This window comes from Bhargavaea ullalensis (genome assembly GCF_042432615.1).
Taxonomy (GTDB): Bacteria; Bacillota; Bacilli; order Bacillales_A; family Planococcaceae; genus Bhargavaea; species Bhargavaea ullalensis.
Window position 1 is genome coordinate 1 of the sequence record NZ_JBHLWY010000005.1, and the last position, 57,671, is coordinate 57,671.

55 protein-coding genes (1 of these 55 running past the window's edge) are annotated in these 57,671 nt (G+C 56.4%); 40 read left to right on the forward strand and 15 right to left on the reverse strand.

Features of this window, described 5'->3' with window-relative positions:
* Positions 1-356: 356 nt before the first annotated feature.
* The 6 genes from gyrA to dnaA all read right to left on the reverse strand — a co-directional run bounded on the left by gyrA (position 357) and on the right by dnaA (position 9,210).
* Complete coding sequence (gyrA, locus tag ACFFIY_RS00785) at positions 357-2,957, reverse strand: DNA gyrase subunit A (RefSeq protein WP_354197412.1); 2,601 nt, start codon at positions 2,955-2,957, stop codon at positions 357-359.
* A gap of 25 nt (positions 2,958-2,982) precedes the next feature.
* Positions 2,983-4,908, reverse strand: a complete 1,926-nt coding sequence (gyrB, locus tag ACFFIY_RS00790) for a DNA topoisomerase (ATP-hydrolyzing) subunit B (RefSeq protein WP_354197414.1) — start codon at positions 4,906-4,908, stop codon at positions 2,983-2,985.
* 100 nt (positions 4,909-5,008) lie between these two features.
* Entirely contained in the window at positions 5,009-6,136 is a 1,128-nt protein-coding gene (gene recF, locus ACFFIY_RS00795) for a DNA replication/repair protein RecF (RefSeq protein ID WP_354197416.1), read from the reverse strand.
* Positions 6,126-6,365, reverse strand: coding sequence for a S4 domain-containing protein YaaA (gene yaaA, locus ACFFIY_RS00800; protein ID WP_354197417.1), 240 nt, complete (start codon positions 6,363-6,365; stop codon positions 6,126-6,128). The genes recF and yaaA overlap by 11 nt, the downstream gene beginning before the upstream one ends.
* Before the next feature lie 191 nt (positions 6,366-6,556).
* Positions 6,557-7,693, reverse strand: a complete 1,137-nt coding sequence (gene dnaN, locus ACFFIY_RS00805; protein WP_354197418.1) for a DNA polymerase III subunit beta — start codon at positions 7,691-7,693, stop codon at positions 6,557-6,559.
* Between the two features lie 167 nt (positions 7,694-7,860).
* The gene (gene dnaA / locus ACFFIY_RS00810; RefSeq protein WP_354197420.1) at positions 7,861-9,210 is read right to left on the reverse strand and encodes a chromosomal replication initiator protein DnaA; all 1,350 of its coding nucleotides are present in this window, start codon (positions 9,208-9,210) and stop codon (positions 7,861-7,863) included.
* A 547-nt stretch (positions 9,211-9,757) separates the two neighbouring features.
* Between dnaA and rpmH the strand changes: the two genes are divergently transcribed.
* The 11 genes from rpmH to ACFFIY_RS00865 all read left to right on the forward strand — a co-directional run bounded on the left by rpmH (position 9,758) and on the right by ACFFIY_RS00865 (position 20,465).
* Positions 9,758-9,892 (forward strand): 50S ribosomal protein L34, encoded by a 135-nt coding sequence (gene rpmH / locus ACFFIY_RS00815; protein WP_040226408.1) that lies wholly within the window; start codon positions 9,758-9,760, stop codon positions 9,890-9,892.
* A gap of 88 nt (positions 9,893-9,980) precedes the next feature.
* Entirely contained in the window at positions 9,981-10,325 is a 345-nt protein-coding gene (gene rnpA / locus ACFFIY_RS00820) for a ribonuclease P protein component (RefSeq protein WP_354197422.1), read from the forward strand.
* Between the two features lie 96 nt (positions 10,326-10,421).
* Positions 10,422-11,285: a membrane protein insertase YidC gene (yidC, locus tag ACFFIY_RS00825; protein ID WP_354197423.1), complete on the forward strand. Its 864-nt coding sequence runs from the start codon at positions 10,422-10,424 to the stop codon at positions 11,283-11,285.
* Positions 11,282-12,241, forward strand: a complete 960-nt coding sequence (gene jag, locus ACFFIY_RS00830; RefSeq protein WP_354197425.1) for an RNA-binding cell elongation regulator Jag/EloR — start codon at positions 11,282-11,284, stop codon at positions 12,239-12,241. Before yidC ends, jag begins: the two co-directional genes overlap by 4 nt.
* 583 nt (positions 12,242-12,824) lie before the next feature.
* A complete protein-coding gene (mnmE, locus tag ACFFIY_RS00835; RefSeq protein WP_354197427.1) occupies positions 12,825-14,210 on the forward strand; it encodes a tRNA uridine-5-carboxymethylaminomethyl(34) synthesis GTPase MnmE in 1,386 nt (461 codons plus the stop codon).
* Positions 14,211-14,266: 56 nt separating this feature from the next.
* Positions 14,267-16,156 (forward strand): tRNA uridine-5-carboxymethylaminomethyl(34) synthesis enzyme MnmG, encoded by a 1,890-nt coding sequence (gene mnmG, locus ACFFIY_RS00840; RefSeq protein WP_354197429.1) that lies wholly within the window; start codon positions 14,267-14,269, stop codon positions 16,154-16,156.
* Positions 16,157-16,233: 77 nt separating this feature from the next.
* Entirely contained in the window at positions 16,234-16,953 is a 720-nt protein-coding gene (rsmG, locus tag ACFFIY_RS00845) for a 16S rRNA (guanine(527)-N(7))-methyltransferase RsmG (RefSeq protein WP_354197431.1), read from the forward strand.
* A 92-nt stretch (positions 16,954-17,045) separates the two neighbouring features.
* A complete protein-coding gene (noc, locus tag ACFFIY_RS00850; RefSeq protein ID WP_354197433.1) occupies positions 17,046-17,912 on the forward strand; it encodes a nucleoid occlusion protein in 867 nt (288 codons plus the stop codon).
* A gap of 152 nt (positions 17,913-18,064) precedes the next feature.
* Positions 18,065-18,838, forward strand: a complete 774-nt coding sequence (locus tag ACFFIY_RS00855; protein WP_354197435.1) for a ParA family protein — start codon at positions 18,065-18,067, stop codon at positions 18,836-18,838.
* Positions 18,819-19,661: a ParB/RepB/Spo0J family partition protein gene (locus tag ACFFIY_RS00860; protein ID WP_354197437.1), complete on the forward strand. Its 843-nt coding sequence runs from the start codon at positions 18,819-18,821 to the stop codon at positions 19,659-19,661. Before ACFFIY_RS00855 ends, ACFFIY_RS00860 begins: the two co-directional genes overlap by 20 nt.
* Before the next feature lie 66 nt (positions 19,662-19,727).
* On the forward strand, positions 19,728-20,465 hold the full coding sequence (locus ACFFIY_RS00865) for a DUF554 domain-containing protein (RefSeq protein WP_354197439.1): 738 nt from the start codon (positions 19,728-19,730) through the stop codon (positions 20,463-20,465).
* On the opposite strand, the gene yyaC is transcribed toward ACFFIY_RS00865, so the two are convergent.
* Complete coding sequence (gene yyaC, locus ACFFIY_RS00870) at positions 20,400-20,990, reverse strand: spore protease YyaC (protein WP_354197440.1); 591 nt, start codon at positions 20,988-20,990, stop codon at positions 20,400-20,402. The two genes, ACFFIY_RS00865 and yyaC, sit on opposite strands and share 66 nt — an antisense overlap.
* A gap of 90 nt (positions 20,991-21,080) precedes the next feature.
* Here yyaC and ACFFIY_RS00875 point away from each other — a divergent pair, with 90 nt between their 5' ends.
* From ACFFIY_RS00875 to ychF, 3 genes are all read left to right on the forward strand, one after another.
* Positions 21,081-22,037, forward strand: a complete 957-nt coding sequence (locus tag ACFFIY_RS00875; RefSeq protein ID WP_354197441.1) for a mechanosensitive ion channel family protein — start codon at positions 21,081-21,083, stop codon at positions 22,035-22,037.
* 37 nt (positions 22,038-22,074) lie between these two features.
* Positions 22,075-22,278 (forward strand): DUF951 domain-containing protein, encoded by a 204-nt coding sequence (locus ACFFIY_RS00880; RefSeq protein WP_354197442.1) that lies wholly within the window; start codon positions 22,075-22,077, stop codon positions 22,276-22,278.
* Positions 22,279-22,385: 107 nt separating this feature from the next.
* The gene (gene ychF, locus ACFFIY_RS00885; protein ID WP_354197443.1) at positions 22,386-23,486 is read left to right on the forward strand and encodes a redox-regulated ATPase YchF; all 1,101 of its coding nucleotides are present in this window, start codon (positions 22,386-22,388) and stop codon (positions 23,484-23,486) included.
* Positions 23,487-23,535: 49 nt separating this feature from the next.
* On the opposite strand, the gene ACFFIY_RS00890 is transcribed toward ychF, so the two are convergent.
* The gene (locus tag ACFFIY_RS00890; protein WP_354197445.1) at positions 23,536-24,135 is read right to left on the reverse strand and encodes a DUF3267 domain-containing protein; all 600 of its coding nucleotides are present in this window, start codon (positions 24,133-24,135) and stop codon (positions 23,536-23,538) included.
* 377 nt (positions 24,136-24,512) lie between these two features.
* Between ACFFIY_RS00890 and rpsF the strand changes: the two genes are divergently transcribed.
* The 17 genes from rpsF (at position 24,513) to rlmH (ending at position 41,672) form a co-directional block, all read left to right on the forward strand.
* The gene (gene rpsF / locus ACFFIY_RS00895; protein WP_354197446.1) at positions 24,513-24,800 is read left to right on the forward strand and encodes a 30S ribosomal protein S6; all 288 of its coding nucleotides are present in this window, start codon (positions 24,513-24,515) and stop codon (positions 24,798-24,800) included.
* Positions 24,801-24,847: 47 nt separating this feature from the next.
* On the forward strand, positions 24,848-25,378 hold the full coding sequence (gene ssb, locus ACFFIY_RS00900) for a single-stranded DNA-binding protein (protein WP_354197447.1): 531 nt from the start codon (positions 24,848-24,850) through the stop codon (positions 25,376-25,378).
* A 45-nt stretch (positions 25,379-25,423) separates the two neighbouring features.
* Positions 25,424-25,657 (forward strand): 30S ribosomal protein S18, encoded by a 234-nt coding sequence (rpsR, locus tag ACFFIY_RS00905; protein ID WP_354197448.1) that lies wholly within the window; start codon positions 25,424-25,426, stop codon positions 25,655-25,657.
* Positions 25,658-25,786: 129 nt separating this feature from the next.
* Positions 25,787-26,770: a YybS family protein gene (locus ACFFIY_RS00910; RefSeq protein ID WP_354197450.1), complete on the forward strand. Its 984-nt coding sequence runs from the start codon at positions 25,787-25,789 to the stop codon at positions 26,768-26,770.
* Positions 26,771-26,781: 11 nt separating this feature from the next.
* A complete protein-coding gene (locus tag ACFFIY_RS00915; RefSeq protein ID WP_354197452.1) occupies positions 26,782-28,758 on the forward strand; it encodes a DHH family phosphoesterase in 1,977 nt (658 codons plus the stop codon).
* Positions 28,755-29,201: a 50S ribosomal protein L9 gene (gene rplI / locus ACFFIY_RS00920; RefSeq protein ID WP_354197454.1), complete on the forward strand. Its 447-nt coding sequence runs from the start codon at positions 28,755-28,757 to the stop codon at positions 29,199-29,201. The genes ACFFIY_RS00915 and rplI overlap by 4 nt, the downstream gene beginning before the upstream one ends.
* Positions 29,202-29,213: 12 nt before the next feature.
* A complete protein-coding gene (dnaB, locus tag ACFFIY_RS00925; RefSeq protein WP_354197455.1) occupies positions 29,214-30,563 on the forward strand; it encodes a replicative DNA helicase in 1,350 nt (449 codons plus the stop codon).
* 129 nt (positions 30,564-30,692) lie between these two features.
* Positions 30,693-31,979, forward strand: coding sequence for an adenylosuccinate synthase (locus ACFFIY_RS00930; RefSeq protein WP_354197456.1), 1,287 nt, complete (start codon positions 30,693-30,695; stop codon positions 31,977-31,979).
* A 225-nt stretch (positions 31,980-32,204) separates the two neighbouring features.
* Positions 32,205-33,683 carry a peptidoglycan DD-metalloendopeptidase family protein gene (locus ACFFIY_RS00935; RefSeq protein WP_354197457.1) on the forward strand — a complete coding sequence of 493 codons (1,479 nt, stop codon included), beginning with the start codon at positions 32,205-32,207 and terminating at the stop codon, positions 33,681-33,683.
* 300 nt (positions 33,684-33,983) lie between these two features.
* Entirely contained in the window at positions 33,984-34,691 is a 708-nt protein-coding gene (gene yycF, locus ACFFIY_RS00940; RefSeq protein ID WP_354197459.1) for a response regulator YycF, read from the forward strand.
* A 5-nt stretch (positions 34,692-34,696) separates the two neighbouring features.
* Positions 34,697-36,517, forward strand: a complete 1,821-nt coding sequence (gene walK, locus ACFFIY_RS00945; protein ID WP_354197461.1) for a cell wall metabolism sensor histidine kinase WalK — start codon at positions 34,697-34,699, stop codon at positions 36,515-36,517.
* Entirely contained in the window at positions 36,508-37,842 is a 1,335-nt protein-coding gene (locus ACFFIY_RS00950; protein WP_354197463.1) for a YycH family regulatory protein, read from the forward strand. Before walK ends, ACFFIY_RS00950 begins: the two co-directional genes overlap by 10 nt.
* Positions 37,829-38,641, forward strand: a complete 813-nt coding sequence (locus ACFFIY_RS00955; protein WP_354197465.1) for a two-component system regulatory protein YycI — start codon at positions 37,829-37,831, stop codon at positions 38,639-38,641. The genes ACFFIY_RS00950 and ACFFIY_RS00955 overlap by 14 nt, the downstream gene beginning before the upstream one ends.
* A 14-nt stretch (positions 38,642-38,655) precedes the next feature.
* On the forward strand, positions 38,656-39,444 hold the full coding sequence (locus tag ACFFIY_RS00960; protein WP_354197467.1) for an MBL fold metallo-hydrolase: 789 nt from the start codon (positions 38,656-38,658) through the stop codon (positions 39,442-39,444).
* Positions 39,445-39,574: 130 nt separating this feature from the next.
* A complete protein-coding gene (locus ACFFIY_RS00965; RefSeq protein ID WP_354197469.1) occupies positions 39,575-40,753 on the forward strand; it encodes a S1C family serine protease in 1,179 nt (392 codons plus the stop codon).
* 146 nt (positions 40,754-40,899) lie between these two features.
* On the forward strand, positions 40,900-41,112 hold the full coding sequence (locus ACFFIY_RS00970) for a CxxH/CxxC protein (RefSeq protein WP_354197471.1): 213 nt from the start codon (positions 40,900-40,902) through the stop codon (positions 41,110-41,112).
* A gap of 80 nt (positions 41,113-41,192) precedes the next feature.
* A complete protein-coding gene (rlmH, locus tag ACFFIY_RS00975; RefSeq protein WP_354197473.1) occupies positions 41,193-41,672 on the forward strand; it encodes a 23S rRNA (pseudouridine(1915)-N(3))-methyltransferase RlmH in 480 nt (159 codons plus the stop codon).
* Positions 41,673-41,756: 84 nt separating this feature from the next.
* Here rlmH and ACFFIY_RS00980 read toward each other — a convergent pair whose 3' ends face one another.
* Entirely contained in the window at positions 41,757-42,179 is a 423-nt protein-coding gene (locus ACFFIY_RS00980; protein WP_354197475.1) for an organic hydroperoxide resistance protein, read from the reverse strand.
* Between the two features lie 302 nt (positions 42,180-42,481).
* On the opposite strand from ACFFIY_RS00980, the gene ACFFIY_RS00985 reads away from it, so the two are divergent.
* On the forward strand, positions 42,482-43,984 hold the full coding sequence (locus ACFFIY_RS00985) for a malate:quinone oxidoreductase (protein WP_354197477.1): 1,503 nt from the start codon (positions 42,482-42,484) through the stop codon (positions 43,982-43,984).
* Between the two features lie 133 nt (positions 43,985-44,117).
* Here ACFFIY_RS00985 and ACFFIY_RS00990 read toward each other — a convergent pair whose 3' ends face one another.
* Complete coding sequence (locus ACFFIY_RS00990; protein ID WP_354197479.1) at positions 44,118-44,663, reverse strand: ECF transporter S component; 546 nt, start codon at positions 44,661-44,663, stop codon at positions 44,118-44,120.
* A gap of 126 nt (positions 44,664-44,789) precedes the next feature.
* Entirely contained in the window at positions 44,790-45,944 is a 1,155-nt protein-coding gene (locus ACFFIY_RS00995; protein WP_354197481.1) for a lactate 2-monooxygenase, read from the reverse strand.
* Positions 45,945-46,140: 196 nt separating this feature from the next.
* Between ACFFIY_RS00995 and ACFFIY_RS01000 the strand changes: the two genes are divergently transcribed.
* The 6 genes from ACFFIY_RS01000 to ACFFIY_RS01025 all read left to right on the forward strand — a co-directional run bounded on the left by ACFFIY_RS01000 (position 46,141) and on the right by ACFFIY_RS01025 (position 51,517).
* Positions 46,141-47,106, forward strand: a complete 966-nt coding sequence (locus tag ACFFIY_RS01000) for a PstS family phosphate ABC transporter substrate-binding protein (RefSeq protein ID WP_354197483.1) — start codon at positions 46,141-46,143, stop codon at positions 47,104-47,106.
* 39 nt (positions 47,107-47,145) lie between these two features.
* Positions 47,146-48,093, forward strand: a complete 948-nt coding sequence (gene pstC / locus ACFFIY_RS01005) for a phosphate ABC transporter permease subunit PstC (protein WP_354197485.1) — start codon at positions 47,146-47,148, stop codon at positions 48,091-48,093.
* Position 48,094: 1 nt separating this feature from the next.
* The gene (pstA, locus tag ACFFIY_RS01010; protein WP_376837136.1) at positions 48,095-49,000 is read left to right on the forward strand and encodes a phosphate ABC transporter permease PstA; all 906 of its coding nucleotides are present in this window, start codon (positions 48,095-48,097) and stop codon (positions 48,998-49,000) included.
* A gap of 19 nt (positions 49,001-49,019) precedes the next feature.
* Positions 49,020-49,853 (forward strand): phosphate ABC transporter ATP-binding protein PstB, encoded by an 834-nt coding sequence (pstB, locus tag ACFFIY_RS01015; protein ID WP_354197487.1) that lies wholly within the window; start codon positions 49,020-49,022, stop codon positions 49,851-49,853.
* 13 nt (positions 49,854-49,866) lie between these two features.
* Positions 49,867-50,514, forward strand: coding sequence for a phosphate signaling complex protein PhoU (phoU, locus tag ACFFIY_RS01020; RefSeq protein ID WP_354197489.1), 648 nt, complete (start codon positions 49,867-49,869; stop codon positions 50,512-50,514).
* A gap of 205 nt (positions 50,515-50,719) precedes the next feature.
* The gene (locus tag ACFFIY_RS01025; RefSeq protein WP_354197491.1) at positions 50,720-51,517 is read left to right on the forward strand and encodes an ABC transporter ATP-binding protein; all 798 of its coding nucleotides are present in this window, start codon (positions 50,720-50,722) and stop codon (positions 51,515-51,517) included.
* A 53-nt stretch (positions 51,518-51,570) separates the two neighbouring features.
* On the opposite strand, the gene ACFFIY_RS01030 is transcribed toward ACFFIY_RS01025, so the two are convergent.
* The 4 genes from ACFFIY_RS01030 to ACFFIY_RS01045 all read right to left on the reverse strand — a co-directional run bounded on the left by ACFFIY_RS01030 (position 51,571) and on the right by ACFFIY_RS01045 (position 56,774).
* Entirely contained in the window at positions 51,571-52,908 is a 1,338-nt protein-coding gene (locus ACFFIY_RS01030) for a CitMHS family transporter (RefSeq protein ID WP_354197493.1), read from the reverse strand.
* 124 nt (positions 52,909-53,032) lie between these two features.
* Positions 53,033-53,719, reverse strand: coding sequence for a response regulator (locus ACFFIY_RS01035; protein WP_354197495.1), 687 nt, complete (start codon positions 53,717-53,719; stop codon positions 53,033-53,035).
* Positions 53,716-55,341: an ATP-binding protein gene (locus ACFFIY_RS01040; RefSeq protein WP_354197497.1), complete on the reverse strand. Its 1,626-nt coding sequence runs from the start codon at positions 55,339-55,341 to the stop codon at positions 53,716-53,718. The genes ACFFIY_RS01035 and ACFFIY_RS01040 overlap by 4 nt, the downstream gene beginning before the upstream one ends.
* A gap of 122 nt (positions 55,342-55,463) precedes the next feature.
* Positions 55,464-56,774, reverse strand: a complete 1,311-nt coding sequence (locus ACFFIY_RS01045) for a purine/pyrimidine permease (protein WP_354197499.1) — start codon at positions 56,772-56,774, stop codon at positions 55,464-55,466.
* Between the two features lie 221 nt (positions 56,775-56,995).
* Between ACFFIY_RS01045 and ACFFIY_RS01050 the strand changes: the two genes are divergently transcribed.
* Entirely contained in the window at positions 56,996-57,451 is a 456-nt protein-coding gene (locus tag ACFFIY_RS01050) for a MarR family winged helix-turn-helix transcriptional regulator (RefSeq protein ID WP_354197501.1), read from the forward strand.
* A protein-coding gene (locus tag ACFFIY_RS01055) for an MDR family MFS transporter (RefSeq protein WP_354197503.1) crosses the window boundary here: on the forward strand, positions 57,448-57,671 show its 5' end (the start). Its footprint extends 1,441 nt past the window's final position; 224 of the gene's 1,665 nt are visible here — the first part of the coding sequence; it begins with the start codon at positions 57,448-57,450; its stop codon lies off the right edge, out of view. The genes ACFFIY_RS01050 and ACFFIY_RS01055 overlap by 4 nt, the downstream gene beginning before the upstream one ends.

The window sequence follows — 57,671 nt, forward strand, 5'->3', positions numbered from 1 at the left end:
ACTTTGTTGCTGGCATATCTGCTTGATATGTCCGAATCATGTGTTTCGTTCACCCGACGGGGTCGGGATCCGGAAACAATTTTATCAGCGTTTTGCTGTTCAGTTTTCAAGGTTCAGTTCGTTGCAGTCTCTCTCACTCGACTGCTTTATTATCTTAACATCGTTGTTTCGGAATGTCAACAAAAAAGTTATCTCTTTTTTGTTCCTGCAGATCCTTGCCAGTCGGCACGGCCGCTCCGAAAAGCAACTTCCAAAGTATACTCGCCTGTTCTGCCGATTGCAACCCCTGCCGTGAAAAAAGTTCAAGACATAGGAAAAGGCGCCGGCTTCATGCGCCGGCGCCTTTTGTTCATCTCTTATTCTGTCGGGTCTTCTTCAAAATCCTCTTTCGGTTCTCCGAAGTCCTCTTCGTCCTCTTCGATCGAAGGGAATTCTCCCTCGACCGCCGACTCGGGCTCGAGTTTTTCCGGATCGTCGAACTGTTCCTCCAGCACGTCTTCCATCTCGCCTTCCGGCATGTCCTCTTCCTCTTCCTTCTCGACCTTGGCGACGGTCGCGACCAGTTCGCCTTCGCCGAGACGGATGAGACGGACCCCCTGCGTGATCCGGCCGATGACCGAAATGTCCGCGACATCCATCCTGATGAGAATGCCGTGGATGGTGATCAGCATGATGTCTTCCGTTCCGTCGAGCGCCTTCATGGAAATGAGCGGTCCGTTGCGGTCGGTGACATGGACGGTCTTCAAGCCGTATCCGCCGCGAGACTGGTTCCGGTATTCGGACTCCGGTGTCCTCTTGCCGAATCCATGCTCTGTGACCACAAGGATTTCCTGGCCTTCCTCGATCACATCCATGCCGACGACATAGTCATCCCCGCGCAGCCGGATGCCGCGGACGCCTGTTGCCGTCCGCCCCATCGGCCGCAGATCTTCTTCGTTGAAGCGGATGAGCATGCCGTTGCGCGTGCCGATGACGATGTCTTTCTGTGAATCGGTCATCTTGACGGCAATCAATTCGTCGTCCTCTCTCAGCGAAAGGGCGATCAGTCCGTTTGACCGGATGTTGGCAAAATGGGAAACAGGCGTCCGTTTGGCCACGCCGTATTTCGTCGTGAATACGAGGAAGGCATCGTCTTCGTATTCATCCACCCGGAGCATGGCCGTCACCTGTTCGCCTTTGTCGAGGCCGAGCAGGTTGATGATCGGCAGCCCTTTTGCCGTCCGGCTGAACTCCGGAATTTCATAGCCTTTCAGGCGATAGACCTTCCCGTTGTTTGTGAAGAACAGGATCCGGTCATGGGTGGATGTGTAAAGCAGGTGCTCGACAAAGTCATCGTCGTTCGTCCCCATGCCCTGCACGCCGCGGCCGCCCCTGCGCTGGCTGCGGTAAGTGCTTGCCGGCAGGCGCTTGATATAACCGTTGTGCGTCAGGGTGAGCACGGAGTTCTCGACGGGGATGAGGTCTTCATCCTCGAGCATTTCGGAGCCGCCCGAGGTGATTTCCGTGCGTCGGTTGTCCGAGAAGCGCTCTTTCACTTCCGTCAGTTCCTCTTTGATGAGTTCAAGCAGTTTTTGCTCATCTGCGAGGATAGCCCGCAGCTCTTCGATCAGGATGCGGAGCTCTTTGTACTCCTCTTCGATCTTGTCCCGCTCCAGCCCGGTCAGCCGCTGGAGCCGCATGTCCAGAATGGCCTGGGACTGCCGCTCCGACAGTTCGAACCGCTCCATGAGCGCGGACTTCGCCTCTTCGGTGTTTTTCGATGCCCGGATGAGCGCAATGATTTCGTCGATATGGTCGAGTGCAATGCGCAGCCCCTCAAGGATGTGGGCGCGGTCCTCTGCCTTGTTCAGCTCAAACTGGGTCCGGCGCGTCACGACTTCCTTCTGGTGCTCAAGGTAATGGAACAGGATCTCTTTCAGGCTGAGCACCTTCGGCTGGCCGTTCACGAGCGCCAGCATGTTGATGCCGAAGCTCGTCTGCAGCGCGGTATGCTTGTAAAGATTGTTGACGATGACGTGCGCGTTGGCATCCCGACGGACTTCCATGACGATTCTCATGCCGTTGCGGTCGGATTCGTCCCGAAGGTCGGTGATGCCGTCGATCCGCTTTTCCCGGACATGTTCGGCGATCTTCTCGATAAGCCGTGCTTTGTTCACCTGGTAAGGCAGTTCATGGACGAGGATCGTCTCCTTGCCGTTGGAAGCCGTCTCGATCTCGACCTTGCCCCTCGTCAGGATGGAACCGCGGCCGGTTTCGTAGGCGCGGCGGATACCGCTCCGGCCGAGGATGAGGCCGCCGGTCGGAAAGTCCGGCCCCGGTACGATCTCCATCAGTTCCTCTGTCGTAATCGCCGGGTTGTCGGCAAGCGCGAGGACGGCGTTGATCGTCTCGCCCAGATGGTGCGGCGGGATGTTGGTGGCCATGCCGACCGCGATGCCGGACGTACCATTGACGAGCAGGTTCGGGAACCGGCTCGGAAGGACGATCGGTTCTTTTTCCTGACCGTCGTAGTTTGCCTGGTAGTCGATCGTGTTTTTATTGATGTCACGCAGCATCTCCGCAGAGATTTTGGACATGCGTGATTCGGTGTATCGCATGGCTGCCGCCGAGTCGCCGTCGATCGACCCGAAGTTGCCGTGCCCGTCCACGAGCATATACCGGTAGTTGAAGTCCTGTGCCATCCTGACCATCGTGTCATAGACGGCGCTGTCGCCGTGCGGGTGATACTTACCGATGACGTCGCCGACGATACGGGCGGATTTTTTGTACGGTTTGTCCGCCGTGTTCCCGAGATCCTGCATTGCGTACAGGATGCGGCGGTGCACCGGCTTCAGCCCGTCCCGCACGTCCGGCAGCGCACGCGATACGATGACACTCATCGCGTAGTCGAGGAACGAGGTTTTCATCTCCGTGCTGATATTGATGCGCTGGACGCCACGATTCGGCGTGTCTGCCATGGTAGTTGACTCCTTTCAAAAAGCCTCAAATGTCCAGGTTCTTAACATATTCCGCGTTTTCTTCGATGAATTGCCGGCGCGGTCCGACTTCGTCTCCCATCAACTGCTCGAACGTTGCATCCGCATCAAGCGCGTCCTCGAGGGACACCTGCAGCAGGGTGCGGTGTTCGGGATCCATCGTCGTATCCCACAGCTGCGTCGCATCCATCTCCCCAAGCCCTTTGTAGCGCTGGATGACCGGCTTCGGCACCTGCGGAAGGCGGCCCAGGATCTCTTGCAGTTCGGTGTCGTTGTAGCAGTATTCGACCGTCTTGCCCTGCTTCACCTGATAAAGCGGCGGCTGTGCGATATAGACATAGCCCGCTTCGATGAGCGGCCGCATGAAACGGAAGAAGAAAGTGAGGAGCAGCGTCCGGATATGGGCGCCGTCGACGTCGGCATCGGTCATGATGATGAGCTTGTGGTAACGCGCCTTTTCGAGTGTGAACTCATCGCCGATGCCCGTGCCGAGTGCCGTGATCATCATCCGGATCTCCGCATTTCCGAGAATCCGGTTCATATGGGCCTTCTCCACATTCAGGATTTTCCCGCGAAGCGGCAGAATGGCCTGGAAATGGCGGTCCCGTCCATTTTTGGCGGATCCGCCCGCAGAGTCGCCCTCAACGATGTACAGTTCGCTGATCGCCGGGTCGCGCGAAGAGCAGTCGGCCAGCTTGCCCGGCAGACTGGACACTTCCAGCGCGGATTTCCGGCGCGTGAATTCACGGGCCTTCTTCGCCGCAATGCGCGCACGCGCCGCCATGAGACCCTTGTCCACAATCGTCCGGGCGCCCGTCGGATGCTCAAGCAGGAACCGGTCGAGGCCCGCCGAGAAGAGAGTGTTGACGATCGGGCTCACTTCGGAGTTGCCGAGCTTCGTCTTTGTCTGTCCCTCGAACTGCGGATCCGGGTGCTTGACCGAGATGATCGCGGTCAGCCCTTCGCGGACGTCATCTCCGGACAGGTTGGCATCATTGTCCTTGAGCAGGCCGTTTTTGCGCGCGTAGTCGTTGATGACCCGGGTTAGAGCGGTCTTGAAGCCGGATTCGTGCGTGCCGCCTTCGTACGTGTTGATGTTGTTTGCGAATGAAAAGATGTTCGATGCATATCCTGCATTGTACTGCATCGCAATTTCAATCGAGATGCCGTCTTTTTCACCTTCGATGAAGATCGGCTCCTCATGGATCGGATCTTTGTTTTCGTTGATGTGCTGGACATACGACTTGATCCCGCCTTCGTAGTGGAAGGAGTCGCTCCGCAGCTCTTCCCCGCGCTCGTCGGTGATCGTGATGCGCAGGCCCCGGTTCAGGTAGGCCAGCTCCTGCAGACGGTGCGCCAGGATGTCGTATTCATAGACCGTCGTTTCGGTGAAGATCTCGGGATCCGCCTTGAAGCGGGTCATCGTACCGGTTTCTTCCGTGTCGCCGATGATCTTCAGATCGTCCTTGATGAGGCCGCGTTCAAACGCGATGAAGTAAAGATGCCCGTCTCTGGCCACGGTCACTTCGGTCCGCTCCGACAGGGCGTTCACGACCGAGGCGCCGACGCCGTGCAGGCCGCCGGATACTTTGTATCCTCCTCCGCCGAACTTGCCCCCCGCATGGAGGACGGTCATGATGACTTCCACCGCCGGGCGTCCCGTCTTTTCCTGGGTGCCGACCGGGATTCCGCGCCCGTTGTCCTGGACGCGGATCCAGTTGTCTTTTTCAATATAGACTTCGATGTGATCGCAGTAGCCTGCCAGCGCCTCGTCGATGCTGTTGTCGACGATTTCCCAGACGAGATGGTGCAGACCTTTTGAACTGGTCGTTCCGATATACATTCCGGGACGTTTGCGGACCGCTTCCAGGCCTTCAAGAACCTGAATCTGATCCGCTCCGTAATCATCCTCATGAAGATGGTTTTCATCCATCGCCAATTTCCGCTCACCTGCCCTTTCATGACCCAAAAAAAACTATGCAGCAATCCCTATATGAGTGAAAACCCGCGGCAGGCGATGCCCGTCCGCGTGTTCAGACGTCTTTCTGTTCCGCAGAGACCGCGCCGGACTCAACCCGGTACAGATCGGCCTCCCGGATGGTCTCGTGGTTGATGCCGCTGATGTTCGTCGTCGTGACGAATGTCTGAACCTGTCCCTGTATCGTATTCAAGAGATGGGACTGGCGGTAATCGTCCAGCTCGGACAGCACATCGTCCAGGAGAAGCACCGGAGATTCCCCCGTTTCCTGCTTGAGCAGCTCGATTTCCGCAAGTTTCAGCGAAAGGGCCGCAGTCCGCTGCTGGCCCTGGGAACCGTACGTCTGGACATTATGCCCATTCACAAGGAAAGTCAGATCATCCCTGTGCGGGCCCGCCAGCGTCACCCCTCTCTCGAGTTCGCGGCTTCTCAGTCCTGCGAGCTTTTCACCGAGCCGCTCTTTCATTTCTTCGGGGGACTGGTCCGGGTCGATCCCCTTCAGCGGTTCGTAGATCACCCGGAGTTCTTCCTTGCCGCGTGAAATGCCCGCATGGATCGGTTCCGCCCATTTCTGCAGCAGTTCGGCAAAAGCGAACCGCTTGCGCATAATCTGCACCGCCAGCCCGATGTACTGGTCAGTATAGACATCAAACATCACATCTTGCAGTTCTTTTCTGCCCTGGTTGGCCCGGAGGATCGAGTTCCGTTGCCTGAGCACTTTCTGAAATGAAAGGAGGTCATGGAGATACACCCTTGAAACCTGCCCGATCTCCATATCCAAAAAACGCCGGCGCACCTGGGGGCTGCCCTTGATGAGGTGCAGGTCCTCCGGCGCGAACATCACGACGTTCAGCTGCCCGATATAGTCACTGAGGCGTTGCTGTTCCAGGTGGTTGACCCGGGCCTTCTTCCCTTTTTTCGAAAGGATGAGCTCAAGCGGCAGCGGACCGTATTTGCGCTCCACCACTCCTTCTATTTTACCATAATCAGCGCCCCAGCGTATCAATTCGCGATCGTTTGCCGTCCGGTGCGATTTGGCCATCGCCAGCACGTAGATCGCTTCCATGACATTCGTTTTTCCCTGCGCATTTTCGCCGATGAACACGTTGATCTGCGGCGAGAAAGAAAGCTCCAGCTTTTCGTAGTTCCGGTAGTTGATTAATTTGAGTTTCTCAATGTGCATCTGTTGGCCCCGCGGACGCTCCCGTCACCCGGAATCTGCCTGTGCCCGGGATGTTGACGACATCTCCGTCACGCAGTTTGCGGCCGCGCCGGCCCTCCTGCTCGCCGTTCACGTACACCTCATGCTCTGACAGGAACCATTTGGCCATGCCGCCCGATCCGATGGCATTGGTCATCTTCAGTGCCTGGCCGAGCGTGATGAACTCGCTTTCGATTAACAGTTGTTCCATGGTCGATCGCCGCCTTTCCTTGTTCCGTTCCGCTTTTCTTTTTATCTTATCGAAAGTTTTCAAATAAGCAAAAGGGACGGCGTTCAAAGCCGTCCCTTTTCGCAAGTCGTCCTGTCCGGTTTTGCAGTCATGCCTGTGGCTCCTTGCAGCCACTCCGGCTGACTTCCCACGTCGGCCGCCCTCCGCTTTTCTTAGTAAGTCCGGACGGGGAGGATGAGTTGGAGGAGTGTGTCGTCGTCGACGGATTTAAGGACGAACGGGCGCATCGCTCCGGAGAAGCGGATGACGATGTCCTGCCCTTCGATCGCACGGAGCGCGTCCATCATGTATTTGGCACTGAAGGAGATCTTGAGCTCATCTCCTTCGACGGCGGATGTTTCGACGAGTTCTTCGACTTTCCCGATTTCCGGAGAGTTCGAGGAGATTTCCACCGTGTTGCCTCCGTCTGCCATGAACCGGACAACATTGTTCCTCTCTTCCCTCGCAAGAAGCGATGCGCGGTCAATTGACTGGAGAAGCGTCCGGCCGTTGACGGTGATGTCCGTTTTGTATTCCGCGGGGATGAGGCGGGATGTGTCCGGGTAGTTCCCTTCCAGCAGCCGGGAATAGAAAAGGACATGCCCTGCCCGGAAAAGCACTTGCTTGTTGCTCATGGTGATGCCGACCGGTTCGCTTGAGTCGCCAAGGATTTTATTGAGCTCCTGCAGGCTTTTGCCCGGGATCACGATGCTGTATTCGTCTTCCGGCGCTGTTTCCAGGCGGGTTTTCCGCCGGGCAAGACGGTGGCTGTCCGTCGCGACACAGACGAGTTCCCCGTCTTTCACCTGCCAATGAACGCCGGTGAGGACCGGGCGGCTTTCGGAAGTCGATACCGCAAAGACCGTTTCCCGGATGATCGTCTTCAGCAAATCGCCGGGAATGGCGAAATGGCGATCGTCGTCGATTTCAGGAAGCTGCGGATAATCCTCCGCGTCGGAGCCGATCAGATGGAATTCGGATTTTCCGGACCTGATATGGGTCTGAAGATGGTTGCTCACTTCAATCTCCACTTCGTTTGTCGGAAGCTTGCGCACGATTTCACTGAAGTATTTGGCCTGAAGCACGATCGATCCACCCTGTGAAGTTCGGATCAGCTGTTCCCCGTCTTCTTCTGCAGGCACAAATGTCCGGATTGTAATATCGGAATCACTTCCCGTCAGCCGGAGGCCTTCTTCGTCCACTTCCAGTTTGATCCCCGTCAGGATCTGGACCGTTGCTTTTGAACTGACTGCCTTCATGACATCGTTCAGTGCATCGATCAGCCGATCCCTCGCAATCTCAAATTTCATCTTCATACCTCCGCGTATATATTTAATTTAAAAGTAAAAAGAATAATAGTAATAGTAGTAGGGCCTGTGGATAAGTGGATAAGCCCCTTTGATCCACGGCTTCCTAAGCTGTCCACATGTGCATAAGCTGTGCACTGCCGTGCACGCAAAAAACGGGTTATCCACACTCAGTTTTTGCCGAGGGCAGCCTTGATCTCCTTGACATCCTGCTGGAGATTTTCGTCTTCCTTCAGCATTTTTGAGATTTTTTCATGTGCGTGGATGACCGTTGAATGATCGCGTCCGCCGAATTCATCGCCGATCTTCGGCAGCGAGGATTCGGTCAGCTCTCGTGAAAGGAACATGGCGATCTGCCGCGGGAACGCGATGGACTTGGTCCGTTTTTTGGCTGCAAAGTCCTCAAGGCGGACATGGAAATGCTCCCCGACCGCTTTTTGGATATCCAGGATCGTCACCTGGCGCGGCCTTGCATTCGGGATGATGTCCTTCAGCGCTTCTTCCGCAAGCTGGGGTGAAATGTCTTCGTTGACGAGCGAAGAGTAGGCCACAACCCGGATGAGCGCCCCTTCAAGCTCCCGGATGTTCGTGTCGATCTGATTGGCGATGTAGAGCATGACATCGTTTGAGACATCCACCAGCCCGTCGGCTTTCGCTTTCTTGCGGAGGATGGCGATCCGGGTTTCCAGATCAGGCGGCGTGATGTCGGTGATCAATCCCCATTCAAAACGCGAACGCAGCCGGTCCTCAAGCGTCGGAATCTCTTTCGGCGGGCGGTCGCTGGAGATGACGATTTGCTTTGACGACTCATGGAGCGTATTGAACGTATGAAAAAATTCTTCCTGGGTTTGTTCTTTTCCGGCGATAAACTGGATATCATCGATCAAGAGCACGTCGACATTGCGGTATTTATCGCGGAATTCAACCGCCTCATTGTCGCGGATGGAGTTGATGAACTCATTCGTGAACTTCTCCGACGACAGATAGACGACCTTTGAATCCGGGTTATGCTCCCGGACGTAATGGCCGATTGCGTGCATCAGGTGGGTTTTGCCGAGTCCGACGCCCCCGTAGATGAACAGCGGGTTATACGCTTTCGCAGGCGCTTCCGCAACGGCAAGGGACGCGGCATGGGCGAACCGGTTGCCGCTGCCGATGACGAATGTGTCGAAAGTGTATTTCGGGTTGAGCATTCCCGGCGACGGGTCCACGTGGCGACCGTTTTTGGGTTTTGCATTCGGTTTTGGCATGTTGAACTGGTCTTCATCGACGTCTTTCGGCACGGTGAAACGGATATGTACGTCTTCGCCGGTCAATTCGGCGAGGATGCCGGCAATGAGCTGCACGTAATGGTTCTCGAGCCAGTCCCGCGTAAATGAGTTCGGTGCCCCGATGACGACGGTGTCATCCCGGTAGTCGACCATCCGGGTTGACTTCAGCCACGTCTCGAAACTGGGCTTGGAAATCTTTTGTTCCACCCGGGCGAGCACCTGGTTCCATAAATCCTCGAACTGTTCCAACACACAGCCTCCTTTACTAGTTATTTTGTCGGAATATCAATCACGCCGGCGAATTTGCTCACAAATCCACAGGCTGTGGATAGGGCTTGTCAAAAAACGCGGAAAAAATTATCCACAACATATTAACAATTGTGGATAAGAATTTAACCGGCTGTTTCCGGAGAAAAGTTATGCTCCAACATCGTAACAAAAAAAACCGGAAAGCACAACACTTTGCGGCACTTATCCACACGGTCCGAAACTGTGCACAACTCCCTTATCCACAGGCAGTGGAGCTGTGCGAAACTTGTCGATAAATGGTGTGCATAACTTTTTTCCTGTCGAATGGTGCCCACAGGGCGTTTTGAAGGAACGGTGGATAACCGTGGATAACTTTGCCGGGAGCCGGAGCGGCGCGGAGAGAGAAAAAAAGTCTGAGAAGAAGGACAAGCACGGAAGAGGAAGCAGATCTGTCTTCTTGGGGAATGGTTGACAGATGGAAGATGCTCAATTATAATATGCAAGACTGTCTGAAGTTAATCGGCAACGACCAGGAGGTGTCTTATAGATGAAACGCACGTACCAACCAAATAAACGTAAGCACAGCAAAGTACACGGATTCCGCGCACGCATGAAAACAAAGAGCGGCCGCCGCGTGATCGCAGCACGCCGTCGCAAAGGAAGAAAAGTACTTTCAGCATAAGTCCACTGATCACTCAGTGGTCTTTTTTTTCGTTTCGGCCGGCTTCTTGCCAATGAAGTAAAAAGAAATTCAGATGGGTGTGGGAGACATGAATAAACACCAGCGGGTAAAGAAGAACGAAGATTTTCAGAAGGTCTTCAAGAAGGGAAAGTCATTTGCAAACCGGCAGTTTGTCATTTATTCGCTGCGCAAAGAAGGACAGGAAGAGTTCCGGGTCGGCATATCGGTTTCAAAGAAGATCGGCAACGCCGTCACTCGCAACCGGATCAAACGTTATGTCCGCCAGTCGATTCTGGAACTGGGAGATGATCTCCGGCCGGATATGGACTATATCATCATCGCCCGCCACCAGGCGGCGGCCATCGATTTCCACACGACCAAGAAAAGCCTCATCCATGTGATGCGCATCGCCAAAGTGCTGAGAAAGAAGTAGAACCGCCGGCCTTAACCGTGGTACGATGAGGGGAAAGGACGGGAAGCACCCGTCCCGCACAATACTAATAGAAGATATCAGTCTGGGGGAACGATTTTGAAGAAGAAGTTACTGCTTGTTCTCATGGTCGCCCTGCTCGCTTCATTCCTTGCGGGATGCACCGAGTTCAAGGAACCGATCTACGAGGACAGCGAAGGGTTCTGGAACCGCTTCATCGTCTGGCCGCTCGTCTCCATCATCACCGCGTTCAAGAACTTGCTCGGGACTTACGGTCTCGGGATCATCGCCGTGACGATCATCATCCGGCTCGTGCTGCTGCCGCTCATGATCAAGCAGACGCAAAGTTCGAAGCGGATGCAGGAGATCCAGCCGGAGATCAAGGCGCTCCAGGCAAAATACAAGTCGAAAGACGCCGTCACTCAGCAGAAGTACCAGCAGGAATTCCAGCAGCTGATGTCGGAGCGGAAAGTCAATCCGGCCGCCGGCTGCTTCCCGGTCATCATCCAGATGCCGATCCTCATCGGGTTCTACCATGCGATCAGCCGAATGAATGCGACACCGGGCATCGAGGTCGGTAACTTCCTTGGAGTGAACCTTGCCGAACCGAGCATCATTCTGGCTTTCCTTGCGGCTGCGATGCAGTTCATCGTGCTGCGCACAGGCCCGGCGATGGACAATCCGCAGATGAAGGTCATGATGTATTTCATGCCGGTCATGATCTTCTTCATCGGTACAATCCTGCCGGCCGCATTGACGCTGTACTGGATTGTCGGAAATATCATCTCCTTCATTACGAACCTGTTCCTGTACAAGCCGTGGGAGAAAAAGACGGCACCGGCCGCGGCCTCCGCGGCAACCAACAGGGGAAGCCGGCCGGGCAACAAGCCTGCCGCTCAGCCGAAAGCCGCAAAAAGCGGCGGAAAGAAAGGCGGCCCCAAATCGGGAGGTAAGAAAAAATGAAGCAGACGGTCGCGACGGGCGCAACGGTCGATCAGGCAGTCTCCAATGCACTGAAGGAACTCGGCCTTGCCCGCGATGAAGTGAACATTGACGTCATTGACGAAGGCAAAAAAGGGTTTTTGGGCTTTGGTGCCAGAGACGCCAAGGTGCGCGTCTCGGCCGCCGATGCGAGCGTGGCGGACGGCGCGGAAAAGGAAGCGGGCCCCAATGCGGAAGAGGCAAAAGCCGCTCCGGATGAATTGCCGGCCCCGCCTGTCGTCGCCGCTGAGCCGATGGAACCGGTCAAGCCGGATGAGCACCCGGCCCCGGAAGCAAAGGCGGAAGAAGAGCCTGCGGACGAGATGGAGCATGCTCCTAAAGGACCGGAGATTCCGGATCTTTCGGACGGCCGCACGGACAAGGTGACCGGACCGGTCAGCCCGGTTGTTGCCGCCGAGCCGATTGAACCGCTCCAACCTGATGAGCCGGAACCCCGTGATCCGGAACAGGAAATCCGCAAGCTGGATGAAGCCATTGCCGAAACGGCGGATTACCTGAAGGCGATCGCAGACGGAATGGGCGTAAAGGACGTCAAGGTGGTCCATATGCTGGACGGAAAGAACTTGGAATTCAGCCTTCATAGCCCTGACGCAGCATTGCTCATCGGCAAGAGGGGACAGACGCTCAACGCCCTGCAGCAGCTTGTCCAGGTCGTGGCGAACAACAAGGCGAAGCAGTTCCTGCTCGTCAGCGTGGATGCCGGCGACTACCGGGCCCGCCGCAAAGAGACACTTGAACTGCTTGCGGAACGCAAAGCCGACCAGGCCGTTCGCACCGGCCGCCGGATCGCACTCGAACCGATGCCGGCAAGCGAGCGCAAGATCATCCACCATGTGCTGTCAGAACGGTTTGACGTCGACACCCATTCTGAAGGCAAAGAACCGCACCGCCATCTCGTCATCGAACCTCACAAATGAATCAACGAACCAACGCCGGGCAGCCGATCACGCTGCCCGGTTTTTTCGTTTTCTTAACCCGACGCATCCCGTCTCTTTCCCTGGATTGTGTCCAACTGTATTATGTAAACTCCGCCAGTCGAAGAAATTCGCTCGCTTATCATGGGCGCCGCCCAAAAACCGGACAGCATCGCGCCAGGAATCCACTCACCCCTGCAATGCGCTCACTCACGGTGTCTATGATTCCACTCACCCCTGTAACGCGCTCACTCAAGGCCTCTATGATTCCACTCATCCCAAACAGCACCATGGACGTGTCCAGGAACTCGATTTATCGAAGAAATCCGCTCACTTACACAGAAAACCAGACACAATCTCTCCCTGTTTCCGGAAACCCCCACTTTTGAAATAAGCACGTTTGTGATATTATAATACGTTAGATAACCATGTGAAAAAGGTTATCCACATGTGGATAGAAAAGCGGAACGGGCGGGAGTCGAGGAAGTCAGCCAAAGGGAGCCGTCAAGACGTCAACGGCTGACTGACCCGCTTGCAGCCGCCCGAAGCTAGCCAAATAGAAGAACGCAAGGAAAGGGTGGCCCAAATGGAATTTGATACGATTTCGGCGATCTCCACACCGATGGGCGAAGGGGCGATCGCGATTGTCCGGCTGAGCGGGGACGAAGCAGTCGCCATCACGGACAAGCTGTTCCGGGCACCGTCGGGCAAGCCGCTGTCGGAAATGGCCTCCCATACGATTCACTACGGGCACCTCGTCGATCCGGAAACCGGTTCGGTTGCGGAAGAAGTGATGGTGTCGCTCATGAAGGCGCCGAAAACGTTCACGCGCGAGGACGTGGTGGAGATCAACTGCCACGGCGGACTCACGTCGGTGAATCGCGTGCTGGAACTTGTGCTCAGGAGCGGTGCGCGTCTTGCGGAGCCGGGCGAGTTCACGAAGCGGGCATTCCTCAACGGGCGCATCGACCTGAGCCAGGCGGAAGCGGTCATCGACCTGATCCGTGCCAAAACAGACCGTGCGATGGACGTGGCGCTCGGCCAGATGGAAGGCCGGCTTTCCCGGCTCATCGGCAGCCTTCGCCAGGCGCTCATCGAGACGCTCGCGCAGGTCGAAGTGAACATCGACTACCCCGAATATGATGACGTGGAGGAAATGACGCTTCCGGTCCTCGTCGAAAAATGCACGTGGGTAAAGGAAGAGATCGACAAGCTCATCCGGACATCCGGACAGGGCAAGATCCTCCGCGAAGGGTTATCCACGGCGATCATCGGCCGGCCGAATGTCGGAAAATCATCGTTGCTCAACAGTCTTCTGCAGGAAAACAAAGCAATCGTCACGGATATCGCCGGAACGACGCGTGATATCATCGAGGAGTACGTGAACGTGCGCGGCGTGCCGCTGAAGCTGGTCGACACGGCGGGGATCCGGGAAACGGAGGATATCGTCGAGCGGATCGGCGTCGAGCGGTCGCGCAAAGTCCTGAAGGAAGCGGATCTCATCCTGCTTGTCCTCAACAGCTCTGAAGCGCTCTCCGAAGAAGATAATCGCCTGTTCGACGCGGTGAAGGGCATGGATGTCATCATCGTGGCGAACAAAACCGACCTTCCGCGGAGGATGGATCTCGATGAGCTCAAGCAGCTCGCTCCCGGCGCTCCGCTCGTCACCACCTCCCTCCTGCAGGATGAAGGCATCGGCGAACTCGAAGAAGCGATCGCCTCAATGTTCTTCGAAGGACACACGGGCAACCAGGACATGACCTACGTATCGAACGCACGCCACGTCGCACTCCTTCACAGCGCCCGTTCGGCGGTGGAAGAAGCGATCGGTGCCGCAGAGGCGGGCGTTCCGGTCGACATGGTCCAGATCGATGTGACCCGCGCCTGGGAAATCCTCGGCGAAATCGTCGGGGACACCGTGCAGGACAGCCTCATCAACCAGTTGTTTTCTCAGTTCTGCCTTGGAAAATGAACCGATTCCGGCAAAGTCCGGATTTATATATTCTTTAATTAGGAAGGGTGACGAACATGCCGCAATTTGAAGCAGGCAAGTTCGACGTAATTGTCATCGGAGCGGGGCATGCCGGCGTGGAAGCCGGGATGGCCGCCGCGAAGATGGGCGCAAAGACACTGATGCTGACGATGAACCTGGACATGATCGCTTTCATGCCGTGCAATCCGTCGATCGGCGGACCGGCAAAAGGAATCGTCGTCCGGGAAATTGATGCACTCGGCGGAGCCATGGGCAAAGTGATCGACAAGACGCATATCCAGATGCGCATGCTGAACACCGGTAAAGGGCCGGCCGTCCGGGCGCTCCGCGCACAGGCCGACAAAGTGCTGTATCAGCAGGAAATGAAGCGCCTCCTGGAAGAGCAGGAAAACCTCCTGCTCCACCAGGGCATCGTTGAAAAACTCATCGTCGAGGATGATGAAATCAAGGGCGTCATCACACAGGTCGGCGCCGTCTACCGGGCGGAAACGGTCGTCGTGACGACCGGGACCTTCCTGCGCGGGGAAATCATCATCGGCGACCTGAAATACTCCAGCGGTCCGAATCATCAGCAGCCGTCGATCGGCCTGGCGGAAAACCTCGAGGAGCTCGGATTCGACCTGGTCCGGTTCAAGACCGGAACACCGCCGCGCGTCAACAGCCGGACGATTGACTACAGCAAGACGGAAATCCAGCCGGGAGACGAAGAACCGCATGCATTCAGCTACGAGACGACCGAGTTCATCACCGACCAGCTTCCGTGCTGGCTGACTTATACGACGGCCGAAACCCACGAGGCGATCAATGAAAACCTTCATCTGTCCCCGATGTACTCAGGCATGATCAAAGGCAAAGGACCTCGTTATTGCCCGTCGATCGAAGACAAGATCGTCCGCTTCGCGGACAAGCCGCGGCACCAGATCTTCCTTGAGCCGGAAGGACGCAATACGCGTGAAGTGTATGTGCAAGGGCTGTCGACCAGCCTGCCGGAACATGTGCAGCGCCGGCTCCTCGAAACGGTGCCGGGTCTTGAAAAGGCTGAAATGATGCGTGCCGGCTATGCGATCGAGTACGACGCCATCGTGCCGACGCAACTTTGGCCGACGCTTGAAACGAAGCGGATCCGCGGCCTTTATACAGCCGGCCAGATCAACGGGACGAGCGGCTACGAGGAAGCGGCCGCACAGGGCATCATGGCCGGCATCAACGCCGCCGCCCGCGTGCTTGGCCGCGAAGAAGTGATCCTGAGCCGATCCGATGCGTACATCGGCGTCCTGATCGATGACCTCGTGACGAAGGGGACGAACGAACCATACCGGCTTCTCACCTCACGCGCCGAATACCGTCTTCTTCTCCGCCATGACAATGCGGATATGCGGCTGACGGAGCTCGGTTACCAAATCGGCATGCAGTCTGAGCCGCGCCACACCGCATTCCTGGAGAAAAAGCGGATGATCGAGGATGAAATCAGCCGCCTGCGCTCAGTCGTCCTCAAGCCGGACGAAGCCATCCAGCAAGCCATCAGGGAAATCGGCGGCACCGAGCTGAAGGAAGCCGTCCATGCCGCCGACCTTCTCAAGCGGCCGGAAATCCACTATGGACTGATCGAAGGTGCCACGCCGGCGCCAGCAGCGCTACCGGATGATGTGAAGGAGCAGGTTGAAATCCAGATCAAGTACGAAGGCTATATCGACAAGTCGATGCAGCAGGTGGAACGGCTGAAAAAGATGGAAGACAAAAAAATTCCGGAAGACATCGACTACGATGCGATCCAGGGCATTGCATCGGAAGCGCGCCAGAACCTGAAGGAAGTGCGCCCGCTCTCGATCGCGCAGGCTTCCCGGATCTCCGGCGTCAACCCGGCGGACATCTCGATTCTTCTTGTCTATATCGAACACGGGAAGATCGCAAAAGTTACCAGCTGACAGTTTCAAAGAATTCATAACAGGCCGATGTGAACGGGGTTTCGCATCGGCCCTTTCCATGGAAGGGGTACCGTCTCATGAACGAAGAACAATTTATCTGCGAACTTGCCGGACACGGCATCGAACTGGGCGAGAAGCAAGCCGGGCAGTTCCGTCGCTACTATGAACTCCTCGTCGAATGGAACGAAAAAATGAACCTGACCGCCATCACCGACAAAGACCAGGTTTACCTGAAGCACTTCCTGGACTCGGTGAGTGTCGCATTCCGGACATCGTTCGAGGGTCCGCTCACTGTTTGTGATGTCGGGGCGGGTGCGGGATTCCCTAGCATTCCGCTGAAAATCTGCTTCCCGGAACTCCGGGTGACGATCATCGATTCGCTCAACAAACGAATCACGTTCCTTGAAGAGCTCGGAAAAGAACTGGACCTTGATCACGTCCGCTTCGTCCATTCACGTGCCGAGGAAGCGGGACAGAATCCTGAATTCCGCGAGGCGTTCGACGTGGTCACGGCACGTGCGGTCGCCCGCCTGCCGCTCCTCGCCGAACTTTGCCTTCCGCTTGTCAAGGAAGGGGGCCGGTTCATCTCCATGAAGGCGGCTTCTGCCGGAGAAGAACTGGAAGAAGCAGCGTACGCAGTGAAGACGCTCGGTGGCAGGCTTTCCGACTCATACTCCTTCCTGCTCCCGGTTGAGGAAAGTGAACGAAACATCTTTGTCTTCGATAAAGTTTCCAAGACGCCTAAAAAGTATCCGCGCAAGCCGGGAACGCCAGCAAAGCAGCCGCTCGTCAAGTAATTGTTTCACGTGAAACGCGATTGAAGGATTTCCAGGCTTCTTATCGAATTAATTACCTTATGAGCAAGGATGTCCACAAGGGGGTGCCCGGTTTGAAGAGCACGTTCTCACGTTTTTTCGGGAACAGCGAAAAAGAAGAGTTTATTGAGACGGACGCGGCAGAGCGGTCAGAGGATGTCATCAAAGTTCCGCTCGCTGATATCATACCGAACCGATTTCAGCCAAGAACGATTTTTGATGAGGATAAAATCGATGAGCTGGCGCGGACGATCAATATCCACGGGGTAATCCAGCCGATCGTCGTCAGGCCGATTGAAGACGGGAAATATGAGATCATCGCCGGAGAGCGAAGATACCGCGCGATGAAGAAGCTGAACTGGGCGGAAGTGCCGGCGATCGTCCGGGATATGGACGACAAAGAGACGGCCTCCGTCGCACTGATCGAGAACCTCCAGCGGGAAGAACTGACGGCGATCGAGGAAGCGATGGCCTACGACAAGCTGCTCAAGCTCCACTCGCTCACCCAGGAAGCGCTCGCCCAGCGGCTCGGCAAGGGACAGTCGACGGTGGCCAATAAACTCCGCCTTCTGAAGCTTCCCGAACAGATCCGCCGCGGAATCCTCGACCGCCGGATCTCCGAGCGGCATGCGCGCTCCCTGCTGGCTTTAAAAGATGAGGAACTCCAGCTCCGGCTTTTTGAAGAAATAAAGGAACAGGAGTACAACGTCAAACAGCTGGAAGAGCGGATCCATCAGATCCTCAATCCGGAAGACGGTGAAGAGGAAGAAAAAAAGCCGAAGACAAAGCGCAAGGCTGTGAGCAAGGACGTCAGGATAGCCCTGAACACGATCCGCCAGTCGCTGTCGCTCGTCAAACAGAGCGGCATCCACCTGAAGACAGAGGAAGAAGACGAAGAGGATTTTTACAAGATCACGGTCAGGATTCCGAAAAAGAAGTGACCCCTTCTCTTGCCGGGCTGCCGGCAGGAGATTTTGCCGTTTTGCAAAGGGCATGAAAAGGGGTTTTTTGATAGAATGGAAGCAGTGAAAGTGAAACCGCCGGCCGTGCCGGCTCACTGCCGCGATAACAGCAGTTGGAAAGCAGGTGCATTGTGGGAAGAATCATATCGATCGCCAACCAGAAAGGCGGTGTCGGAAAGACGACGACATCCGTCAACCTGAGTGCGTGCCTTGCTCATCTCGGCAAGAAAGTGCTGCTGATCGATACCGATCCGCAGGGCAACGCAACGAGCGGGGTTGGCGTCAACAAAGGTGATGTCCAAAACTGCATTTACGATATTCTGATTGATGATGCCGAGGTCCGTAGTGCCATCCTCCCGACGGACGTGGACAATCTGAGCATTATTCCGGCCACCATCTCACTGGCCGGAGCGGAGATTGAACTCGTCTCGACCATTTCCCGGGAGGTTCGGCTGAAGCATGCGCTGGATGAGATCCGTGATGATTATGACTACATCATCATCGACTGTCCCCCGTCGCTAGGCCTGCTGACGCTCAATGCCCTGACGGCCTCCGACGGCCTCATCATCCCGGTTCAGTGCGAGTATTATGCGCTGGAAGGGCTGAGCCAGCTTCTCAGTACGATCCGGCTCGTCCAGAAGCACCTCAATAATGATTTGATGATCGATGGCGTGCTGCTGACGATGTTCGATGCCCGGACCAATCTCGGCATCCAGGTGATCGAAGAAGTGAAAAAGTATTTTCAGGACAAAGTCTACAATACGGTCATTGCACGAAACGTCCGGCTCAGCGAAGCGCCGAGCCACGGAGAACCGATCATCGTCTATGATCCAAGGTCCCGCGGTGCCGAAGTGTATTTAGAATTGGCGAAGGAAGTGATCCGCAATGGCGAAAGGGTTAGGTAAGGGGCTGAATGCGCTTTTCCCCGGAGAGTCGCTGAAGCAGACCGAGAATGTGGAACAGCTGGACCTGAAACTTCTGAAGCCCAATCCGTTCCAGCCGAGGAAAGTGTTCGATGAAGAAAGCCTCGCTGAGTTGACGGAATCCATCCGCGAACATGGAGTTCTCCAGCCGATCATTGTCCGGAAAAAAGGAAAGAAGTTTGAAATCGTTGTCGGAGAACGCCGCTACCGGGCTTCCGGACAAGCCGGCCTTGACATGATACCGGCAGTGGTCCGGGAAATGACCGACCAGCAAATGATGGAGCTTGCGATCCTTGAAAACCTGCAGCGGGAAGATCTGTCGCCGATCGAAGAAGCCGAAGCCTACCGCCAGCTCATGGAGAACCTCGGCCTCACGCAGGAACAACTCGCTTTTCGGCTCGGCAAAAGCCGTCCCCACATCGCCAACCATATCCGGCTTCTTGCCTTGCCGGATGAGGTGAGGGCAATGCTGTCGGACGGCAGGCTGTCGATGGGCCACGGGCGGACGCTGCTCGGCCTCAAGCACAAGGCCCAGATTTTGCCCCTTGCACAGAAAACGGTCAATGACGGTCTTAACGTACGCCAGCTTGAGGCGCTCGTCCAGCGCATGAATGAAGATGTTCCACGTGAAACAAAAAAAGAAAAGAAAGATATCTTCATTGCGGAGAAGGAATCGGAACTTCGGGACTTTTTCGGGACGAGCGTCACCATCCGGAAGTCAAAGAACCGCGGGAAGATCGAAATCGAGTTTTTCTCTGAAGAAGATCTGGAACGCATTCTCGAACTTCTCGATCAACAGGATTAACATCCGCCTGCCCTTTTTCCCCGAGAGGAAGGGCGGGTCTATTTTTTGACAGAACGGGGGATTCCCATGGTCCTGTACGGGACACTCATCAACGTGGCACTTATCATCATCGGTTCGATCATTGGGAGATTCCTCGGCAACATACCCAACCGTGTGAAAGAGACGGTTACATACGCCATTGCACTGGCAGTTGTGGCGATCGGCGTCCAAATGAGCTTCGCCACTTCACAGATCATCATGGTCATCATTTCCATCGTCCTTGGCGCCGCGCTCGGAGAATGGCTGGACCTGGACGGCCAGCTGAACCGGCTCGGCGCCTGGATGGAATCAAAGGCCGGCAAGAGCACGCGGGACAGCAACCGCAACAGCATTGCCCAGGGATTCATCACTGCAACCCTGATCTTTGTCATCGGTTCAATGTCGATCATCGGCGCCATCGACAGCGGGTTGCGGAATGACCACGATGTCTTGATCGCCAAAGGGATCATTGACGGGTTCACTGCGCTGATCCTCAGTTCGACGCTCGGCATCGGCGTGATCCTGGCCGCGGTTCCGGTGTTGCTCTACCAGGGGGCGATCACACTTTTGTCCACTCAGATCAGTGCGTTCATCCCGGATGACATGCTTCAGTTCTTCATCCGTGAAATGACGGCGACCGGCGGCTTGATGATCATTGCCATCGGCCTCAACCTGATCGGCCTGACGAAAATCCGGGTGGCCAATCTGATTCCCGGCATTCTAGTCGTGGCCGTCGTAACCGGCGTTCTGTACGGCTTTGGATTCATGCCGGTGCCAGGCGAGTAAAATGGCCCGGGCGGTAAGCCGGCTCATCATGAAGGGCAGGTGAAGCCGGGTGTTGCGCAGGGCCTCATGGCCGTCGCCGAGCGCGGCATTCACCACGCCTTTGATGGACACATCGCCGACGGGCGGCAGGGTTTTGCCGACTGCACGCCCCGGCATGAGGGGCCGGTCTTCCAAGATGATCTGTCCGATATGGGCAGTCTTGCCGAGACAGGCGTCCACGGCCACCGTGAAGACCGGTTCTTCGTCCGCCGCAGCGCTCAGCGTTCTTTCGAGGTTCAGCGCGTGCAGCGGCTGCTCAAGCGTCCCGATGAGCGGAAATGGAAAGCCGGCCTGTTCCCCGAGTGCCGTGCCGGTCAGCGGTCCGTACGAGTCACCCGTTGACCGGTCGGTGCCGATGCAGACAAACCGGACGGGCTGCTTGCCGAACGGCACATGACGGAGAAGTGCGCTGGACAGTCGCCATGCGCAGCCCGGTTCCGAGTAATGGAAACGTTCCTGAACGGATAAAGCCGTGATGGTCGTCATCGTATTCTCATTTCCTCCATGTGTGTTTTTGGAAGTATACGCAAAAAGATGAGACGATATACGAGATTTAAGCAAGGGAGGTAGAATAAGATGACTCAGCCGAAAATGCCGGAAGTCCCGGAAGTCCCAGATGTGCCGGTCAAAGATGAAATCAACGAAGATCTTAAACAATCATTTGACATGATCAGTTCACTGAAGGATATGCTCTTGAATGAGGATACGTGGATCCGTCTCGGCTTCATCGCGGTGAAGATCCTGGTCATCGTTTTGCTGGCGGCGCTTTTTGTAAGGATCGGCAAGTCGGTCATTCGGCGCGCATTCAGCATCAAGCTGAAAGGTCCGATCCGCACCTCCGAACGCCGGGAACGGACGCTCATCAAGCTTTTGGAGAACGTCCTCGCCTACGTGGTCTACTTTTCTGCGATCATGGCAATCCTGTCCATCTTCAAGATCAACGTCGCGGGCCTGCTCGCCGGTGCCGGCGTGCTCGGTCTTGCCGTCGGTTTCGGCGCACAGAGCCTCGTGAAGGACATCATCACCGGGTTCTTCGTCATTTTTGAAGACCAGTTTTCGGTCGGTGACTACGTGAAGATTGGGGAAGCCGTCGGAACGGTCGAGGAAATCGGCCTGCGCACGACGAAGATCAAGACGTATACGGGCGAACTGTATATCATCCCGAACGGGTCGATCACCGAAGTGGTGAATTCGTCGATCTACAACTCCACTGCGGTCATTGACATCAGCATCGCGCGGGAGACGAATCTTCAGGAGACCGAATCGCTCATCCGATCCTTCCTGGCCGGCATCACGGGGAAAGAGGACTATCCTGAAATCCTCTCACCGCCCGATCTGCTCGGAGTCCAGAGCCTGGAGGCGCATGAAGTCATTTTGCGGATCACCGCGGAAACGGCACCGATGATGCAGTATGCGGTCGAACGCCGGCTGCGGAAAGACCTGAAAAAGTTCCTGGAAGACAATCATATTGAAAGCGCCTATCCGAAAATGGTCATGGTGGATAAAAACGGCTCAAAGAACGAAGGCAAATGAAGACGGGCCGTCAGCCTGCATCCGGAGGTGAGTGAGTATGGAGAGCAAACAATATGGCATCGGCGATGTCGTGGAAATGAAAAAACAGCACCCGTGCGGAACGAATGCCTGGAAAGTCATCCGGTTGGGTGCAGACATCCGGATCAAGTGCACGGGATGCGGGCACAGCGTCCTCATCCCGAGGCGGGAATTCGAAAAGAAAATGAAGCGTGTTCTCGAACGGGCGGATGCAGGCGAATAATGGACAGGGCAGCCCTTTGTTTCCTATAATGAAAAGGTTGTGGAAACTGTCTTTGAACGGGGACTCCCCCGAATTGATTTGCATAGATCGAAAGGTTGTGGAAAACCATGGCATTAACTGCCGGAATCGTCGGACTCCCGAACGTCGGGAAATCGACTCTGTTCAACGCCATCACGAAATCCGGGGCCGAAGCGGCAAACTATCCGTTCTGCACAATCGACCCGAACGTCGGAATCGTCGAAGTGCCCGATGAGCGGCTCCAGAAGCTGACTGAGCTCGTCAAGCCGAAAAAGACGGTGCCGACCGCCTTTGAGTTCACCGACATCGCCGGCATCGTCAAAGGTGCCAGCAAAGGCGAAGGCCTGGGCAATAAGTTTCTCTCGCATATCCGCGAAGTGGACGCCATCTGCCAGGTTGTGCGCTGCTTCTCCGACGAGAACATCACGCACGTGTCAGGCAAGGTGGATCCGATTGATGATATCGAAGTGATCAACCTGGAGCTTATCCTGGCCGACCTGGAAAGCGTCGACAAGCGGCTCACGCGCGTAACCAAGATGGTGAAGTCGAAGGACAAGGAAGCGATGGTCGAGGAACCGATCCTCGTCCGCCTCAAAGAAGCATTTGAGAACGAAAAGCCGGCCCGGTCGGTCGAATTCACCGACGACGAGCTGAAAGTCATCAAAGGGATGAACCTCCTGACGATCAAGCCGATGCTGTACGTCGCCAACGTATCCGAAGATGAAATCTCCGATCCGTCCGACAATGAATATGTGCAGAAAGTGCGGGCGTACGCGGAGGAAGACGGCGCCGAAGTGATCGTCGTCTGTGCGAAGATCGAGGAAGAAATGGCCGAGCTCGATGACGAGGAAAAAGAAATGTTCCTCGAGGAGCTCGGCATCCGGGAAGCGGGGCTTGACCAGCTGATCCGGGCTTCCTACCGCCTGCTCGGCCTTGCCACTTATTTCACGGCCGGCGAAAAGGAAGTCCGTGCGTGGACGTTCCGAAAAGGGATGAAGGCGCCGCAGTGTGCAGGCGTCATCCACACCGACTTTGAGCGCGGGTTCATCCGTGCGGAGACGGTATCGTATGAGGACCTGCTGGAGGCCGGTTCGATGGCGGCCGCGAAAGAAGCGGGCAAAGTCCGCCTTGAAGGAAAGGAATACGTCGTGCAGGACGGCGACGTCATGCTGTTCCGCTTTAACGTCTAACCCATTCAAAAACGGCCCGGCGGTGATTTCCGCCGGGCCGTTTTTTCGTTTATTCGCCGGGACAATCCGGCCTGAACGCATAGAGCTTCGGCTCTTCAGGGTCATCGCGGATGAGCCAGTCCCCGGGGAGATGCCGGAGTTCCCGGTCCATCGCCAGGTCCCCCGCCGCTCCCCCGATGAGCCAGGCGGACAGGAACAAGAGCAGGTAGCTGTCTGACCAGAGTCCGATTGCGGCCGGCAGGAAGCCGGTCATCCAGAGCGGCAGCAGGAGCGCTTTGCGCATGCCGCTGTTATGGATCGGAATCTTCGTCGTGGCGTAGGCGATGCCCGCCTGCAGATTGAGGCCGAACGCCATTTCCCTGAACGGCACTTTGCCGAACAACCGGAAGCCGAGCAAGTGGAATGCCTCGTGGACGACGATGAGAACGACGTAGCCGATGATGAACAAAAGCGTTCCGATGAGGATGCCTTTGATGGAAAAGGAGAACACAAATCCGCCGCCCCGGAACAGGCCGTGGAGCAGCGCATTGCCCAAAAAGAGAAAGACGGCCGACAGCAGCGTCAGCCAGAGGCTCTCCTTCGCCACTTTCATCATGTCCAGCTCCACCACCTTATCCGGCTGCCGGTCCTCCAACTGTGAAAAGTCCATGAATGTTCTTCCTCTTTTCTGGAAAGTATAACTATGAAACTTAAATTCCCTTTGTTTGAATCATACCCCACAGAACCGCCCCCGACCACCTTCAATCCCCGCCGGAAGTGGTTTCCCGGGAAATCTTTTCCGCCTTGAAGGGAAGTGCTCTTCCTCAACCGGGTGAACGGAGGGCAGGGGTGGGAATCCTGCGGCAAGCCGAATTCCGGGGCTAAAATCGGCGGTTCATCAAAAACGGCCATTCTCTTGCTTGATTCCCGGTTGAAATCAGACAAGCCCTGTGGTAGAATAAACCGATGTGAGTAAGTATTGATTATTTTACTCCTTGCCCGCCGCAAGCGCGCCGGGCCATACGTCCACAAGGAGGTGACATCTTGATGAATAAGTACGAAATCATGTACATTATCCAGCCGAAAATCGAAGACGAGGCGAAAAAAGCGCTTGTTGAGCGTTTTGACGGAATCCTCACTTCGAACGGCGCGGAGATCATCGAGTCGAAGGAATGGGGCAAGCGCCGTCTCGCTTACGAGATCAACGACTTCCGTGAAGGGATCTACCAGATCGTCAAACTTCATGCCCCAGCCGAAGCGATCGATGAGTTCACGCGTCTCTCGAACATCAACGAAGATATCATCCGTCACATCGCGATCCGCGAAGAAGACTGATGAATTGACGAAATACGCCAGACCATCACAAAGGGGGTTGTTTTCTGATGATCAACCGTGTTGTTCTTGTCGGAAGATTAACGAAGGATCCTGAATTGAAGTACACCCAGTCGGGCATTGCCATGACACGCTTCACTCTGGCCGTGAACCGGACGTTCACGAACCAGCGCGGGGAACGGGAAGCGGACTTCATCAATGTGGTGACCTGGAGGAAACAGGCCGAGAACGTCGCCAACTTCCTCCGCAAGGGCAGCCTTGCCGGCGTGGACGGCCGCATCGAGACGAGCAGTTTCGACGGCCAGGACGGGAAGCGCGTCTTCATGACGGAAGTCGTGGCGGACAGCGTCCAGTTCCTTGAACCGCGCGGCGCAAATGCAGACCGCCAGCAGGGCGCACCTGCTCCTTCCTACGGAAACCAGCAGAGCGCGCCGTCCTACGGAAATCAGCAGAGCCAGAACCAGCAGCCGTATTATCAGGGGCAATCCCCGAGTCAAAATAACTATACCCGCACAGACGAGGATCCGTTCACACCAGGCGGCGGACCGATCGAAGTATCGGACGACGACCTGCCGTTCTGATCCCGGCGCGTATAGCCCAACCAACAGGAAAAGGAGGCGAAACGCATGGCACCACGTCGTGGACGCAGACGCCGCAAAGTCTGCTACTTTACTTCCAATAACATCACGCACATCGACTACAAAGATGTCGATCTGCTTAAAAAGTTCATCTCCGAGCGCGGGAAAATTCTCCCTCGCCGTGTGACGGGGACAAGCGCAAAATGGCAGCGTAAACTTACAGTTGCAATCAAACGCGCCCGGATCATGGGTCTTCTCCCATTCACTTCGGAAGAACGGTAATTCATCGAGGAAGCCCCGGACGCTCCGGGGCTTCCTTTTTATTTTCGGGACGGGATCCGCATGGGCTGCGGATGGCCGTCCCTTTTTGGTCCATCCCTTGAAACATGGTACAATGATAGGAAGATTCCATTGCTGGATCAATGGGAATCCAATATTGAAAGAAGGCTGACAATGGGCAACGATCAAGCGAGAAGGCTGACCTTCGGTGCCATGATGGCCGCCCTGTTCGCCCTGCTGACGGCACTCACCTATTATGTGCCGGTCATCGGCGTATTCACGGTATTGGCCATCCCGCTCCCGCTTGCCCTTTACGGGGCGAGATACAGCCGCGGTCCGTCACTGACGGTCTCGGTTGCGGGGGTCGTCCTCTCATTCCTCATCGCCGGGCCGGGCGGGCTCCTGCTCGCCCTCCTCAACGCACCGATCGGCTTCATCATCGGAGACGGCGTGCGGACCGGCAAAACAAAACTTTACATCTTCATGGCTTCGGGGCTGGCCGTCCTTCTCATGGGCGTCCTGCAGTATGCGGCAGCCGCCGCCCTCCTGAACATCAATATCATCTCGGAACTGACCGATTCGCTCCGTGCCTACTATGAACAGACGGGCGAACTGATGAAAAGGTTCGACATGCTTCCCGATGATTATGACCAGATCGTCAACCAGATGATCCTCATGGTCCAGACGCTCATGCCGTCGATGTTCATCATGGTCTCCTACCTGACGGCGTTCATCACCTTGTCGATCATCCTTCCGCTGATGAGGAAGCTCGGCACGGACGTTCCGAAGTTCGGGAAATTCCGCAACATGAAGCTCCCGGTCGTTCTGCTCTTCTACTACGCAATCATCCTGATCGCCTCCCTTCTGGCTTCGCCGGAAGCGGGATCGACGGGCCACCTGATCATCGGCAATGCGATGCTCATCCTGAGGGTGCTGTTCTTCATGCAGGGTCTGGCGCTCCTGGCGTTCGCGGTGCATGCGACCGGCTATCCGAAATGGGTGCTCGTGATTGCGGTGCTGTTCTCGGTCCCGCTCTCGGCAATCGTCGTCCTGCTCGGGATACTCGATACCGGATTCAATATCAGGGGGTTCATCACGGGAAGCAAAGGAAAGTGAGTGGCTGACGAATGGGAACTTTTTTCAGACAACGACCGATACGGATCCCGCTTCTCGTACTGACCGTCATCATGGCAGCCGCCGTGGTGCCGCTCACCATGTACAGGGAGTGGGCAGGCGCCCTGTTCGCCGTCGCCGCGGCCGCCGCACTTGCCGTCGCCTGGCGGACGGAGGCAAAGACCTACACCGAGACGGAAAAACATATTGAGAATCTGTCTTACCGGATGAAAAAAGTCGGCGAGGAGGCACTCCTTGAGATGCCGATCGGGATTTTGCTCGTCGACGACCGGTATACGATCGAATGGGCGAACCCGTTCATGACCCAGCTTCTCGAATATGACACGCTCATCGGCGAGGAGTTGTTCGGCCTGTCGGAAGATTTCCGGGCCTATGCCAAGGAAGATGCCGATCCCGAAGGCGTCGTCTCCCTCGGCAACCGGAAATACAAAGTGATCCACAAACCGGAAGAAAAGCTGTTTTATCTGTTCGACATCACCGAGCAACTGGAAATCGAGACGCTCTACTATGCGGACAGGACGGTTCTCGGCATGATCCTCGTCGACAACTATGACGAATTGGCATCCGGCATGGATGACCAGACGAAAAGCCGGCTGAACAGCCTCGTCACGACGCTCGTCAATGACTGGGGTGCGGAATACGGCATCTATGTGAAGCGATTCAGCTCGGACCGGTTCCTGGCCGTGCTCAATGAGTCCATCCTGCACGAACTGGAAAAAGACAAGTTCCGGATCCTGGACGCCATCCGCGAGGAAACGGCCAGGGAAAGCTCCGCGCTCACGCTCAGCGTCGGCATCGGCGCTGACTCCGGCTCCCTCCCCGAACTCGGGGAACTGGCGCAGTCCGGCCTGGACCTCGTCCTCGGACGCGGCGGTGACCAGGTCGCGATCAAGCAGCCGAGCGGGCGCGTGAAATTCTACGGCGGCAAGACGAATCCCGTCGAAAAACGCACGCGGGTCCGCGCACGGGTCATCTCCCACGCGCTGCGCGACCTCATCCAGGAAAGCGACAAGGTCATCGTCATGGGCCACAAGCTTCCGGACATGGATGCGATCGGCGCATCCGTCGGCGTCCGCCGGATGGCACAGATGAACAATGTCGAGGGCTACGTCGTCATTGACTTTGACGAGCTCGATCCGAGCGTCACCCGGCTGATGGATGAAATCCGTTCGGAGCCGGACCTGTTCCGCTACTTCATCACGCCGGAAGAAGCCCAGTCGCTCATCACCGAGCGGACGCTGCTTGTCATCGTCGACACGCACAAGCCGAGCTTCGTCATCGAGGAGCGGCTTCTCCAAAAGGCGGAAAAGACGGTCGTCATCGACCATCACCGCCGGGGCGAGGAGTTCATCGAAGACACGCTGCTTGTCTATATGGAGCCGTACGCGTCCTCTACGGCGGAACTCATCACCGAACTGCTTGAATACCAGCCGAAGGGCGACAAACTGTCGATGCTTGAGGCCACCTCGATGCTGGCAGGCATCATCGTCGACACGAAGAGCTTCACGCTCCGGACGGGTTCCCGGACATTCGAAGCCGCATCTTATCTGCGATCGAACGGGGCCGACACGGTCCTCATCCAGCGGCTCATGCGCGAGGATATCGGGACTTATCTGGAACGGGCGGACATCATCCGGACGGTGGAGTTCTTCGGCGAAGGCATCGTCATCGCGCACGGCAACGACGGGGAGCCGCACAGCCCCGTCCTCATCGCCCAGGCGGCGGATACCCTGCTGACGATGAAGGGGGTCAATGCTTCATTCGTCGTTGCGGACCGCCCCGAAGGACGGGTGGGCGTGAGCGCCAGGTCGCTCGGTGACCTGAATGTGCAGGTCATCACCGAGCGGCTCGGCGGCGGCGGCCACCTGACGAACGCCGCTGCCCAGCTGGAGGTCGGCTCGATCGGCGAAGCGATCGGCCGGCTGAAGGAAGCGATCCAAGAATCACTAGAAGGGGGAAGCGAACAATGAAAGTCATTTTCCTGAAAGATGTTAAAGGCACCGCGAAAAAAGGGGAAATCAAAGAGGTTTCCGTCGGATATGCACAAAACTTCCTGATTAAAAACAAAGTGGCCGTCGAAGCGACGCCCGCTAACCTGAGCAAGCTGGAAGGCCAGAAAAAACGGGCTGAAAAAGATGCGGCCGAAGAACTGGAAGAGGCAAAGCGCCTGAAAGAACGGCTTGAAGAAGTCACAGTCGAACTGAAGGCGAAGTCCGGCGAGGGCGGCCGCCTGTTCGGGTCGATCACCTCCAAGCAGATCGCATCCGGTCTTGAAAAGCAGCATGGCATCAAAATCGACAAGCGGAAAATGGAACTTCCTGACGCAATCCGGGCACTCGGCTACACGAATGTTCCGGTCAAACTCCACTCCGATGTCACGGCGACGCTCAAGGTACATGTGACGGAAGAGTAAGGAGAGAACGAAATGGAAACATTCGACCGGATTCCGCCGCATAACAACGAAGCCGAACAGTCGGTCATCGGCGCGATTTTCCTGGAACCCCAGGCGCTCATCTCTGCCGCTGAAACACTTGTCGCGGACGACTTCTACCGGGTCTCCCACCAGAAGATCTTCCAGACGATGGTCTCGCTCAGCGAACGGGGTGAAGCGATCGATGTCGTCACGGTCACCGAGGAGCTGTCGGCAAAGAAAGAACTTGAAGACGTAGGCGGCATCTCCTATCTGACCGAGCTTGCCAACACCGTTCCGACCGCTGCGAACATTTCCCACTATGCCCGCATCGTCGAGGAAAAGGCCCTTCTGCGGCGTCTTATCCGGACGGCGACCGGCATCGTCGAAGACGGCTTCACGCGCGAAGACGAAGTGGAGGATGTCCTCGCCGAGGCGGAAAAGAAAATGATGGAAGTCGCAAGCCGGAAAAACTCGGGCGACTTCAAGCACATCAAAGATGTCCTCGTCCAGACGTACGACAACATTGAACTGCTTCATACGAGAAAAGGCGATGTGACCGGGATTGCGACCGGATTCCGAGACCTTGACCATATCACGGCCGGATTCCAGCGCAACGACCTGATCATCGTCGCCGCCCGCCCGTCCGTCGGGAAGACGGCCTTCGCGCTGAACGTCTCGCAGAACGTCGCGACGAAGGCCGGTGAAAATGTTGCCATCTTCAGCCTGGAGATGGGCGCCGACCAGCTTGTCATGCGGATGCTCTGTGCGGAAGGCAACATCGACGCCCAGGTGCTCCGGACGGGGGCGCTCGAGGCGGAGGACTGGCGCAAGCTGACGATGGCGATGGGCAGCCTGTCGAACGCCGGCATTTTCATCGACGACACGCCCGGCATCCGGGTGGGAGAAATCCGGTCGAAATGCCGCCGGCTGAAACAGGAGCACGGTCTTGGAATGATCATGATCGACTACCTCCAGCTCATCCAGGGCAGCGGCTCCTCCAGGGACAACCGCCAGCAGGAAGTTTCGGAAATCTCCCGCTCGCTCAAGGGACTGGCCCGTGAGCTTCAAGTGCCGGTCATTGCCCTGTCCCAGCTTTCCCGTGGCGTGGAACAGCGCCAGGACAAGCGTCCGATGATGTCGGATCTGCGGGAGTCGGGTTCCATCGAGCAGGATGCGGACATCGTCTCCTTCCTGTATCGTGAAGACTATTACGACAAGGAAACCGAAGACCAGAACATGATTGAAATCATCATCGCCAAGCAGCGGAACGGCCCGACCGGCACGGTGAAGCTCGCCTTTGTGAAGGAGTACAATAAATTCGTCAATGTCGACTGGAGCCAGCACGAAGCACCGCCGGCATAAACACGAACGTTGGATGCAATCATGCATCCTCACGTTCGTGTTTTTTCTTGACCTTCGGGGGGAACACTGATAAACTGAATCTGTTTGAAATCGGACGTGAACGAATCCGTCCATCGGAGGTGCAGATCTATGCCATCAGTGGTGGTAGTCGGAACGCAGTGGGGAGACGAAGGAAAAGGGAAGATCACCGACTTCCTGTCGGAGCATGCAGAAGTCATCTCGCGTTATCAGGGCGGGAACAATGCAGGCCATACGATCATCTTCGGCGGTGAAACATACAAGCTTCACCTCATCCCTTCCGGAATCTTCTACGAGGAGAAAACCTCGGTCATCGGCAACGGGATGGTCGTCGACCCGAAAGCGCTTGTACAGGAGCTGGAAGGGCTGCAGGCACGCGGCGTCCGGACGGACAATCTGCGCATTTCGAACCGCGCCCACGTGATCCTGCCGTATCATATCAAGCTCGACGAAGTGGAGGAACTCCGCAAGGGCGACAACAAGATCGGCACGACAGGCAAAGGGATCGGACCGGCTTACATGGACAAGGCCGGCCGGATCGGCATCCGGATTGCCGATCTGCTCGACAAGGAAGTGTTCGAGGAGAAACTCTCCCGCAACCTGGCCGAGAAAAACCGCCTGCTTGAGAAGTTTTATGAGACCGGCGGCTTCACGGTCGAGGAAATCCTCGATGAATACTACGACTACGGGCAGAAGATCGCACAGTATGTGACGGATACATCAAAAGTGTTGAATGACGCGCTGGATGAGGGACGCCGCGTCCTGTTTGAAGGTGCCCAGGGCGTCATGCTCGACATCGACCAGGGGACGTATCCGTTCGTCACCTCGTCCAACCCGGTTGCAGGGGGCGTCACGATCGGTGCCGGCGTGGGCCCGACAAAGATCGACCACGTTGTCGGCGTCTGCAAGGCCTATACTTCCCGCGTCGGCGACGGCCCGTTCCCGACGGAGCTCTTTGATGAAGTCGGCAACCAGATCCGTGAAGTCGGCAAGGAGTACGGCACGACCACGGGACGCCCGCGCCGCATCGGCTGGTTCGATACGGTTGTCGTCCGGCATGCCCGCCGTGTGAGCGGCCTGACGGATCTGACGGTCAACTCGATCGACGTGCTCACCGGTCTCGACACGGTGAAACTCTGCACCGCCTACCGGTACAACGGAGAACTGCTGACCGAGTATCCGGCCAACCTTCGGATTCTGGATCAGTGCGAGCCGGTCTATGAAGAAATGCCGGGCTGGCACGAAGACATCACCGGCTGCCGTTCACTCGATGAGCTTCCGGAGACGGCCCGCCATTATCTTGAGCGCATCGCCCAGCTCACCGGCGTCCAGATCTCCATCTTCTCGGTCGGCCCCGACCGTACACAGACGAACATCATCAAGAGCGTCTGGCGCTGATTCAATATTATCCATGCCGCCCTCCCCTTTTTGGGGAGGGCGGCATTTTTGCGTCCGGATTCAAGGAAAAGGAAGTGTGTGTTGGAATTGGGGCACTATTTACAGTTAGATTACAAGTGATCAAACAACATTGTTTCCTTCTTATATAACTGTTAAGGTGAACAGGCTGAATTCAATCTAAATAAACCAGAGAGAGAGAGAACACGGAAAGGGAAGCGGAATGAGATGAACAAAAAGAAAAATGGCCTGTCACGGAAACATCATATAAACAGCCGGAAAAAGCCTTCATTCAAAGGCCGGACGGGAGCGGCGATCATGGTCGGCCTGCTGCTGTTCACCGGCACCGGCTTTGCAAAGGAAAACCTTCACGACCTCTATCACGTCTATGACGGCGACAAATATGTCGGCACGGTCGCAGATCCTGCAATCGTCAAGCAGGTGAAGAACGAGAAGCTGGGTGCGGCTGAAGAGGAGCATGCAGACCTGGACCTTGTCGCCGGACGCAATGTCTCCGTTGTCCAGGAAAAAGTGTTCGGCCAAGAGCCCCGCAACGATGAAACCGTCCGCCAAAAGCTCGAGGACAAGGTGGCGGTCGAAACAAAGGCTGTGGCCGTCGTCGCTGCAGGAGAAACCGTCACCCACGTGAAAGACAAAGCGGCCTACGAGAAGATGACCCGGCAGCTGAAGCTTGCCCACGTGAAGGAAGAGGAACTCGCTGCATTCGAACAAACCGAACAGGCGGCAAAGGACGGAACGCCGTCCTCCCCGCTCAACGAAGGCGAAACCCGCGTGACTTCCGTCCAGATCCTGGCTGACCTTGCGCCACGAGACGTCTACACATCGCCCGCCCGCGTGCAGACGGCCGAAGAAGCGGCTGCGCTCCTGCTCAAGGGCAAGGAAGTTGTGAAGGATTACAGCGTCGGCAAAGGAGACGTCCCCGAAAAGATCGCCAAGTCATTCGGCATCGGAACGGACCGGCTTCTCGAGATGAACCCGGGTCTCTCGGCCGACACGCTCATCCATCCCGGCGACGTGCTGAAAGTACCGGACAGCGAGCCGTTTGTCCAGGTCGCGGTCACCCGTGAGATGAAAAGGGCCGTCCCTCTTCCCCACCGGACGGTCACTGAAAAAGACGCCGGCCTTCCCAAGGGAGAAACGGCCGTCAAACAGGCCGGCCAAGACGGAAAAAAAGAACTCACCGAAGTAGCACTTCACGTGAACGGCGTGAAAACCGAGGAGACGGTGACGGAAGAAGAGGTCCTCGCCGAACCAGTCGATGAAATTGTCCGAGAAGGCACCAAGGTACTGGTCGGACAGGGTTCCGGCAAGTTCATGTGGCCCGCACAGGGCGGTTACATTTCAAGCCACAAAGGCGCCCGCTGGGGTCGTCAGCACAACGGCATCGACATTGCCCGGCCGTCCGGGCGCACAATCGTCGCCGCGGACAGCGGGACCGTCAAGGCTGCCGGTCCACTCGGAGGCTTCGGCAACCGCATTGAGATTGATCATGGGAACGGCTACACAACCCTCTATGCCCACCTTGCCTCGATTGGGGTGAAGCCGGGCCAGAAACTTGAAAAGGGCGCCCAGATCGGCGTCATGGGCTCTACGGGCCATTCCACCGGCCTGCACCTGCATTTTGAAGTGAGAAAGAACGGCGCGCTGATCGACCCGCTCACCGTCGTCAGCCCATCTTCCAAATAATTTTCCGCCGACCGGCCGGGAAGCTGCCTCCACCGCTTTCCCGGCCGGTTTTGTAGTCTGTTCTTTGTTCCCCGGGCGGCCGCCGGCGGCATGCGGTTTTTGTCGGGAAATCATCCCCCGGCCGGCAGGCATTCCGGGAAATAAGTCGGGAAATGACGAATATTGCCCGGGAAATATTTCACGGTTGAATTTCCCTCTCTGTTTGGCGAAGCGGACGGATGCGGAACGGGCCGACTCGTGATAGCATAGGAAGAATAAAGGATTTGTAGAACGCTTACGCGGAGAAGGGAAGTAAAATGCATGAACAAGACAATTCTTGTAGTGGATGATGAAAAACCGATTGCGGACATTCTCCAGTTCAATTTAAAAAAAGAAGGCTATTCGGTCGTCACGGCCTATGATGGTGAAGAAGCGATCGCCAAAGCGGAAGAAGTCCAGCCGGATCTCGTTCTTCTGGATATTATGCTGCCAAAAAAAGACGGGATGGAAGTATGCCGTGAGCTGCGAAAAAAATACGATTTTCCGATCATCATGCTGACGGCGAAAGACTCGGAGATCGACAAAGTCCTCGGGCTTGAGCTTGGTGCGGACGACTATGTGACAAAACCGTTCAGCACACGGGAACTCATCGCCAGGGTGAAGGCGAACATGCGCCGCCACCAGGCCGCACCGGCAGAGCAGGAAGGCGAGGTGTCCAATGACATCGTCGTCGGCAACCTGACGATCCAGCCGGATGCCTACCTGGTCCTCAAGCGGGGCGACCAGATCGAGCTCACGCACCGCGAGTTCGAACTGCTTCATTACCTCGCCAAGCATATCGGCCAGGTGATGACGCGCGAGCACTTGCTCCAGACCGTATGGGGCTATGACTACTTTGGAGATGTGCGGACAGTCGACGTCACGATCCGGCGCCTGCGCGAGAAGATTGAAGACAATCCGAGCCACCCGGCCTGGATCGTCACGCGCCGCGGGGTCGGATACTATTTGCGCAATCCTGAACAGGAGTAACCAGGATGCAGAAAGTGGGCTTTTTCAGGTCCATCCATGTGAAGTTCGTCATCATCTATGTGCTGCTCATCCTCATCGCCATGCAGATCATCGGCATTTACTTTGCGCGCGGCCTGGAGCAGACTCTGCGTGACAACTTCCAGAAGTCCATCGAGGACAGGGTGAACCTGCTGGAATTCAGCGTAAGAGAGGAAATGCTAAAAACACGTTCAGAGGAGGATCCGACACTTGAGCAGAGCCTCCGTTCCGTGCTGTCCGGATTTTCCTCCGATGACATCATCGAAGTGCGGGTCATTGACTCGAAATACCGGATCCTGGCCACTTCGGAGCTGGACAATCAGACACTGGTCGGACAGCGGACAAACGAGGACCTGATCCGGAACTCGATCAATGCGGAGTCGGAGTTCAAGAATACGTTCCGTGACAAGACGAACAAGCGGGTCTGGGTGCTCGCGGAACCGATCGTCGCGGACGGCGAAGTGATCGCCTCCCTTTACATTCAGTCCAACATTGAAAAAGTGTTCAAGCAGATCAATGAGATCAACCAGATCCTTGCGGGCGGGACCGCCTTCTCGCTTGCCATCACCGTCGTCCTCGGCATCCTGATCGCCCAGACGATCACCCGGCCGATTGCGGACATGACGAAACAGGCGACCGCGATGGCGAAAGGAAACTTCGCCCGAAAAGTCCGTGTGTACGGACAGGATGAAATCGGCGAACTGGCGAAGGCGTTCAACCACCTGACGACCCGGCTTCAGGAAGCCCAGTCCTCGACGGAATCCGAACGGCGCAAACTGGCATCTGTCCTTTCTAATATGACGGACGGTGTCATCTCGACGGACCGAAAAGGGCGCATCATCCTGATCAACGATACGGCGCTCGGCATGCTCGGCGTGCCCCGTGAGCACGTTCTCAACCGTCCTGCCCCGACCGTGCTCGGGCTGGAGCAGGATTACACGTTTGAAGACCTCGTCGACCAGAAAGAGCCGGTGACGATCGACTTCAGCACGGACGAGCAGCCTTACATTCTGCGGGCGAACTTCTCGGTCATCCAGAAAGAAACCGGGTTCGTGAACGGGCTCATCGTCGTCCTGCACGACATCACCGAGCAGGAGAAGATCGAGATGGAGCGGCGGGAATTTGTTTCAAACGTTTCCCACGAGCTCCGGACGCCGCTCACCTCGATGAAGAGCTATCTGGAGGCGCTCGCGGACGGTGCATGGAAAGACGAGGAAATCGCCCCGTCATTCCTTCACGTGACCCAGACCGAGACCGAGCGGATGATCCGGCTTGTTTCGGATCTGTTGCAGCTCTCGCGCATGGACAGCCGGGAATACGAACTCAATGCCGATATCGTGGATTTCGTGAAGTTCTTCCACCGGATCATCGACCGGTTTGAGCTGATGAAGTCAAAAGAGGTCCAGTTCATCCGCCTGATTCCGCCGGGTCCTCTTTACACGGAAATCGACATGGACAAAATGACGCAGGTCATCGACAATATCATCTCCAATGCACTGAAATACTCGCCGGATGGAGGCAATGTCCGTTTCTCCATCATCGTGGAAGACGAACGTCTGAAAGTGGCTGTTTCAGATGACGGCATGGGCATACCGGAAGCGAATGTCAAACGGATTTTTGAGCGGTTCTACCGCGCGGACAAAGCCCGCTCCCGTGCCATGGGCGGGACCGGCCTCGGCCTTGCAATCGCCAAGGAGATGATCAATGCCCACGGAGGCAGCATCTGGGCGGAAAGCGAGGAAGGCAAAGGAACCACCGTCTTCTTCACATTGCCGTTTGAGGTGGAAGAGGCAGGTGAATGGGATTGAAACACATCGAACAAGTGAAGACGGTCGTGCTGGTTCTGCTGATCATCCTCAGCATCACGCTCACCTTCTCAATCTGGACCTACAAACCTGACTACAAGACGATCGAACAGTCGCCGAGCGTGGAAAATACAATCGCCGACAAGAAGAAAACCGGTGAAGTGGTTCAGCCTTACAAGCTGCTCGCCGGCCTTGAAGGCGGACTGCGCGGCACGACAGACCCGCAATCCATAGCAGACGCCGTGGACCAGATCAAAACATGGACGCTCCAGTCCGTAACGCTGTCCGATCCCGAAGTGACCGTGGATGAGCTCAATCAAATGACGGGAAAGAAAGGTCAGCTCGTCTTGTTTTATCCGTCCTCAGTCCCGTTCGAAGTGATTGACAACTTGTTCAAGTTCACGGACACCGTCTCCAACGAGTCTGCATTTGAGCGGATGATCATTGAAAAAGACGAAGTCAACGGGCGGGTGATGGTTCATTTTGCAGGAAGAGAAGGCGGCCGCCGTTACACGGCCGTCGCGGCCGGCGTGGACATGCAGAAGCTGGATGAACTCTTTGAGTATGCAAAAGAAGAATTTACGTCTTATGACACGGTGAGCCGCAGAGGGGCGCGTACGCTGTACCTGCCGGACAAGCCGGCCTCCATTGACGCCCTGATCTACAACATGGAGGAAATCAGTCCTTCCAAATTCAAGGACGCCCTGTTCCCCGACAAGAATAATGTCAAACGGGAACAGACCGCCCCGACAAGGGAGGAATACAGCGATAACTCCTCCATCATGACCGTTGAAACCCGGACCAAAACGATCGCCTATGTCCATCCGCATCCGGCGGCGGAAAGCAAAGAAGTTTCCATTCCGTCCGAACTGCTGCTCAATACACTGGACTTCATCAATCAGCACGGCGGATGGACGAACAATTACGTGTTCGCTTCGATGGAACCGGAGAAAAAGAAAATCACTTACCGTCTGCAGATCAAGGGCTACCCGGTATTCAGCGACGAGAAGGATACATCCACGGAGATCAGGCTGACATGGGGAGACGGCCAGATTTTCCGTTACGAACGCCCGTATTACACGCTTGCCGAGCCGTTCCCCGAAAAAGAACGGCGTGAATTGGAGTCCGGAACCGAGGCGGCGGAGTGGCTGCGCGCGGAGAAAGGCGACGACTTCCAAAAAGTCGGGGAAATCATCCAGGCGTACACAATGAGCCCGGACGAACAACAGAACCTGTATTTGCTGGAGCCGGCCTGGTATTACGAGGAAAACGGCAAGTGGCAGCAGATCGGACCGGACACGAGGGGGTCGGCGAATGGATTGGAGTAAGACAAAAACGATTTTCATCATCGTATTCGCCATCCTGAACGTGTTTCTCTACTCGCTCTATGTGAACCGGTACACGGAACTTCAAAAGATTGAAGTGCTTGGCGAGACGAACGTTGAGGACCGACTGAAGCTTGACGGCATCAGTTACCCGAAACTGCCCGAAATCGGAACCGCCTCCTACGCATCGGGCGAAGTGAGGATTTTTGAAGACAAAGAAACCAAAGAAGCCAAAGGCCAGGTCATCCGGCTCAGAGACGATGGGAAAACGATCGTTTCAGACTTTGAGAAACCGGTCAGCATCAAAGGCGACGGGGACAAGCCCGACTTTGGACCGTTGCTCGATAAATATGTGAAGGGCGGATCGGACTACACGCTCTGGAAGATCGACGAGGAGAAACAGGAAGCGGTTTTCTTTCAGAAGATCGGTTCGCTGCCCGTTTATTTCAACAAAAATTCCACGCTCACCGTCCAATGGAATGATTCCATGGAAGCAACGGGCTACAGGCAGCGGATGATGGATGAAATCGTTCCGTTCAATCAGGAAAAGGATCTGTTCCCGCCGATCCAGGCGATCAATGCCCTTTATTCCCGCGGGTTCCTGAAGACAGACTCTGAAATCACCAAAATCGAAATGGGCTATTCACCCCACGTGCAGCTCACCAAAACCCAAGTGTTTGCTCCGACCTGGCATATTCATGTAAAATTAAAAGATGGAACTTCCGAAGACTATTTTGTGAATGCGGTCGATGGAAGAATCCTGGACAAGCTTTCCGAGCAATTCATCGAGGAAGACGGTTAGGAGGCAGGCCGAGTATGCGCTTTAGTGTATTGGCCAGTGGAAGCACCGGCAATTCAATTTACATTGAGAACGACGAACATGCCTTTCTTGTGGACGCGGGACTGAGTACCCGGAAGCTGGAGAAGCTTCTCGGCGAAGTGGACCGCAACATGAAAGGCCTGGACGGCATTTTTATCACTCATGAACACAGTGACCATATACGGGGGCTTGGCGTGACGGCGCGCAAATACGGCGTGCCGGTCTATGCCAATGAAAAGACATGGAAGGCGATGGACGGGCTCGTCGGCAACATTCCGGCGGAGCAGCGGTTTGAGTTCGACATGGAAACGGTGAAGACGTTCGGAAGTTTTGACGTCCAGTCATTCGCGGTATCCCACGATGCGGCGGATCCGATGTTCTATGTTTTCCATGAAAACGGACGGAAACTGGTCCTGATCACGGACACCGGGTACGTCAGCGACCGGATGAAGGGCTGGATCCAAGGTGCGGACGCCTATGTGTTTGAAAGCAACCATGACGTAAGCATGCTTCAGATGGGCCGCTATCCGTGGAACGTCAAGCGCCGGATCCTCAGTGACGTCGGCCACGTATCCAATGAGGATGCAGCCGTCGCGATGAGCGAGGTTGTGGCGGAAAAAGAAACCCGCATCTATCTGTCCCACCTGTCCAAAGACAACAATATGAAGGACCTGGCGAGACTGAGCGTGTCTCAGACGCTTGAGACATGCGGCATCCGAACGGGCGAATTCGTCCATCTGTTCGACACGGACGCGGAGCAGCCGACGGAGCTCGTCACGGTCTGATCCAATGCCTGTCCATTTTTGGGACGGGCATTTTTTTGCGTCCGTTTTTCTGTGGTTGGAAGCACTTGTGTTCGATTGTCGGGTTTCGGGTAATCTAAGGGCATCCGTATCTATGAAGGAGGAGTTTGGGATGCAAAACAAGGATGACGGCATGCGTAAACACCGCCGTACCGGAGCGGCGGGAGCGATCCTCACCGCCATGCTTCTGCAGGGATGTCTCATGCCGGACAGCCAGGCGGACAAAAACAATACGGAAAAAGAGGGCGGCGCCAAAACCGAGACGGCCGACGGTGCCGCAACCGGCAGCAAGCAGTCGAAGACCATATCGATGGACATCAACACCGGCATCACGGAAGCAGTGGAAAAGACCTCGTCCACTGTTGTCGGCGTGACGAATTTACAGACGTCCGGTAACTACTGGACCAACTCGACGGATCCCGTGCCGGTCGGCGTCGGCTCGGGCGTCATCTACAAGAAAAAAGACGGCAAGGCCTATGTCGTCACGAACAACCATGTCGTTGAAAATGCCACCCAGCTTGAAGTGACGCTTGAAGACAGCACGAAAGTGGAAGGCAAACTGCTCGGGCGGGACATCTGGACAGATCTTGCCGTCATCGAGATGGACGATCCCGGCGTGAAGGACGTCATTGATTTCGGTGATTCGGACGCCCTCAAGCGCGGTGAAACGGTCATCGCAATCGGCAATCCGCTCGGACTTGGATTCTCCGGCTCGGTCACGGTCGGCGTCATCTCGGGCACAAACCGTTCGATCCCCGTTGACCTCAATGGAGACAATCAGGTAGACTGGAACGCCGAAGTGCTGCAGACCGATGCGGCGATCAACCCGGGCAACTCCGGCGGTGCGCTCATCAATCTGGCGGGCCAGCTTGTCGGGATCAACTCGATGAAGATTTCCGAAGAGACCGTTGAAGGGATCGGGCTCGCCATTCCGATCAATTCGGCCATCCCGATCATCGAAGACCTGGAAAAGCACGGCGAAGTGCGGCGTGCCCAGATGGGTGTCACCCTCATCGATCTTCTGAGCGTCCCGGCCGTCCATCAGCGCGACACTCTGAAGCTCCCGGAAGATGTCACGGAAGGCGTCGTCATCGACGAAGTATCGCCGGGATCGCCCGCCGCGGAAGCCGGACTCCGGAGATTTGATGTTATTGTAGAGATGGACGGGAAGAAAGTGGCGAATATGATCGAACTCCGCAAACACTTGTACAACGAAAAGAAACCGGGCGAAAAGATGTCCGTCACCTTCTACCGGGACGGAAAGAAAGCGGAAGCGGAAATGACATTGTAGCACTTTGCAACCAATTGACAGAACTTTTCTTCGAATGTTACAAATATTATTATCCACAACGGGCAGATCGGGAACCAAGTCCACCGGCTGCCCATCTTTTTCGGACTGTTCGTTGCAAAGTGCACATTGTGGATAAGTCCGAGTGAATGTTCATAACTTTATGTAGGATAAAAGGAGGGGAACAAGTGGAGAAAATCCGGATCAACAGCTGCGAAACCCACATATACCGGGCTTTGGATGAAGTCACGGCCAAGACGGAAAACTTTCCGGACATGGAGAAGATCTACACTGAAGAAGAGTTATCCACAGTCTGTGACTATTGTGCACAGGCTGCTATATATGTTGTGTCGAACACATAGTCGGACACCATATGTTGTTTTTGCCTGTGGATATGTGCATAAACTCTGTGAATAACCCAAAACATGAAGGTGGACAAGCTGTGAGTATTACAATTGTTACAGTCGGAAAGCTCAAGGAAAAATATCTGAAATCCGGCATCGAAGAATATGCAAAACGACTTCAATCGTACACGAAGGTCGAGTTTGTGGAAGTGGCGGATGAAAAAGCACCCGAGCAGCTGAGTGCGGCGGAGATGGATAAGGTGAAGAAGAAAGAGGGAGAACGGATTTTGTCGAAACTTCCGGCGGATGCCCATGTCATCGCACTGGCGATCAACGGCACACAAAAGACATCCGAAGAGCTGGCCGACGAACTCGGCCGGCTGATGACTTACGGAAAAAGCAAAATCGCCTTTGTTATCGGCGGGTCGCTCGGATTGCACGAGGACGTCCTCCGGCGGGCGGACGGAAAGCTGAGTTTCTCGAAAATGACTTTCCCCCACCAGCTGATGAAGCTCATTTTGCTCGAGCAGATCTACCGGGCGTTCAAGATCATGAAGCATGAGCCGTATCACAAGTGACGCGGCGGCTTCCTGCACAGACAAAAAGCAATGCTTCCGCCGGATTTCCGGTGAAAGCATTGCTTTTTCTTGAGGGAGCAAAGATCAGAGCACTTCCAGCTCGACATCGACATTTCCGCGCGTTGCTTTTGAGTAAGGGCATACTTGGTGGGCCTTTTGCACAAGCTCTTCCAGTTTCTCTTGATCGGTACCGGAGCCTTTGACCTGCAGTTTGACGGCAATCTTGAAGCCGCCGTCCGACGGGTCTTTCAGCAGGCTGACGTTCGCCGTCGTCTCGGTGTCCAGTCGGATCCGTTCCTTTTTGGCCACAAGATTCAAAGCCCCGTCAAAACAAGCGGCATAGCCCGCCGCAAACAGCTGCTCGGGGTTGGTGCCGTTTTCAAGCTCCTTTGCCCTTGGTGTCCCGGGCATCGCGGTCTCGAAACTGACGACGCCGTCCGAAGACTCCACTTTTCCTTCTCGTCCTCCATGAGCGGTCGCCGAGGATGTAAACAAAACGTCTGACATGAATGGTTCCTCCCTTTCAAATGGATTACTGACCTTTACCCTGATCGGGGCACCGTTATGTGTGAGCGTTCATACTCACCCGGCAAATGAGGATGAAAGCGCATGCAGGCAAAGGCTTCTCACTTTTTTGACAGCCAGAAACAGTATATAATTGCAATATCGCTATTTCGGACAAAAAGCAATCATTCTCGACAGAGGCTTGTTATAATATAGGATGGAATGTTTTTGGGCGGTGCTGAGATCTCGGCACCGACACTGTCGATTAACTATTTTTGCAAATACATGGGATAAGGAAGGTTGTCATGAGCAGCATGAATAAGAAAACAGACGTGATCTTAATCGGTGCCGGAATCATGAGCGCCACGCTTGGATCGATGCTGAAGGAACTCGTTCCCGAATGGGAGATCAAAGTATTTGAAAAGCTGGCGGAGCCAGGCGAAGAAAGCTCGAATGAATGGAACAATGCCGGCACGGGCCACTCCGCCCTGTGTGAGCTGAACTATACGCCCGAAAAGGCGGACGGCACGCTTGATATCCAGAAGGCGGTCAAGGTTAATGAGCAATTCCAGCTTTCCCGCCAGTTCTGGGCACACCTTGTCCGACACAATCTGATTAAAAACCCGCACGAATTCATCATGCCGCTTCCCCATATGAGCTTTGTCGAAGGGAAGGACGACGTCGAGTACTTGCGCAAACGGCATGAAGTGCTCAAGGACCACCCTCTGTTCCAAGGCATGGAATTCACGGAGGATCCTGAAGTGATGAAGGAATGGGTTCCGCTCATGATGGAGGGCCGGAATTCCGACGAGCCGGTCGCGCTCACGAGAATCGATTCCGGCACGGACGTCAACTTCGGCGCCCTGACGCGCATCCTGTTTGATCATCTTCAGGAGGAAGGCGTGGAAGTGAACTACCGCCACAGCGTCGACGACATCAAGCGGACAGAAGAAGGCAGCTGGGAAGTGAAAGTCCGCGATCTCGACGGCAACCGGCTGGAAACCCATACCGCCAAGTTCATCTTCATCGGAGCGGGCGGCGGCAGCCTTCATCTGCTCCAGAAAACCGGCATCCCGGAATCCAAGCACATCGGCGGATTCCCGGTCAGCGGCCTGTTCCTCGTCTGCGACAATGAGGAAATGGTCGAGAAGCACAACGCCAAGGTGTACGGCAAAGCGAAGGTCGGCGCACCGCCGATGTCGGTCCCTCACCTCGACACCCGCTACATCGACGGCAAGAAATCTCTCCTGTTCGGACCGTATGCGGGCTTCTCGCCGAAGTTCCTAAAAACGGGCTCCTACATGGACCTCATCACGTCCGTGAAGCCGAACAACGTCTTCACGATGCTGGCAGCGGGCGCGAAGGAAATGAAACTCACGAAGTACCTGATCGAGCAACTCATGCTTTCCAACGAGAAGCGTGTGGAAGAGATGAAGGAATTCATTCCGACTGCGAAACTCGAAGACTGGAGAGTCGTCGTCGCCGGCCAGCGCGTCCAGGTCATCAAAGACACCGAAGCGGGCGGCAAAGGCACGCTCCAGTTCGGCACGGAAGTCGTTACGGCGCAGGACGGCTCCGTCGCCGCACTTCTCGGCGCGTCCCCCGGCGCATCGACGGCGGTCCACGTCATGCTCGACATCCTGAATAAATGCTTCCCTGAGCACATTGAAGAATGGGAGCCGAAGATCAAGGAAATGGTTCCGTCGTACGGCATCTCCCTTGCGGACAACCCGGAACTCTTCGAAGAGATCTTCGAATCCACTTCAGAAGTGCTCGGCCTGAAGGACAGCGAAAAAGAAACCGTATAAACAGAGAAACCCCTTCTCCGGACAAGTTCCGGGCGAAGGGGTTTGTTGTTTCAGTCTATTCGAGTGGTCTTTCTGACGATTGGTGATGCCTTTCCGACTATTCACCCGGCGATCATCCCATCAGACGACCGGCTCACTTGAACAGCGGCGTCTTCTTCAGCGCGATGCAAACCGGAATCGCGACGATGAGCCCCACGATGTTCTGCGTGATGTTCCCCGGGATGGACGCGGCCGGGACGATCCAGTTGCTGAACAGGACGCCTTCGCAAAGGTAATAACCGCCGAGCATGAACGGAACCGAGACGACCGCCGCTATGATGTTGAACACCGGACTGCCGCCTTTGCGGCCGCCGGACCAGGCGATTTTCCCGACGATGTAACCCTGGAGCGCGCGGGTGAAAAATGTGAACGGCGCCCAAAGCGTCCAGCCGGAGATGAGGTCGAACAGCCCCATCCCGACCGCACCGGCAACGGCGCCTTTCTTCGGTCCGAACAACATCGAAGAAATGAAGAGCATCGCCGTGCCGAGATGGACGAGCCCGCCGTTCGCCGTAATCGGCAGCTTGATGTTCAGAAATACGGTGGAAACGAAAACGAGCGCCACGAGCATGGCGGAGATGATCAGGTCCCGTGTTTTCACGCTGGACGCGGAAGCTGGAATCCGAGAAGCTTTTTGCATGATGTCAACCTTCCCTGCTTTAATTGGAATGTCAAAATCATAAAGCGGGGACTGGCTTTTGAAAAGGTTCAGTTTATATGAATAGTTTAAGGTCAGATTTATCTTTCCGGCCGGATCTGCGGATGATCAAATCCGTTTCAGCAAGTCCCGTCCCAGTTCGCCCACCGATCGGCTTCCCGAGAGCGCCATCGTCAAGTCGAAGTCGGCGATGAGGTTGCGGAGCACTTGGCGGACGCCGGCTTCCCCGGCGAGTGCCAGCCCGTACATATACGGGCGGCCGAGGAGGACGGCGCTTGCACCGAGCGAGAGGGCCTTCACCATGTCGGCGCCCCGGCGGATGCCGCTGTCCATGAGGACGGGGACTTCCCCCTGCACGGTGTCCACAATATCCGGGAGGGCATCGATCGCCGTGATGGCGCCGTCGACCTGGCGACCGCCGTGGTTGCTGACGATGAGACCGTCCACATCGCTGTCGACGGCGAGCCGGGCATCATCCGGGTGGAGAATTCCTTTCAATAAGACCGGCAGCTTCGTCTGGGAACGGATGAACTCGAGATCGCGCCAGGTGAGCGAAGGATTTCCGAACACCTGCGCCCAGTGCAGGATCGCGGAACGGATGTCTTCCTGAGGGGAACGTTCGAGCCTTGAGCAGAACATCGGGTCTTCGAGATAGTTGCCGATCCCCTTCCCCTCCAGGAACGGGAGATAGGCGTGGTGGATGTCCTTTTCCCGCCAGCCCATCATCGGCGTGTCGAGTGTGATGACGATCGCCCCGTAGCCGGCGGACTCTGCACGCTTCACCATGCTGGCCGCAAGTTCGTGGTCATTGCTCCAGTACAGCTGGAACCACTTTTCGGCCTCTTCCGTCTCTGCGGCGATGTTCTCCAGGCTGAATGTCGAAGCGGTGCTGGCGATGAACGGCACGCCCATCGATGCCGCGGCCCGGGCGGATGCGAGCTCCCCCTCTGGATGGACAATCGACTGGACGCCGATCGGCGCGAGCAGGAGCGGCACATTCAGCTTCCGGCCGAACAGCTCGATGCCGATGTCCCGGTCAGCCGTGTCGCGCAGCATCCGGGGGACGATCCTCCATTTCCGGAATGCGAGATTGTTTTCCTTTGCCGTGTCTTCAACGCCCGCAGATGCCGCCACGTAATCGAACGGCTTCGCCTCGAGCTCTTCTTTTGCCCGTGCTTCCAGCGCCTCGTAGGACACCGGAATGATATTTTCCTCAAGCTGCTGATAGACGCTGAACTGGACTTGGTTGCCGAAGTTCTTCAACTGAATTTCTCCCTTCCCTGAATTTGAAAGCGCATACAAATTCACCTTAACACAGCCCCTTTCAAACCTCTATTTATCTTCCGTTTACAAATCCCCGGTTTTCTTTACAATCATTTACCTTCCGTTCATGCCCGCTCAACAACCCCCCGTTAAAGTAGAACCTGCAAACAATACAAACCACAGGGGGAACAAACTCATGAAAAGCTGGAAATACTATCTCGGTTTGACGGCGGTCGGCTCTGCATTGCTGCTCGGGGCTTGCGGTGGAACCACTGTGGAGAAGGACGCTGCGGCCGAGACCGGAACTGCCGGCGCTTCCCGGGAAGCCAAGGTGGAAGGCAGCGTTGCCGGAGACGGATCAAGCACCGTCGCGCCGATCATGGAGGCCCTCGTTGAGGAATACACCGCGACCGGGACGGACGTGAACGTCACCGTCGGCGTGTCCGGAACAGGCGGCGGCTTTGAGAAGTTCGCAGCCGGCGAAACGAAATTCTCCAATGCCTCCCGTCCGATCAAAGATGAAGAAAAGCAGAAGCTGGAAGAAGCGGGCATCGACTATACGGAATTCCTGCTCGCCTACGACGGGCTGACGGTCGTCGTCAACCCCGAAAATGACTGGGCGGAGAATCTCACCGTCGAGGACCTGAAGAAAATCTGGATCGAAGACGGCACGAAGAAAAAATGGTCGGATATCAATCCGGAGTGGCCGGAAGAGGAAATCGTCTTCTATGCACCGGGCACCGACTCCGGAACTTACGACTATTTCAATGAAGTGATTCTTGAAGAGGAAGATATGGTGAAGGATGCCATGCTGTCCGAAGACGACAACGTCCTCGTCCAGGGTGTGCAGAGCGATAAAAACGCCATCGGCTTTTTCGGCTACGCCTACTATGTCGCCAACCGGGACTCCCTGAAAGCGGTCGCCGTCAACGGGGTCGGGCCGGACAGCAACACAATCGAATCCGGAGAGTACGAGCCGCTGTCCCGTCCGCTCTTCACCTATGTGAGCAATGCAGCACTCGCCGATGATGCGGCCACCCGCAACTTCTTCGACTTTGTGCTCGGCAATGCCGGGGACATGGCAGAGTCGGTCGGCTATGTGAAACTGCAGGATGAGGACTATGAAAAAGGAAAAGAAGTGCTTGCCCGGTTCGAAAAGTAACGCCCGAATTGATTCCGCCATGAAAACAGGAGGTGCGCAATGGGAAAGCAGGCAACTGGAGAACGGTCGTCCGTCCAACAGATGATTGCAAAGTCGGCGGGCAACAAGCGAAAGCGTGCAGCGGAGCGGGCCGTTCCCGCCGTCCTGTTCCTGATCGCGGCGGTGTCGGTGCTGACGACCGCCGGGATTGTCGCCACGCTTGTCGCCGAGACCCTCACGTTCTTTACAAAAGTGCCGTTCAGGTCGTTCATCTTCGGCACCGAGTGGCTCCCGTTTTCAAACAAGGACCCGCAGTTCGGCATCCTTCCGCTCGTCGCGGGGACGCTCAAAGTCACGCTGATCGCCGTGATCACCGCCGTTCCGGTCGGGCTGTCGGCGGCGGTCTACCTGAGCGAATACGCCTCGGACGGCGCCCGCCGGATCATCAAGCCGGTGCTCGAAGTACTTGCAGGGATCCCGACGATCGTCTACGGTTTTTTCGCCCTGACATTCGTCACGCCGCTGCTTCAGTCGGTGATCCCGGGCCTGAAGGTCTTCAACGCGCTCAGCCCGGGCATCGTCGTCGGCATCATGATCATCCCGATGATCGCTTCCCTGTCCGAGGACGCCATGTCGGCCGTGCCGAACCCGGTCCGCGAAGGGGCGCTGGCGATGGGGTCGACCCGGTTTGAGGTCGCGGTCAAGGTCGTGCTCCCGGCCGCCCTGTCCGGCATCCTCGCGTCTGTCGTCCTTGCCGCTTCCAGGGCAATCGGCGAAACGATGATCGTGTCGCTTGCCGGCGGGTCGACGCCGAATCTTGACGCCGGATTCACCGGCTCCATCCAGACGATGACCGCCTATATTGTCCAGGTGGCGACGGGCGACGCCGGTTACGGCACCCCGGTCTACTATTCCATCTACGCGGTCGGATCCACGCTGTTCCTGTTCACCTTGCTCATGAACTGGGCCGCACACCGCATCGCGAAGCGATTCAGGGAGGCGTATTGAGATGAGGATCACCGAAAGGCAACCGGTCCGCCCGCTCATGGACCCGGAGGCCGTGGAAGGGCGGATGAAGGCAAGAAAAGCCGCTGACCGATTGTTCAGGATGCTGTTTCTGACCTCCACGCTGCTCGTCCTCATGGTGCTCGGCGTCCTGTTCTACCGGATTTTATCGCAGGGACTGGGAAACCTGACGCCCGCGTTTTTCGAAAACTTTGCTTCCCGGATGCCGGAAAAGGCAGGCATCCGGGCCGCGCTCACCGGATCGCTCTGGCTGATGGCCGTCGTTGCGCCGGTCTCGATGATCCTGGGAGTCGGAACAGCCGTTTATCTGGAGGAGTATGCGAAGAAAAACCGGTTGAACGACTGGGTCCGGATGAACATTTCCAATCTCGCAGGGGTGCCGTCGGTCGTGTTCGGCCTGCTCGGCCTGACGGTTTTTGCAAGGGCGCTCGCTCTCGGCAACAGTATTTTAGCAGCAGGGCTCACGATGAGCCTGCTGATCCTGCCGGTGATCATCGTCGCATCGCAGGAGGCCATCCGGGCAGTGCCGCGGGATCTGCGCGAAGCTTCCTTCGGCATGGGGGCGACCAAGTGGCAGACCATCGTCCGGGTCGTCCTGCCGGGTGCGGTGCCGGGCATCCTGACAGGCAGCATTCTCGCCCTGTCCCGGGCGATCGGAGAGACGGCGCCGCTCATCGTGCTCGGGGTCCCGGTGATCATCCAGTTCCTCCCGGCAGGCGTGCTGGACACGTTCACGGCGCTGCCGATGCAGATCTACGACTGGGCAAAACGTCCGCAGGCCGCTTTCCAGGAAGTCGCGTCCGCCGGCATCATTGTCCTGCTGATCCTGCTGCTCGCCATGAACTCCGCCGCCGTCCTGATCCGCAACAAGTTCCGCAACAGATACTGACCGAACAGGAGGAAACGAAATGGTGCAAATGATCGAACGGACCCGTGAACGGGCGGGACTGAAAGCAATTTCCAGGCCGCCGGAGCTTGCGGATGCGCGGCCGCTCGTCTTCGACACGAAGCGGCTTAATCTGTGGTACGGCAATCACCATGCGCTGAAGAATATTGACCTGCCGATCCGGGAAAATGAAGTGACCGCGATCATTGGCCCGTCCGGATGCGGCAAATCCACTTACATCAAAACGCTGAACCGAATGGTCGACCTCATCGGCGGCGTCCGGACGTCGGGAGAGATCATTTATCGCGGACGCAACATTCTGGACAGGGGATTTTCCCCGGAAGAACTGCGCACGCGCGTCGGGATGGTGTTTCAGAAGCCCAATCCGTTCCCGAAGTCGATCTATGACAATGTTGCCTACGGTCCGCGCATCCACGGGATCCGCAGCAAAAAGCTCCTGGATGAGATTGTCGAGAAGAGCCTGCGCGGCGCCGCGATCTGGGAGGAAGTGAAAGACCGGCTGAAGGCGAATGCCTGCTCGCTCTCGGGCGGCCAGCAACAGCGGATCTGCATCGCCCGGGCGCTTGCCGTCGAGCCGGATGTCATCCTCATGGACGAGCCGACCTCCGCACTGGATCCGATTTCGACTTTGAGGGTCGAGGAGCTGGTGCAGGAACTGAGGGACGATTATTCAATCGTGATCGTCACCCACAACATGCAGCAGGCTGGACGGATTTCCGGCCGGACGGCGTTTTTCCTGAACGGGGAAGTGATTGAATACGACGAGACCGGAAAGATGTTTTCCAACCCGGAAGACAAGCGGACGGAAGATTACATTTCAGGCCGGTTCGGCTGAAGGAGGAGTGCGGATGAGAGGGACGGAAAGCGTCAGAAAGACATTCGACCAGGAACTTGCGGCCCTGAAGCAAACGCTGTTGCGGATGGTGGATCTTGCAGAGCGGGCACTTGACGACTCGGTGACGGCGCTCAAGGAACAGAACCTGCTGCTTGCCAGGGTCGTCATCGACAGCGACGTTGAAATCAACCGCCTTGACGAGGAGATCAACAACTGGGTGATCGGGCTCATCGCCCGCCAGCAGCCTGTGGCGACCGATCTCCGGAAAGTCATCACCGCGCTGAAAATCTCGACGGACGTGGAGCGGGTCGGCGACCTGGCCGTGAACATTGCCAAATGCACGCTGCGGATCGGCGACGAACCGCTCATCAAGCCGATCGTCGACATCCCGAAGATGGCGGCGATCGTCCAGGACATGCTCAACAAGGCATTTGACGCCTATGACCTGGAAGACCCGAAGCTCGCGCTGGCCATCGCCGAAACCGATGGCCGGGTCGACCGGCTGTACGAAGAACGGATCCGGGAACTCATGCAGATCATGGCCCTCTCCCCGCGCCGCGTGAACCAGATCACCCAGCTCGCTTTCATCTGCCGCAGCCTGGAGCGGGTCGGGGACCATGCGGTGAACATGTCTGAAAGCATTATTTACTTGACGAATTAACAGCCGGAAGGTCGAATGTTAAGCAAGATGGCCTGAACGTTAAGCAAACCGGCTCGAATGTTAAGAAAGCCCTCCCGCCCAGGAGTTACTAAAAAAATCAGCATTTCATATTTTCAACGTCCTCCCCGTGCCGGGAGGGCTTTTCGCATTGCCTGGAATTGGTGTACAATCGTTGAAAGTCAGAAAAGTGAGAAGGGGATGTTTGATGATTCTGGAGCTGGAGAACGTTTCCCGGAAGCGCGACGGCCGCTGGGTGCTGAAGGACATCAGCTGGCGGGTGGAGAAGGGGGACCACTGGGTGCTGTACGGCCTGAACGGTTCGGGCAAGACATCCCTGCTTGAACTGATCAATGCCTACCTGTTCCCGACGGAAGGAACGATCCGCGTGCTTGGGATGGAGTTCGGCAAGACGTACCTTGCGGAGCGGCTGAGAAGCCGGATCGGCTTCGTCTCTTCATCCATCGGCCAGAAAATCCGTCCCGACGACAACGCCTATGAAGTCGTGCTGAGCGGCGCGTTTGCCTCGATCGGCCTGTTTGAAGACACGGACGCCGAGACGGACCAAAAAGGCGTGGAGATTCTCCGGGAACTCGGCTGCCTGGATTATGCCAACCGGAACTTCCATACGCTGTCGCAGGGGGAAAGGCAGCGCATCCTCATCGGCCGGGCGCTCATGGCCGATCCGGAGCTCCTCATTCTGGATGAGCCGACGAACGGGCTGGATTTCATCGCCCGCGAAGAACTGCTTGAATCGGTCGCCCGGATCGCCCGGCGACCGGACGGCCCGGCGATTCTGTATGTGACGCATCACGCAGAGGAAATTCTCCCCGAGTTCAATAAAACCCTTCTGCTGAAAGACGGACGGGTCTTCGGATCCGGGAACACCGCCGATCTGATCAATTCTGAATGCCTCTCCGGCTTTTTTGGGTTGTCGGTCGAGGCAGATTGGCAGGCAGGACGGCCGACTCTGACAAAAAAGCGGGCCGAAGCGAGCCCGAAGTGAATCAAAAAAAACAGCACAGTCCCAAACCGGGCACTGTGCTGTTTTAGTTTTATTCAGATTGCGATAACCCCGAGCAGCACCGACACGAGCAGCAGGACGAGGGCGATGCCCCACATCCAGAAGAACGAGTAGCGGAGGTGCTTGCCCATCTCGAGTCCCGAGAGGCCGAGTGCGAGCCAGACGCCCGGTGCGAGCGGGGAGACGAACGTGCCGACGATGTTCCCGACGATCATCGAATAGGCGGTCGACAGGGAATCGATGCCGAAGCCCGAAGCGATCTGCTCGACGACCGGGAACAAGCCGAAGTAGTAGGCATCGGTGCTGAGCAGCAGATCAAACGGCAGTCCCAGCACCCCGATGATGATGTGCAGATACGGGGCAATCGCCGCCGGCAGCACGCCGACCGCATCGCCCGCAATGGCGTCCAGCATGCCGGTGCCGTTCAGGATGCCGAGGAACAGGCCGGCAGCCAGGATGATCGACGCCATCGTGAGTGCGCTCGGCGCGTGGGCGCGGATCCGGTCCATCTGATCTTTGACATTCGGATAGTTGACCGGAAGTGCGATGGCGACACCGATCATGAAGGCAAGCCCGGCGGGAACGATGCCCCAGACAAGAATGCCGATGACCGCAACCGCGAGGACGGCGTTGAACCAGATCAGCTTCGGCTTGGCAAGAGAGCCGGCATCTTCCGCCGTGTCCGCGCTGCCCGAGAACGGGTCGTCCGCAGGAACATCGAGCGCAGCCGCGGCTTCAAGAGAGCCATACTGCTTTGTGATCCGGCGCTGTTCCCGCATACCGAGCAGGACGGCGATGATCACCATGATGACGAGGCCGATGACCTGGACCGGGATGAGCGGGCGCCACAGTTCGGTGACGTCCATTTCAAGAACTGAAGCGACCCTGCCGAGCGGGCCGGCCCACGGCAGCATGTTCATGATGCTCGCCGCGCCGCCGACAAGCAGGAGCAGGAGATACGGATTCATCTTCAGCCGCTTATAGACGGGCAGCAGAGCGGGAACCGTGATCAGGAAAGTGGAGGCGCCCGAGCCGTCCAGATGGGCAACCATCGCCACGAGGACGGTGACGAGGCTGACGATGACGACATTTCCTTTGGAGAAGGCGACCATCTTGTTGATCATCGGCTCGAACAAGCCGACGTCCTGGAGGATCCCGAAGAAGATGATGGCGAAGATGAACATGACGGCGACGGAAATGACGGACTTCACGCCATCATTGAAGAAGTCGCCGATTTCGGAGAAGGCGAATCCGGCGATCATCGCCCCGACGATCGGCGGCAGCACCATCGCGACAATCGGCGTCACGCGGCCGCTGATGAGCAGGGCGACGATGACAAGAATGATCAAAAAGCCGATCAGGCTGAGACTCAATTGAAAAACCCCCTATGATTGAATGCGTTTTCAGTAGTCTGAAAATAACACACCCGCGCAAGGGGGATAAATCTTCTAATGATAAATCAGATAGGTTCCATTAGCCGAATAAAGTTCATAAAATTCATTTCGGCATGTATTTCCTTTCGGGCCGGCCCACGGTCCCGTAAATGGATTTTGTCATGAGCAGGCCCTCGGATACGAGATATTCCAGGTAGCGGCGAGCGGTGGAACGGCTCGTGCCGATCCGTTTGCTCAGTTCGGCCGCCGTGATTCCGCCGATGGTTTCCTCCCGGAAAAGCCGGTTGATCTCGCCCAGCGTGATCGGATCGATCCCCTTCGGCAGTCCGGCTGCAACCGGGTCATTGTCTTCCTTTCGGACGGCAAGCCGGTCGATCTCTTCCTGGCTCAGGCGGATGCTGCCGGCAAGCCGTTCCCGGTAGGTCCGGTAGCGTTCGAGCGTCCGTTCAAACCGGCTGTCGTCAAACGGCTTGATGATCAGGTCGAACACGCCTCCGCCGAGCAGCTCCCGCACCGTCTCCCCCTCGTTCGCCGCGGTGACCGCGATGATGTCCGCCTGCGGGAACCGGCTGCGGATTTCACGGAAGAGTGCGGATCCGTCCACGTCCGGAATATAAAAATCAAGCAAGATCAGATCGGGCACATGATCCTCCAGGAGCCCGATCGCCTCCCTGCCGCTGCGGGCGATCCCGGTCACCCGGAATCCGTCCATCTTCTCCACGTAATGTCGATTCACTTCGGCGACACGGAAATCATCTTCAATAATGAAAACGGAATAAGCCCCATTCATCGATCTTCCCCCCTGTTTTTCGGAATACTGATGACGAAGCAGGCACCGCCCGATTCACCGTCTTCGATGAGCACTTCGCCGCCCACTCCGAGAATCGCCTCGCTCGCCAGGGCAAGCCCGTTCCCCCTGCCGTCCCCCTTCGTTGAAAAACCGGAGTTGAAGACTTTCCGTGCATCCTCTTCCGAGATCCCTTCCCCCGAGTCTTCGACTTCAAACAGCAGGTCGTCTCCGACATCGGTAAAGAAAAGCAGAACCCGGCGTTCTCCTTCATCATGGGACCGCACCGCATCAAATGCATTTTCAATGACATTGCCGAGTGCGGTCAGAAGAGCGTCCTGCACGCTTTCCGGGAGCGTTTCGGAAAGCCGGCTGAAGGGGTTGATCGAGAAATCGATCCCGAGCTCCTGGGCCTGGACCGATTTCCCTTGGAGGAGCGCCCCGATCAGCGGATCTGACACATGTTCCGACAGGAAGTCCATGCGGTTGCTCCGGATATTCTCTTCTTTTTTGATGAACTCCACGGCTTCTCCTGCCCGTCCGTGAACGAGCAGGCCGAGGATGACATGCAGTTTGTTGGAGTGTTCATGGGTCTGGGCGCGCTGGGCGTTCGCGTATTGCCGGATTCTCGAAAGCTCTTCGGTCATCTTCTGCAGGTCGCTTTTCTTCCGGAAAGTGATGACTGCCCCGTCACCGCCGCTCGTCAGCGGAACTTGGCTGACGAGGACGACCTGCCGTCCAAGCATCATTTCACGGTCTTCAATATGGTCTTGTAAATTGACGATGGATGGAAGGACGTCCCGGATCTGAATTCCCGTCTCGTGTTTTTCTCCTGACATGCCTTCTTCATCGAGGGCCCGCCGAGCAGCGGAGTTTGCCGTTGCGATCCGGCCGTTTCCGTCGACGGCGATGATTCCTTCCCGTACGGACTGGAGAATCGCTTCTTTTTGATCATAGAGCCGTGAAATCTCCTCGGGCTCCATGTTGCGGAGAAGGGACTTGATGTACCGGGAGATGAGGACGGCACCGGCGAGGCCCGCCAGGATGACAAACGCGAGCGTGTACCAGATCAAGCGGCTCTGGGATCGGGCAATCGCCTGTACATTGTCATTCAGGAAGCCGACCGACACGACCCCGACCACTTCGCCATCCGAGTACACGGGAACTTTTCCGCGGACCGACAGGCCGAGCGAACCTTCCTTTTTGGATATGTATGATTCGCCGGATTCCAGTGCCCGGTCATTGTCGCCGCCGACCATGCGTCCGCCGATCTTCGCAGCATCCGGATGGGAGTACCGGATTCCCTCACGGTTGCCGACAACGATAAACTCGGCACCGGTTTTTTTGCGGATCGGCTCAACGATCCCCTGGATGACCGGTGCCGGATCTTCAAGAAGGAAGGCCTCCTGCAGTTCGGGAATGTTTGCCGTTGCCTCGGCGAGTGCAAGTGCCCGCTTGCCGATTTGATCCTCAATGCTCTCCGAAAGAAAATGGCGGAGAAAAAGGCCGAATGCAAGGCAGATGACGATGACGAGCAGGCTGATCAGGACGATCATTCGCATAAGCAGGCTGACTCCGGGCTTGCCGGATCTGCCATCTGATTGGAATCGGGTGAATAAGTTCATGGGCTGACCTCTTTTTTAACGATGCGATGGAATAGAACGAAAGTTAAATTGATTATACATCAAAAAAGACAGACGGACCGGTGGGTTCGCCTGCCGGAAGGCCTGCTTGTTAGGAGTCGGACTTATTTTGCCCTCTTCTTTACGGTCGGCACTTTTTTTGTTGGACGCTGCAGCCTCAACAGCACCCTTTCCGCCGCCACGGCAATGATGGCACCGAGGACAAGGCCGTTGCTCAACACCGAAGTGAGGACCGGCGACATCGAGGCGAACGCATCCGTCGGGATGAACATCGTCCCGATGCCGGCGAACAGCGAAATTCCGGCAACCTGGAACAAAGCGGATTTATCCTCAAGCGATTCGAATTCCTGGAAGGCAAGGCTGATCGTGCTGGCAAACACCGGAAAGATCGCCGCGTATCCGACTGCCACCGGAATCGAAGAAACAAACGCGGTGAACGGCGGGAACAGGCTGATCACCACGATGAGAAGCGAGCCGAGGATGAACGGCAGGCGGGCGGAAATTCTGGTGGTGGCGATAAATCCGGCAGAGCCGGAAATGGCCACGGGCCCGATTGCCGAAAAAGTCCCGGCGAGCAGCTGATTCAAGCCCGATACGATGCCGGTCTGCCTTGTGCGGGACCGGTCGGCTTTCATGCCTTGACGCTCAAGGACCCCCTGGACAACCTTGACGGTCGCAAGCATGTTCGCGATCAGCAGAAAAGTGATGAAGGAGACCATCGGGATCACATCCGCTTCCATCCGCGGGATGCCAAATGCAAAAAATGCCGGGAGACTGAACAAATGCCCGGCGTGGACGACGGGCTCTGCGAGACCAAGCAGGGCAAACGCCGTCCATCCGAACACGATGCTTGCCAGCACCGAATATTGGCCGAATTTCGGTATCCTCCGGAAGGCATATGAAAATAGGATGATCAATACGGACAACAGGAGGATTTCCGAACTCACGCCCGCCGAACCGCTGCCCAGGCCGAACATGCCTTTCAGGAACGAGCCGCTCAGCTGGACAACCATGAGGATGAGATAAATGCCGGTGACCGTCGGCGTGAACAGGGCCGCCAGCTTTTCCACGAGCCCGAAGGCACTCAGGACAATGAAGATGCCGCCGCTTAGAAGGAAGGCGAATTGCAGGACACGGAGCGTCTCGGACGGAGATCCGAACAGGACGGTGCCGAGTCCCGCATACAGCGTGAACACGCCCCACCAAAGTCCGGCCGGCCCTTCCTGGATCGGAAGCCTGTGGCCGAAAAACGTCTGCAGCAACCCGGCGATGCCCAGCACAAACAGTGACCGCTGAACAAATGCAATCGCATCCGCCGGGTCCAGCCCGTAGGACGCCGCAATCGTCACCGGAATGACGACGCTGCTCATCAGGATGAATAACGCCCACTGAAGGGCAGGGAAAACCTGTTTCATGAGAACCTCTTCTTTCCGTTTGGAGCTAAAAAATCCTATTCTTTAGTATAACGAAATGATTCAAAGTGGCAAATGAGGATCCGGAGGAAACATGAAAACCACTGTCTCTCGCAAGCAAAATGAAAATCCGGACGGTTGACAGCAGTACCGAAAGTATTTATACTAATAAACTCTTTAATGATTGAAGTATTTAATGGATGAATTAATAAAGGAGGAATCCGATGGGCAACGAAGACAATCGCTTCGACAGATTCGAAGAGCTGTTCTGGGAAGTGACGAGGGGCATGGGCAAAGTGTGGGCCCGAATTTTTGATGCACAGCTGCCCGGATCACAGGCGTACCTCATCCACCAGCTGGAGCAGGAAGGCCGGGTGCGCATGTCCCGGCTCGCCGAATCCCTCCGTCTGACCGGCGGGGCGGTGACGAGCGCTTCCGACAAGCTGATCGAGCGGGGATTCGTCCGCAGGATCCGGGACGAAGAAGACCGGCGCGTCGTTTACCTGGAGATCACTGATGAAGGCCGCCGGGTGATCGGGGAGCTGCGTCAGCAAGGCAGGAAGGAAATGAAGCGCGTGTTCGGACTCTTGTCAGAAGAAGAGCTCGACACCCTCATCCGTGTGTTTGAACAGGCCGGCTGCTCGCTCGGAGAACTAAAGGAGGATACACAACAAGCATGAATCATTTATCAGATAAACAGAAAGTGACGATCATGATCGCCATCATGGTCGCAATGTTCTTCTCGGCGATCAACCAGACGATCATCGGAGTCGCCATGCCGCGGATCATCGCAAGCCTCGGCGGGATGGACTACTACACATGGGTGATCACGATTTACCTGTTGACGATGGCGGTGGCGACGATTCTGGTCGGAAAGCTGTCCGACATCTACGGACGGAA

Bases quoted from the DNA above. Each gene is read 5' to 3' on its own strand.
- dnaB (WP_354197455.1), top strand. From the start codon at position 29,214: ATGGAAACATTCGACCGGATTCCGCCGCATAACAACGAAGCCGAACAG.
- rpsR (WP_354197448.1), top strand. From the start codon at position 25,424: ATGGCACCACGTCGTGGACGCAGACGCCGCAAAGTCTGCTACTTTACT.
- ACFFIY_RS00970 (WP_354197471.1), top strand. From the start codon at position 40,900: ATGTTCATAACTTTATGTAGGATAAAAGGAGGGGAACAAGTGGAGAAA.
- ACFFIY_RS01035 (WP_354197495.1), bottom strand. From the start codon at position 53,719: ATGAATGGGGCTTATTCCGTTTTCATTATTGAAGATGATTTCCGTGTC.
- ACFFIY_RS01025 (WP_354197491.1), top strand. From the start codon at position 50,720: ATGATTCTGGAGCTGGAGAACGTTTCCCGGAAGCGCGACGGCCGCTGG.
- ACFFIY_RS01000 (WP_354197483.1), top strand. From the start codon at position 46,141: ATGAAAAGCTGGAAATACTATCTCGGTTTGACGGCGGTCGGCTCTGCA.
- ACFFIY_RS00935 (WP_354197457.1), top strand. From the start codon at position 32,205: ATGAACAAAAAGAAAAATGGCCTGTCACGGAAACATCATATAAACAGC.
- ACFFIY_RS01040 (WP_354197497.1), bottom strand. From the start codon at position 55,341: ATGAACTTATTCACCCGATTCCAATCAGATGGCAGATCCGGCAAGCCC.
- ACFFIY_RS00875 (WP_354197441.1), top strand. From the start codon at position 21,081: ATGACTCAGCCGAAAATGCCGGAAGTCCCGGAAGTCCCAGATGTGCCG.
- pstA (WP_376837136.1), top strand. From the start codon at position 48,095: ATGAGGATCACCGAAAGGCAACCGGTCCGCCCGCTCATGGACCCGGAG.
- ACFFIY_RS00985 (WP_354197477.1), top strand. From the start codon at position 42,482: ATGAGCAGCATGAATAAGAAAACAGACGTGATCTTAATCGGTGCCGGA.
- rpmH (WP_040226408.1), top strand. From the start codon at position 9,758: ATGAAACGCACGTACCAACCAAATAAACGTAAGCACAGCAAAGTACAC.
- rnpA (WP_354197422.1), top strand. From the start codon at position 9,981: ATGAATAAACACCAGCGGGTAAAGAAGAACGAAGATTTTCAGAAGGTC.
- yaaA (WP_354197417.1), bottom strand. From the start codon at position 6,365: ATGGAACAACTGTTAATCGAAAGCGAGTTCATCACGCTCGGCCAGGCA.
- ACFFIY_RS00955 (WP_354197465.1), top strand. From the start codon at position 37,829: ATGGATTGGAGTAAGACAAAAACGATTTTCATCATCGTATTCGCCATC.
- mnmE (WP_354197427.1), top strand. From the start codon at position 12,825: ATGGAATTTGATACGATTTCGGCGATCTCCACACCGATGGGCGAAGGG.
- yyaC (WP_354197440.1), bottom strand. From the start codon at position 20,990: ATGACGACCATCACGGCTTTATCCGTTCAGGAACGTTTCCATTACTCG.
- ACFFIY_RS01050 (WP_354197501.1), top strand. From the start codon at position 56,996: ATGGGCAACGAAGACAATCGCTTCGACAGATTCGAAGAGCTGTTCTGG.
- ACFFIY_RS00865 (WP_354197439.1), top strand. From the start codon at position 19,728: ATGGTCCTGTACGGGACACTCATCAACGTGGCACTTATCATCATCGGT.
- mnmG (WP_354197429.1), top strand. From the start codon at position 14,267: ATGCCGCAATTTGAAGCAGGCAAGTTCGACGTAATTGTCATCGGAGCG.
- ACFFIY_RS00960 (WP_354197467.1), top strand. From the start codon at position 38,656: ATGCGCTTTAGTGTATTGGCCAGTGGAAGCACCGGCAATTCAATTTAC.
- ACFFIY_RS00990 (WP_354197479.1), bottom strand. From the start codon at position 44,663: ATGCAAAAAGCTTCTCGGATTCCAGCTTCCGCGTCCAGCGTGAAAACA.
- ACFFIY_RS00980 (WP_354197475.1), bottom strand. From the start codon at position 42,179: ATGTCAGACGTTTTGTTTACATCCTCGGCGACCGCTCATGGAGGACGA.
- ACFFIY_RS00930 (WP_354197456.1), top strand. From the start codon at position 30,693: ATGCCATCAGTGGTGGTAGTCGGAACGCAGTGGGGAGACGAAGGAAAA.
- ACFFIY_RS00860 (WP_354197437.1), top strand. From the start codon at position 18,819: ATGGCGAAAGGGTTAGGTAAGGGGCTGAATGCGCTTTTCCCCGGAGAG.
- ACFFIY_RS00915 (WP_354197452.1), top strand. From the start codon at position 26,782: ATGGGAACTTTTTTCAGACAACGACCGATACGGATCCCGCTTCTCGTA.
- ACFFIY_RS00880 (WP_354197442.1), top strand. From the start codon at position 22,075: ATGGAGAGCAAACAATATGGCATCGGCGATGTCGTGGAAATGAAAAAA.
- recF (WP_354197416.1), bottom strand. From the start codon at position 6,136: ATGCACATTGAGAAACTCAAATTAATCAACTACCGGAACTACGAAAAG.
- ACFFIY_RS00950 (WP_354197463.1), top strand. From the start codon at position 36,508: ATGGGATTGAAACACATCGAACAAGTGAAGACGGTCGTGCTGGTTCTG.
- ACFFIY_RS00965 (WP_354197469.1), top strand. From the start codon at position 39,575: ATGCAAAACAAGGATGACGGCATGCGTAAACACCGCCGTACCGGAGCG.
- pstC (WP_354197485.1), top strand. From the start codon at position 47,146: ATGGGAAAGCAGGCAACTGGAGAACGGTCGTCCGTCCAACAGATGATT.
- pstB (WP_354197487.1), top strand. From the start codon at position 49,020: ATGGTGCAAATGATCGAACGGACCCGTGAACGGGCGGGACTGAAAGCA.
- phoU (WP_354197489.1), top strand. From the start codon at position 49,867: ATGAGAGGGACGGAAAGCGTCAGAAAGACATTCGACCAGGAACTTGCG.
- yycF (WP_354197459.1), top strand. From the start codon at position 33,984: ATGAACAAGACAATTCTTGTAGTGGATGATGAAAAACCGATTGCGGAC.
- ACFFIY_RS01045 (WP_354197499.1), bottom strand. From the start codon at position 56,774: ATGAAACAGGTTTTCCCTGCCCTTCAGTGGGCGTTATTCATCCTGATG.
- rpsF (WP_354197446.1), top strand. From the start codon at position 24,513: ATGAATAAGTACGAAATCATGTACATTATCCAGCCGAAAATCGAAGAC.
- ychF (WP_354197443.1), top strand. From the start codon at position 22,386: ATGGCATTAACTGCCGGAATCGTCGGACTCCCGAACGTCGGGAAATCG.
- dnaN (WP_354197418.1), bottom strand. From the start codon at position 7,693: ATGAAATTTGAGATTGCGAGGGATCGGCTGATCGATGCACTGAACGAT.
- rplI (WP_354197454.1), top strand. From the start codon at position 28,755: ATGAAAGTCATTTTCCTGAAAGATGTTAAAGGCACCGCGAAAAAAGGG.
- ssb (WP_354197447.1), top strand. From the start codon at position 24,848: ATGATCAACCGTGTTGTTCTTGTCGGAAGATTAACGAAGGATCCTGAA.
- jag (WP_354197425.1), top strand. From the start codon at position 11,282: ATGAAGCAGACGGTCGCGACGGGCGCAACGGTCGATCAGGCAGTCTCC.
- rsmG (WP_354197431.1), top strand. From the start codon at position 16,234: ATGAACGAAGAACAATTTATCTGCGAACTTGCCGGACACGGCATCGAA.
- walK (WP_354197461.1), top strand. From the start codon at position 34,697: ATGCAGAAAGTGGGCTTTTTCAGGTCCATCCATGTGAAGTTCGTCATC.
- ACFFIY_RS00890 (WP_354197445.1), bottom strand. From the start codon at position 24,135: ATGGACTTTTCACAGTTGGAGGACCGGCAGCCGGATAAGGTGGTGGAG.
- gyrB (WP_354197414.1), bottom strand. From the start codon at position 4,908: ATGGATGAAAACCATCTTCATGAGGATGATTACGGAGCGGATCAGATT.
- gyrA (WP_354197412.1), bottom strand. From the start codon at position 2,957: ATGGCAGACACGCCGAATCGTGGCGTCCAGCGCATCAATATCAGCACG.